The 56,182-nt window shown below is 60.1% G+C and carries 53 protein-coding genes (2 of these 53 only partly in view); 26 read left to right on the plus strand and 27 right to left on the minus strand.

Translation table 11 applies throughout. The annotated features are described in order from the left end of the window. Both JDW18_RS21825 and fur read right to left on the minus strand, forming a co-directional pair. Window positions 1-338: the 5' portion of a DUF1800 domain-containing protein gene (locus tag JDW18_RS21825; RefSeq protein WP_218241669.1), read on the minus strand. The gene continues 1,264 nt to the left of window position 1, outside the view; only the first 338 of its 1,602 coding nucleotides appear in the window; the start codon lies at window positions 336-338; its stop codon lies off the left edge, out of view. 179 nt (window positions 339-517) lie between these two features. Then, the gene (fur, locus tag JDW18_RS21830; RefSeq protein ID WP_218241670.1) at window positions 518-946 is read right to left on the minus strand and encodes a ferric iron uptake transcriptional regulator; all 429 of its coding nucleotides are present in this window, start codon (window positions 944-946) and stop codon (window positions 518-520) included. Between the two features lie 148 nt (window positions 947-1,094). Between fur and JDW18_RS21835 the strand changes: the two genes are divergently transcribed. The 5 genes from JDW18_RS21835 to JDW18_RS21855 all read left to right on the plus strand — a co-directional run bounded on the left by JDW18_RS21835 (window position 1,095) and on the right by JDW18_RS21855 (window position 4,522). Next, a complete protein-coding gene (locus JDW18_RS21835) occupies window positions 1,095-1,643 on the plus strand; it encodes an outer membrane protein assembly factor BamE (protein WP_218241671.1) in 549 nt (182 codons plus the stop codon). Between the two features lie 124 nt (window positions 1,644-1,767). Then, entirely contained in the window at window positions 1,768-2,598 is an 831-nt protein-coding gene (dapB, locus tag JDW18_RS21840) for a 4-hydroxy-tetrahydrodipicolinate reductase (protein ID WP_218241672.1), read from the plus strand. 62 nt (window positions 2,599-2,660) lie between these two features. Beyond that, entirely contained in the window at window positions 2,661-3,323 is a 663-nt protein-coding gene (locus JDW18_RS21845; RefSeq protein WP_218241673.1) for a MotA/TolQ/ExbB proton channel family protein, read from the plus strand. A gap of 13 nt (window positions 3,324-3,336) precedes the next feature. Then, window positions 3,337-3,798 carry an ExbD/TolR family protein gene (locus JDW18_RS21850; protein WP_218241674.1) on the plus strand — a complete coding sequence of 154 codons (462 nt, stop codon included), beginning with the start codon at window positions 3,337-3,339 and terminating at the stop codon, window positions 3,796-3,798. 346 nt (window positions 3,799-4,144) lie between these two features. Continuing rightward, window positions 4,145-4,522 carry an HPF/RaiA family ribosome-associated protein gene (locus JDW18_RS21855; RefSeq protein ID WP_218241675.1) on the plus strand — a complete coding sequence of 126 codons (378 nt, stop codon included), beginning with the start codon at window positions 4,145-4,147 and terminating at the stop codon, window positions 4,520-4,522. Between the two features lie 959 nt (window positions 4,523-5,481). Here JDW18_RS21855 and JDW18_RS21860 read toward each other — a convergent pair. The 5 genes from JDW18_RS21860 to JDW18_RS21880 form a co-directional block, all read right to left on the minus strand. Then, the gene (locus tag JDW18_RS21860; RefSeq protein WP_218241676.1) at window positions 5,482-6,687 is read right to left on the minus strand and encodes a hypothetical protein; all 1,206 of its coding nucleotides are present in this window, start codon (window positions 6,685-6,687) and stop codon (window positions 5,482-5,484) included. Window positions 6,688-6,710: 23 nt separating this feature from the next. After that, on the minus strand, window positions 6,711-8,525 hold the full coding sequence (locus JDW18_RS21865; RefSeq protein ID WP_218241677.1) for a DEAD/DEAH box helicase: 1,815 nt from the start codon (window positions 8,523-8,525) through the stop codon (window positions 6,711-6,713). 368 nt (window positions 8,526-8,893) lie between these two features. Further along, window positions 8,894-10,237, minus strand: coding sequence for an SGNH/GDSL hydrolase family protein (locus tag JDW18_RS21870; protein WP_218241678.1), 1,344 nt, complete (start codon window positions 10,235-10,237; stop codon window positions 8,894-8,896). 557 nt (window positions 10,238-10,794) lie between these two features. After that, window positions 10,795-11,988 (minus strand): serine hydrolase domain-containing protein, encoded by a 1,194-nt coding sequence (locus JDW18_RS21875; protein ID WP_218241679.1) that lies wholly within the window; start codon window positions 11,986-11,988, stop codon window positions 10,795-10,797. A gap of 72 nt (window positions 11,989-12,060) precedes the next feature. Beyond that, window positions 12,061-13,386, minus strand: a complete 1,326-nt coding sequence (locus tag JDW18_RS21880) for an MFS transporter (protein WP_218241680.1) — start codon at window positions 13,384-13,386, stop codon at window positions 12,061-12,063. Window positions 13,387-13,518: 132 nt separating this feature from the next. Between JDW18_RS21880 and JDW18_RS21885 the strand changes: the two genes are divergently transcribed. Continuing rightward, window positions 13,519-14,418 (plus strand): LysR family transcriptional regulator, encoded by a 900-nt coding sequence (locus tag JDW18_RS21885; protein ID WP_218241681.1) that lies wholly within the window; start codon window positions 13,519-13,521, stop codon window positions 14,416-14,418. Window positions 14,419-14,479: 61 nt separating this feature from the next. On the opposite strand, the gene JDW18_RS21890 is transcribed toward JDW18_RS21885, so the two are convergent. Next, window positions 14,480-15,487, minus strand: a complete 1,008-nt coding sequence (locus JDW18_RS21890; protein WP_218241682.1) for a zinc-dependent alcohol dehydrogenase family protein — start codon at window positions 15,485-15,487, stop codon at window positions 14,480-14,482. A gap of 175 nt (window positions 15,488-15,662) precedes the next feature. Between JDW18_RS21890 and JDW18_RS21895 the strand changes: the two genes are divergently transcribed. Further along, the gene (locus tag JDW18_RS21895) at window positions 15,663-16,082 is read left to right on the plus strand and encodes a winged helix-turn-helix transcriptional regulator (protein WP_218241683.1); all 420 of its coding nucleotides are present in this window, start codon (window positions 15,663-15,665) and stop codon (window positions 16,080-16,082) included. 44 nt (window positions 16,083-16,126) lie between these two features. Here the strand turns inward: JDW18_RS21895 and JDW18_RS21900 are convergent, their stop codons facing one another. Both JDW18_RS21900 and JDW18_RS21905 read right to left on the minus strand, forming a co-directional pair. Then, window positions 16,127-16,621: a glutathione peroxidase gene (locus JDW18_RS21900; protein WP_218241684.1), complete on the minus strand. Its 495-nt coding sequence runs from the start codon at window positions 16,619-16,621 to the stop codon at window positions 16,127-16,129. A 170-nt stretch (window positions 16,622-16,791) separates the two neighbouring features. Then, window positions 16,792-17,388, minus strand: coding sequence for a hypothetical protein (locus JDW18_RS21905; protein WP_218241685.1), 597 nt, complete (start codon window positions 17,386-17,388; stop codon window positions 16,792-16,794). 211 nt (window positions 17,389-17,599) lie between these two features. Here JDW18_RS21905 and JDW18_RS21910 point away from each other — a divergent pair, with 211 nt between their 5' ends. From JDW18_RS21910 to JDW18_RS21925, 4 genes are all read left to right on the plus strand, one after another. Beyond that, window positions 17,600-20,134, plus strand: coding sequence for a penicillin-binding protein 1A (locus tag JDW18_RS21910; RefSeq protein WP_425514757.1), 2,535 nt, complete (start codon window positions 17,600-17,602; stop codon window positions 20,132-20,134). Window positions 20,135-20,293: 159 nt separating this feature from the next. Beyond that, entirely contained in the window at window positions 20,294-21,784 is a 1,491-nt protein-coding gene (gene putP, locus JDW18_RS21915; RefSeq protein WP_218241686.1) for a sodium/proline symporter PutP, read from the plus strand. A gap of 230 nt (window positions 21,785-22,014) precedes the next feature. Further along, on the plus strand, window positions 22,015-22,440 hold the full coding sequence (locus JDW18_RS21920; RefSeq protein WP_218241687.1) for a guanyl-specific ribonuclease: 426 nt from the start codon (window positions 22,015-22,017) through the stop codon (window positions 22,438-22,440). A 109-nt stretch (window positions 22,441-22,549) separates the two neighbouring features. Then, a complete protein-coding gene (locus tag JDW18_RS21925; RefSeq protein WP_218241688.1) occupies window positions 22,550-22,975 on the plus strand; it encodes a barstar family protein in 426 nt (141 codons plus the stop codon). A 69-nt stretch (window positions 22,976-23,044) separates the two neighbouring features. On the opposite strand, the gene JDW18_RS21930 is transcribed toward JDW18_RS21925, so the two are convergent. Beyond that, the gene (locus JDW18_RS21930; protein WP_218241689.1) at window positions 23,045-23,737 is read right to left on the minus strand and encodes a TerC family protein; all 693 of its coding nucleotides are present in this window, start codon (window positions 23,735-23,737) and stop codon (window positions 23,045-23,047) included. A gap of 278 nt (window positions 23,738-24,015) precedes the next feature. Here JDW18_RS21930 and JDW18_RS21935 point away from each other — a divergent pair, with 278 nt between their 5' ends. Genes JDW18_RS21935 through JDW18_RS21945 form a run of 3 tightly spaced genes read left to right on the plus strand, consistent with a single transcriptional unit; the run spans window position 24,016 to window position 27,915 of the window. After that, window positions 24,016-24,705 carry a LuxR C-terminal-related transcriptional regulator gene (locus JDW18_RS21935; protein ID WP_218241690.1) on the plus strand — a complete coding sequence of 230 codons (690 nt, stop codon included), beginning with the start codon at window positions 24,016-24,018 and terminating at the stop codon, window positions 24,703-24,705. Between the two features lie 5 nt (window positions 24,706-24,710). Next, the gene (locus tag JDW18_RS21940; RefSeq protein WP_218241691.1) at window positions 24,711-26,648 is read left to right on the plus strand and encodes a sensor histidine kinase; all 1,938 of its coding nucleotides are present in this window, start codon (window positions 24,711-24,713) and stop codon (window positions 26,646-26,648) included. A 58-nt stretch (window positions 26,649-26,706) separates the two neighbouring features. Then, window positions 26,707-27,915: a transcriptional regulator gene (locus JDW18_RS21945; RefSeq protein WP_218241692.1), complete on the plus strand. Its 1,209-nt coding sequence runs from the start codon at window positions 26,707-26,709 to the stop codon at window positions 27,913-27,915. Between the two features lie 4 nt (window positions 27,916-27,919). Here JDW18_RS21945 and mnmA read toward each other — a convergent pair whose 3' ends face one another. After that, the gene (gene mnmA / locus JDW18_RS21950) at window positions 27,920-29,050 is read right to left on the minus strand and encodes a tRNA 2-thiouridine(34) synthase MnmA (protein ID WP_218241693.1); all 1,131 of its coding nucleotides are present in this window, start codon (window positions 29,048-29,050) and stop codon (window positions 27,920-27,922) included. Window positions 29,051-29,104: 54 nt separating this feature from the next. Between mnmA and JDW18_RS21955 the strand changes: the two genes are divergently transcribed. The 5 genes from JDW18_RS21955 (at window position 29,105) to JDW18_RS21975 (ending at window position 34,890) form a co-directional block, all read left to right on the plus strand. After that, window positions 29,105-30,040, plus strand: coding sequence for a LysR family transcriptional regulator (locus tag JDW18_RS21955; protein ID WP_218241694.1), 936 nt, complete (start codon window positions 29,105-29,107; stop codon window positions 30,038-30,040). 81 nt (window positions 30,041-30,121) lie between these two features. Further along, window positions 30,122-30,979: a protein NO VEIN domain-containing protein gene (locus JDW18_RS21960; protein ID WP_246610172.1), complete on the plus strand. Its 858-nt coding sequence runs from the start codon at window positions 30,122-30,124 to the stop codon at window positions 30,977-30,979. Window positions 30,980-31,185: 206 nt separating this feature from the next. Continuing rightward, window positions 31,186-32,625, plus strand: a complete 1,440-nt coding sequence (tcuA, locus tag JDW18_RS21965) for an FAD-dependent tricarballylate dehydrogenase TcuA (RefSeq protein ID WP_218241695.1) — start codon at window positions 31,186-31,188, stop codon at window positions 32,623-32,625. Continuing rightward, window positions 32,626-33,843, plus strand: coding sequence for a tricarballylate utilization 4Fe-4S protein TcuB (gene tcuB, locus JDW18_RS21970; RefSeq protein ID WP_218241696.1), 1,218 nt, complete (start codon window positions 32,626-32,628; stop codon window positions 33,841-33,843). It abuts the gene before it with no gap. Window positions 33,844-33,906: 63 nt separating this feature from the next. Next, window positions 33,907-34,890, plus strand: a complete 984-nt coding sequence (locus JDW18_RS21975; protein WP_218241697.1) for a Bug family tripartite tricarboxylate transporter substrate binding protein — start codon at window positions 33,907-33,909, stop codon at window positions 34,888-34,890. A 118-nt stretch (window positions 34,891-35,008) separates the two neighbouring features. Here the strand turns inward: JDW18_RS21975 and JDW18_RS21980 are convergent, their stop codons facing one another. The 3 genes from JDW18_RS21980 to JDW18_RS21990 are packed head-to-tail and all read right to left on the minus strand — an operon-like array spanning window position 35,009 to window position 37,064. Further along, window positions 35,009-35,908, minus strand: coding sequence for a DMT family transporter (locus JDW18_RS21980; RefSeq protein ID WP_218241698.1), 900 nt, complete (start codon window positions 35,906-35,908; stop codon window positions 35,009-35,011). Window positions 35,909-35,967: 59 nt separating this feature from the next. After that, entirely contained in the window at window positions 35,968-36,525 is a 558-nt protein-coding gene (locus tag JDW18_RS21985; RefSeq protein WP_218241699.1) for an NUDIX hydrolase, read from the minus strand. A gap of 26 nt (window positions 36,526-36,551) precedes the next feature. Further along, a complete protein-coding gene (locus tag JDW18_RS21990; protein ID WP_218241700.1) occupies window positions 36,552-37,064 on the minus strand; it encodes a GNAT family N-acetyltransferase in 513 nt (170 codons plus the stop codon). Window positions 37,065-37,262: 198 nt separating this feature from the next. On the opposite strand from JDW18_RS21990, the gene JDW18_RS21995 reads away from it, so the two are divergent. Together JDW18_RS21995 and aptA are read left to right on the plus strand one after the other, a co-directional pair. After that, complete coding sequence (locus JDW18_RS21995) at window positions 37,263-37,517, plus strand: DUF2061 domain-containing protein (protein ID WP_218241701.1); 255 nt, start codon at window positions 37,263-37,265, stop codon at window positions 37,515-37,517. A 295-nt stretch (window positions 37,518-37,812) separates the two neighbouring features. Next, the gene (gene aptA / locus JDW18_RS22000) at window positions 37,813-39,180 is read left to right on the plus strand and encodes an omega-aminotransferase AptA (protein WP_218241702.1); all 1,368 of its coding nucleotides are present in this window, start codon (window positions 37,813-37,815) and stop codon (window positions 39,178-39,180) included. 63 nt (window positions 39,181-39,243) lie between these two features. Here aptA and rsmA read toward each other — a convergent pair whose 3' ends face one another. The 3 genes from rsmA to JDW18_RS22015 all read right to left on the minus strand — a co-directional run bounded on the left by rsmA (window position 39,244) and on the right by JDW18_RS22015 (window position 44,038). After that, on the minus strand, window positions 39,244-40,005 hold the full coding sequence (gene rsmA / locus JDW18_RS22005; protein WP_218241703.1) for a 16S rRNA (adenine(1518)-N(6)/adenine(1519)-N(6))-dimethyltransferase RsmA: 762 nt from the start codon (window positions 40,003-40,005) through the stop codon (window positions 39,244-39,246). 106 nt (window positions 40,006-40,111) lie between these two features. After that, window positions 40,112-41,533 (minus strand): peptidylprolyl isomerase, encoded by a 1,422-nt coding sequence (locus tag JDW18_RS22010; RefSeq protein ID WP_218241704.1) that lies wholly within the window; start codon window positions 41,531-41,533, stop codon window positions 40,112-40,114. A gap of 12 nt (window positions 41,534-41,545) precedes the next feature. Continuing rightward, a complete protein-coding gene (locus JDW18_RS22015) occupies window positions 41,546-44,038 on the minus strand; it encodes an LPS-assembly protein LptD (RefSeq protein WP_218241705.1) in 2,493 nt (830 codons plus the stop codon). A 98-nt stretch (window positions 44,039-44,136) separates the two neighbouring features. Here JDW18_RS22015 and JDW18_RS22020 point away from each other — a divergent pair, with 98 nt between their 5' ends. The 3 genes from JDW18_RS22020 to JDW18_RS22030 all read left to right on the plus strand — a co-directional run bounded on the left by JDW18_RS22020 (window position 44,137) and on the right by JDW18_RS22030 (window position 46,874). Then, window positions 44,137-45,252, plus strand: a complete 1,116-nt coding sequence (locus tag JDW18_RS22020; protein WP_218241706.1) for an aminoglycoside phosphotransferase family protein — start codon at window positions 44,137-44,139, stop codon at window positions 45,250-45,252. Window positions 45,253-45,395: 143 nt separating this feature from the next. Further along, on the plus strand, window positions 45,396-46,136 hold the full coding sequence (locus tag JDW18_RS22025) for a 16S rRNA (uracil(1498)-N(3))-methyltransferase (RefSeq protein WP_218241707.1): 741 nt from the start codon (window positions 45,396-45,398) through the stop codon (window positions 46,134-46,136). A 3-nt stretch (window positions 46,137-46,139) separates the two neighbouring features. Beyond that, a complete protein-coding gene (locus JDW18_RS22030) occupies window positions 46,140-46,874 on the plus strand; it encodes an SOS response-associated peptidase (RefSeq protein ID WP_218241708.1) in 735 nt (244 codons plus the stop codon). Here the strand turns inward: JDW18_RS22030 and JDW18_RS22035 are convergent. From JDW18_RS22035 to JDW18_RS22060, 6 genes are all read right to left on the minus strand, one after another. After that, window positions 46,871-47,752 carry an alpha/beta hydrolase gene (locus JDW18_RS22035; RefSeq protein ID WP_218241709.1) on the minus strand — a complete coding sequence of 294 codons (882 nt, stop codon included), beginning with the start codon at window positions 47,750-47,752 and terminating at the stop codon, window positions 46,871-46,873. The two genes, JDW18_RS22030 and JDW18_RS22035, sit on opposite strands and share 4 nt — an antisense overlap. 97 nt (window positions 47,753-47,849) lie before the next feature. Then, window positions 47,850-48,350, minus strand: a complete 501-nt coding sequence (locus JDW18_RS22040) for a hypothetical protein (RefSeq protein WP_246610176.1) — start codon at window positions 48,348-48,350, stop codon at window positions 47,850-47,852. A gap of 85 nt (window positions 48,351-48,435) precedes the next feature. Then, on the minus strand, window positions 48,436-49,941 hold the full coding sequence (locus JDW18_RS22045; protein ID WP_218241710.1) for a M20 family metallopeptidase: 1,506 nt from the start codon (window positions 49,939-49,941) through the stop codon (window positions 48,436-48,438). 240 nt (window positions 49,942-50,181) lie between these two features. Then, complete coding sequence (metW, locus tag JDW18_RS22050; protein WP_218241711.1) at window positions 50,182-50,766, minus strand: methionine biosynthesis protein MetW; 585 nt, start codon at window positions 50,764-50,766, stop codon at window positions 50,182-50,184. Then, window positions 50,763-51,917: a homoserine O-succinyltransferase MetX gene (gene metX, locus JDW18_RS22055; RefSeq protein ID WP_218241712.1), complete on the minus strand. Its 1,155-nt coding sequence runs from the start codon at window positions 51,915-51,917 to the stop codon at window positions 50,763-50,765. The genes metW and metX overlap by 4 nt, the downstream gene beginning before the upstream one ends. Before the next feature lie 216 nt (window positions 51,918-52,133). Continuing rightward, entirely contained in the window at window positions 52,134-52,703 is a 570-nt protein-coding gene (locus JDW18_RS22060; protein WP_218244029.1) for a TMEM165/GDT1 family protein, read from the minus strand. 496 nt (window positions 52,704-53,199) lie between these two features. Between JDW18_RS22060 and JDW18_RS22065 the strand changes: the two genes are divergently transcribed. Together JDW18_RS22065 and JDW18_RS22070 are read left to right on the plus strand one after the other, a co-directional pair. Further along, complete coding sequence (locus JDW18_RS22065) at window positions 53,200-53,580, plus strand: RNA recognition motif domain-containing protein (protein ID WP_218241713.1); 381 nt, start codon at window positions 53,200-53,202, stop codon at window positions 53,578-53,580. A 247-nt stretch (window positions 53,581-53,827) separates the two neighbouring features. Then, window positions 53,828-54,358, plus strand: coding sequence for an RNA recognition motif domain-containing protein (locus JDW18_RS22070; RefSeq protein ID WP_218241714.1), 531 nt, complete (start codon window positions 53,828-53,830; stop codon window positions 54,356-54,358). Window positions 54,359-54,409: 51 nt separating this feature from the next. Here the strand turns inward: JDW18_RS22070 and JDW18_RS22075 are convergent, their stop codons facing one another. From JDW18_RS22075 to JDW18_RS22085, 3 genes are all read right to left on the minus strand, one after another. After that, complete coding sequence (locus JDW18_RS22075) at window positions 54,410-55,141, minus strand: SDR family oxidoreductase (protein WP_246610178.1); 732 nt, start codon at window positions 55,139-55,141, stop codon at window positions 54,410-54,412. Window positions 55,142-55,218: 77 nt separating this feature from the next. Beyond that, on the minus strand, window positions 55,219-55,836 hold the full coding sequence (lptC, locus tag JDW18_RS22080; protein WP_218241716.1) for an LPS export ABC transporter periplasmic protein LptC: 618 nt from the start codon (window positions 55,834-55,836) through the stop codon (window positions 55,219-55,221). Beyond that, window positions 55,833-56,182 carry the 3' portion of a KdsC family phosphatase gene (locus tag JDW18_RS22085; protein ID WP_218241717.1) on the minus strand. Its footprint extends 211 nt past the window's final position, so 350 of the gene's 561 nt are visible here — the last part of the coding sequence; its start codon lies off the right edge, out of view; its stop codon occupies window positions 55,833-55,835. The genes lptC and JDW18_RS22085 overlap by 4 nt, the downstream gene beginning before the upstream one ends.

Here is a 56,182-nt window from a genome sequence, read left to right on the forward strand (position 1 = left end):
CTTTGCTGGCTGATGCTCAGCGCATCGATGTTTTGCTGCACCGCAGCAGGCATGGGCTGCAGCGATGGAGTCAGCTGCGCGGCCAGCCACTTGCGCAGGCCCTGCTGCTGCAGCTGGGCCATGTCATGGTCTGTCGCGCCCCAGGTCACGCGGTCCAGCCACTGCTGCCGCTGCTGTGCGTTGAGTACATCTGGCAGTGCCGCCTTATCCAGCGCCTGCGCTGCCTGGGTGCTCAATCGGCCTGCGGGCACAGGGGTCAGGGGCGAGCACGCCGCCAAGGCCGCCAGCGCCAGGCAGGCCAGCCCGTAACGGGGAGATAAGCCGTGAATCAATCGCATGGATGAACGACCTCATGCCTTTGTTCGTCAAGAAACCCAGCATAGGCCTGCAAGCTGAACATGGGCTTGACGCTATCGCAGATCGCCGCCGCCATGTCGCGCAGCAGGTAAACAGCCGTTTGCAAACGTAAAAAGGGCAGAGCACTTGCATGCTCTGCCCTTTTCAAAAGCCTCAGGCCTTACTTCGCGGCGGTGCGGGCTGCGCAAGCTGCGCATTGGCCGTACAGAGCCATGGAGTGGTCCTGAATCACCCAGCCTTTTTCCTTGGCGATCAGGTTCTGGCGCTTTTCGATTTCAGCGTCATAGAACTCTTCCACCTTGCCGCAGCTGGTGCAGACCAGGTGATCGTGGTGCTGACCTTCGTTGAGTTCGTAAACAGCCTTGCCGCTTTCGAAGTTGCTGCGAATCAGAATGCCGGCCTGCTCAAACTGCGTCAGCACGCGGTACACCGTAGCCAGGCCGATGTCCGAGCGCTCGTCCAGCAGCACGCGAAACACGTCTTCTGCCGTCATGTGGCGCTGGGCACCCGTCTGGAAAATTTCCAGGATTTTCAGACGCGGCAGGGTGGCCTTGAGGCCTGTGCTTTTCAGTTCATCAATATTTTTCATGTCACTCGCTCTTGGTGGACTCAGGGCACACAAGCAGGGGCCTGCCGGATAACCCCGCCAAGCTTTACACCATGGTACGAGGGAATCTCCAGGGGCTGGCGGAGCCTGCCGCTACAATGAACCTGATCATATCCCTATGCCATTACCCATGCATGTTCAAGCCCGTAGCCGCGCAGGTCTGGCCCTGACGTTGGCAATCGCAGCGGCACTGGCCGGCTGCAACAGTATCGATGGTGCCGCGCACCGCGTTGCCAACTCCATCACCCCCTACAAAGTGGAGGTCGTGCAGGGCAACTTTGTGTCCAAGGAACAGGTTCAGGCACTGCAGCCCGGCATGAGCCGCCAGCAGATCCGCGACATCCTGGGCACGCCGCTGGTGACCAGCGTCTTCCACTCCAACCGCTGGGAATATGTCTTCACCATCAAGCGCCCCGGTGTGGACCCACAGGTGCGCAAGCTGACCGTCTTCTTCAATGGCGACAGCTTTGCCCGCGCCGAAGGTGACGAGATGCCGTCCGAATCTGAATTCGTGGCCAGCCTGCAAGGCATGAAGGGCAAACCCAAGGTGCCCCAGCTCGAAGCCACGGAAGCCCAGCTGGCCAAATACCCGGCCCGCCAGAATGACGACAGCGCCGAAGCCAGCAACAGCAACCTGCCCCCCGCTGCCGCCAGCTACCCACCGCTGGAATCGCGCTAAGCACACAGGGTTCAGTGCAAAAACAGCCTGAACCCCTTGTGCAGCTTGCGATGCACGCTCCTTTTTTTCACATGGCTGGTGCCATCACCCGCCATCGACTTTTCTGATTCTGAGTGATAGCGCCATGACCGCATCTCCCTCCTCCACACCCCGCCAGCGCGTTGCCGTGGCAGGTGCCTCCGGCCGCATGGGCCACATGCTGATCGAAGCCATTCTGAACAGCAGCGACTGCGAACTAGCCGCTGCGCTGGACCGCGCTGACAGCCCCTCCATCGGCACCGATCCCTCGGCCTTTCTGGGCAAGCCCAGCGGCCTGAAGATCGAAAGCGATGTGCACTCTGCACTGTCCAAGGCCGACTGCCTGATCGACTTCACCCGCCCCGAAGGAACGATGGAGCATCTGGCCGTGGCAGCTGACCTGGGCGTGGGCGTGGTCATCGGCACCACCGGTTTCTCTGACGCGCAAAAAGCGCAGATTGGCGAGTTTGCCAAGAAGACGGCTGTGGTGCTGTCGGCCAATATGAGTGCCGGTGTCAACGTCACCTTCAAGCTGCTGGAAATGGCCGCCAAGGCCTTGAAGGAAGGCGGCTACGACATCGAAATCGTCGAAGCCCACCACAAGCACAAGGTCGATGCACCTTCGGGCACAGCGCTGAAGATGGGCGAAGTCATTGCCGAAGCCCAGGGCACCAACCTGGCTGACCGCGCCGTGTATGAACGCTATGGCCACACCGGCGAGCGCAAGGCTGACAGCATCGGCTTTGCCACCGTGCGCGGCGGCGACATCGTGGGCGACCACACCGTGCTGTTTGCCGGTACGGGCGAGCGCATCGAGATCTCGCACAAGTCCAGCAGCCGCGCCGGCTATGCCAATGGCAGCCTGCGCGCCGTGGGCTACCTGGCCGACAAGAAAACCGGCCAGTACGATATGTACGATGTGCTGAACCTGCGCTGATGCGCTGATCGAAAAAGGGGCCCCGGTGGCCCTTTTTTTGTTTTTGGAGCGAGGTAGTCTCAATGTCCGCAGGAACATGGCAATGGCTGGCACAGGGCGACACCGTCACACGCGGCACAGCAGCGGTGATGCTGCTCATGTCCGTGCTCAGCTGGGTCGTCATCCTCTACAAGCTATGGTTCATGGCCCGCGCCCGCCAAAGCGTGCCCCGCGCCATGCAGGCCTTCTGGCAAATGCCCGACCTGCCGCAGGCGCAGACCCGCGTGCAGGCGCTGGATACACAAGGGCTGGTGCGCCCCATGGCCGATGCGGTGGCAGGCCAGGCCCAGGAAGCGCCAGGCGCCTCTCTGGGCCAGAACGCCGCGCCCGGCCAGCGCCTGATGCGCCAGCTGCGCGCCGCACTGGGCGAATCTTCACGCCAGCTGCAGTGGGGCCAGACCCTGCTGGCCACCATTGGTGCCACCGCCCCCTTTGTCGGCCTGCTGGGCACCGTCTGGGGCATACACCACGCACTGGGCACGCTGGCGGGCAGCGGTCAGGTCGATATTGCCCAGCTGGCTGGCCCCGTGGGTGAAGCGCTGATCATGACGGCCGCAGGCCTTGCCGTGGCCCTGCCCGCCGTGCTGGCCTACAACCTGCTGGGCCGCGCCGCCAGCACGCTGGAAGCCCTGCTGGAAGGCTTTGCCCACGACCTGCACGCCCAATTCGGGCAAAGCACAGACTGACCGGAGCCCCGCCATGCCATTCGGACGCATGAGCAGCCGCACCGGCAGCGACACCCCCATCAACAGCATCAACGTCACGCCGCTGGTCGATGTGATGCTGGTGCTCGTCGTCATCTTCATCCTGGCCGCGCCCATGCTGGCCGCCAGCCTGCGCGTGCAACTGCCCAAAGCCCAGGCCGCCACACCCAAAACCCAGGTGGCACAAGGCAATGCGCTGATGGTCGAAGTCAACCCGCAGGGCGAAATCTGGCTGCACGGCACAGCCACTGCCGATGCTGCAGTGCAGCAGCAACTGCAAGACCTGGGCCAGCGCAACCCGCAGGCCGAAGTCCAGTTGCGCGCCGACACCAGCGTGCCCTATGGCCGCGTCGTACAAATCATGGGCTGGGCCCATGCTGCGGGCCTCACCCGCATCGGCTTTGTGACCGACCCCAGGCCAGCAGCCACAGCCTCCACCACCACGCCTGCACGCTGACAGTGCCTGACGGTGCAAGGTGACCCGGGCGGCAAGAAATGCGCCCATCCCCTCCCCCATCACCGCCCCCATCACCACCCTTTCATTGCTCTGGCTCAAGCGTGCTGCAGATAGAAGCGGCTCCTGCGCCAATCCCGACCGGCGCCCCTTACGCCCTGCGCACAATGGTCAAAAGCCCCACGGGCCAATCACGTAACAAGTCCTTATGGGCAGGGCCTGATTCTGGCGTTACGATGGTCTGACCCGATTCAAGAGTGCGTCCCGAACTCTCCTCGGACACACTCCAGGGTACCCCGACAACTTTTCGCCGCAGTGGTGCGGCATTTGGTGACTTAGGAGGATTTGCATGCAAGTACAGGTTCATGCCGACGATTCCATCCAGGGTGGAGAATCTCTGGCTCAATGGGCGCAGGAGGAAATCAATACCAAATTGGCCCGCCTGAAAGAGTATGTGGTGCGTGTGGAGGTCTTTCTCACGGGCGTGGACGCCCTCAAGGCCACCGGCGGCCCCGGCAAGCGATGCGTGCTGGAAACCCGGGCCACTGGCCGTCCCCCCATTGCGGTGAACGCCGAAGCCGAAAAGGTCAAAGACGCTTTCAGCGCCGCGATTGAAAAGCTCAAACGTGCGGTGGAAACCGACCTGGACAAGGTCAAGGACAAGAATCTGCGCGAGAGCGTTCGGGGTGTGGATGACCCCAGTGCGGAGAACGCAGCGACGGCCTGATCGCCTTCGTTAGGCCTTCTCTCAAAACCATGCCACTCAGTTTTCTGGGTGGCATTTTTTATGGGAGGCTGGTTTTGGATGGAGCGGAGTCGAATATGCCTCTAGCGCTTATCTATCAAGCGTAAGCAGCTATCAAAATTATTCTTGTGAGTTTGCTTATTTCAGAGGCCGGGTCTCGCCCCGGCAGGCGACCTTCTTTTCTTGCTCGTGCAAGCAAAGAAGGCAAAAGAACACGCCCCGGATGTCTGCGTCCCTACGCTACGTTTCACTTCGCTACGGGCAAACCTGCGTCACGCAATTCATTCTGCGGTGCCGCCGAACTCGCTACGCGGCACGCCGCTGCGCTCAGACAAGCGGCGGCAAGTCAGTTCACGAAGCATTGGCACTCTTCGGTGCCAATGCCCGCAGCCTGAACCGCGTGCCACAGGCGCTGACACACGGGTGGATGCGGGCACGGACGGCCTGCAAGACTTGTGAAGAAATGAGCTTCTAGCGCTTATCCAGATTGCGGTAGCAGCTATCAATTCTGAAAGAAGCTATCCCGCATTTGGTATTGCCCCTTGTGCCCACGCCTGCGACGGCAAGTTCTTGGGGCTGGCAGTTGCACCGCAGAGTGCAACTGCATCGTCAACATATTTGCGGCAACTGTTTGAACGGAGAGCGAAGCTCGAAGTGAGTTTTGCCGCACAGCCTCAAGAGCTTGGCGGCGTAGGTTGCCCGCAGGCGAAGCCGGAGGGTCGGGGGAAGTAGGGGCTGGTGTTCTTTGCCTACTTTCTTGCACCAGCAAGAAAGTAGGTCGGCTGGCGGGCCGAGACCCGCCCTCTATCCGCGAATCAAGCATGGTGCTCAAATCAGCCTGTAGCCCGAATAAATCATTCACAAGTAGCCATCAAACAAATTTTGTATTGTCATCTGCGATAAAAACAAGCTCTTCTCCAGTGAATCAAACGCGCAAATTTTTATGCTTGAATATCGATCTTTATCATCGACCCTTTCACAATTTCCATATCTTGCTGAGTATAGATAATTCTAGATTTTTCTTGATTATTTGCATACGCTGAATTTAGCCTTCTTTTGATATGTGATTCTGGCAATCTTTGATGGTCAAATATATCTGATTGAATAATTTCATTTGCAACTTCAAAAGAACTAATTTTTTTGAACTGCTGAAATTTCTCTTCTTCCATATTGGCTTTAGCCGTCGCCTCTCTCAGTTGCTGCTCCTTTATCAGAATCTCCATTTTGTGCATCTCTTTCTTATGCTGCACATCCACTTGGGTCTGCCAAAGTGTAGCGGCCCCTTGAAATATTGCAAGAAGCGGGCTATTTTTTTGAGCCGACTTTAACTCTAAACCACCTCCAACAGTTTTATTAACTAGTGATCGCGATAGAATTCTTATATAGCCATCACCAACTCTTATATATACAACTGGTCTGGTTGTATGATTAAATATTTCAAAAAATACCCCCAACTCTTTTTGATATTTTTTATCTTCTTTTTTGGTAGAAAAAAGCACCCTTTCAAGAAGAGCATCATCGAAATTTTCAATCTCCTTTAGAATATTAAGACTTTTGTTTTGTTTTTCTTTTATCTTTGACAGTTTTGCCGTGATGTCCGACTCTTCTATTGGAGTTCTATCAGCGTAGTGTTTTGAATATTTTTTGTGATATTGCTCAGAAAACTTAATTGCTGTCGTTATTAAATACTGCTCCGCATGTAGATCACTCTTTTCGCTTTGAATTTTCAAAGCATTCACCAAATATGAAATTCCGAGTGGCCGAAATTTTCTGGAGTGCAATAATGAATTAACTCCATAAAAATTCTCATACAGAAAATTTATATTGCGGGTTTTTATACTTGGAACGAGAGAGTGCGGCTTCCCTATAGGGTAAAAATATCTTGCAGCCTCAAACTCAGGCAATAAATCAAGCTTAGCATACCGCCTATTAAGTGGAAGTGATCCTTCGGATATGATTATATCCTTTGGACTTATTCCCCTTAGTAAAGCTGACGATATTGAATTCAAAAGATCATTTTTATAATAAACTGTATTGAACTGATTAAAGAACCCTGCAATTTCCCAAGGAAGTAACCGATCTTCACTCCGCTGCTTAAAAGTAACTTGAAAAAGGGATGAAGATTTATAATCGTAATCATCAAACATAATTCTCTATCCAATTAAATTTTCTATTTCAAAGAAATCATCAATTTTTGCGTAGTTCGTGTGGCTGCTACATAAATTAGGCGAGCCTCCAACGCTGAATCCTTCTCCACATCCTTGGCCTTGCGCTCTTCCTCCGAAGTAACAACAGCCACTACCGGCCACTCCAGCCCCTTGCTCGCATGCATGGTCATGAGCTTGATGGAGTCTTCCTCGGGCTTGAACTGGCCTGCCTTTTTCCGCATGCGGTAGGGCAAGCGCTTGCGCTGCAGGGCGTCGGCGCAGAGTTCCATTTCGTCGTAGTGGCGGCACAGCACGGCCATTTCGCCCCAGGCGTGGCCTTGGGCGTGCTGGTCGGCCAGCAGCTCGGCCACGCGGGCGGCGCGTTCGGGCAGGGTTGGCAGGTCGATGACGATGGGCTCGGGGCCTTCGCGGCCGCAGCTCAGGGGTTTGAGCAGCGGGATGCTGTCTTCGTCCTTGGCGTCTTCGGGCATGAGCATGTCGCCCGCCACGCGGTGGGCCAGTTGCAGTATCTGGCGCGTGTTGCGGTAGTTGATCTTGAGGATGGTGGTGCGGCCAGATGCCTGTATGCCCACGCTTTTGAGGCTGAAGTTGCGCTTCTGGCCCCGGTCGTAAATGCTTTGTGCATCGTCATAGAGCAACAGCAGGCTGTTGGTGCTCGGGTCCACCATCTGGGTGACCAGGCGCAGCCATTCGGGCGCAAAGTCGTGGCCTTCGTCGATGAGGATGGCGTGGTACTGGCCTGCGGGAATGTGTTTGTTGTCCACGCCGGTGATGACGCACTGCACATATTCGGCCATGAGCTTGTCCACGGGCCAGCGCTGGGTGTCTTCGGGCAGCAGGTTGTAGGCCACCAGCTGGTCGCGGCACCATTTGTGGAAGTGGCGCACATGCACGCGGTCTTGCAGGCCCTTGGCTTCCATGCTGGCGGCCAGTTTGACGCCCAGTGGCTCGTTGTAGCAAAGCACGAGGATGGGTTTGCTGCCCGGCCCTTGCGTCTGCGCCAGGTGTTCGGCACGGTAGCCGAGGATCATGGTCTTGCCCGAGCCCGCCACGCCGTGGATGACGCGGTGGCCGTCCCCCAATGACCGCGCCAGTTGCTCTTGCTGCAGGTCCATCACACGCATGATGTCGGGCAGTTCGTCTTCGTCCGGCTCCTGGCCTTCACCAAACAGGTTTTGCTGCCGGGGCACGCGCACTTCGGGGAAGAGTATCCAGCGGATGCGGTCGAGCTGGGGCAGGGTGATGGCGCGGCCAAAGCTGTGGGTAAACATGTCCCACAGCCGCTGCTGAAAGGCTTCGGCATCGACGGCATCGGTCATTTCGTCCTGGCAGATGACGAGGTGGGCGGGCAGCGCATCGCCCAGCCCCGCTGCATCAAACTGCTTGCGCGTGATGCGCGTGAAGACCACGCCGTGGCCCCAGGGAAAGGCCAGTTTGCCTTGGTGGGGGCCGTCGCCCTGCACCAGTTGCACGTCGCGCTCCAGCGCGTTGATGACCTGAATGGCGCAGTGGCGGGCCTGCTGCAGCGGGCTCATCACCACCTTGGGCTGGCTGGTGCCGCTGTCCAGAATCTCGAAATATTCGCGCGTGGCCTTGCGAATGGTGTCCAGATGCCAGTCCTTGGTCTCCAGAATCAGCGCGCCCCGGCGCGGGTGCACCACCACAAAATCAGGCCGCGTCTGCTTGGGGCCAATAGGCACATCCCACCACAGCAGATAGTCGTCTTCCAGCTTTTGCTGCAGACGCTCCGCCAATCGTCGCTCTCCACTGGTCATGCGCCCCGCGCAACTGCCCAGCGCGGGTATGAGTACCGCCATTGCCTCCCCCTCCAACCTGTATCTTCATGTTTCAAGGATGGATTGGTTATAGCCGATGTGACCTGCCGCAGTCTTGCAGGCCGCGCAAAGCTTTATGGTGCGTTTGCGGGATGTGGGGTGGAGGGATTGCTGTGTATCTGTGGGTGGGGCCTGGCTTTTGGCTGGCTCATCAAGAATCTGGCTTCAATGATGAATTCATAGGCATACAAGGCTATACCCTTGGTATATCAAGCGTGGTTAGCTATCAAATTAGATGCAACCGCTTGCGACAGAGGGCGGGCCGAGACCCGCCTTCTGACCAAAGCAAAGACATATCGCCAGATAGAAAGATGGCCCCCGCAAGCCTTCTTCCTGCTCGTTTCAAACGCTTATGACTTGATGCAGAGCTTTTGCAGCATGGACAGATCAATGCCATCAGCCATTGCTTTGTAACCCACGTCATTGGGGTGCAGGTGGTCACCGCTGTCGTACTGGGCTTGCATTTGCAAAGGGTTGCCAGGGTCGCGCACGATGGCGTCGAAGTCGATCACCGCGTCATAGGCGCCGCTCGTTCGAATCCACTGGTTGACACTCTCGCGTATGGCATTGTTGCCTGCAGAGTAGTAGGGCGCTGCGTAGCCAGCGAATGGCAGCAGCGTCGCACCAATAACCTTCATGCCCGCGCCGCGCGCCTGCGCAATCATTTGCTGGTATGCGGCTGTGATTTGTGCGCTGGTAACCGGCTTGCCTTCCATTGCACCGATGCCGATGTCATTGATGCCTTGCAAAATCACGACGCACGATGCGCCACGCTGCTCCACCACATCACGCTGAAAGCGCGAGACGCCTTTGGGCCCATAGACCGCCCGCGCTCTCAACGCGGCATCAGAGTTTCCAAGGTTCGGCGCATCACTCATCAGGCGGTTGCCGGAAATGCCTGCATTGACCACGGACAGACCCGCCAAGTTACTCGCAGCCGCCACTCTATCGGCCAGCCTGCTGGGCCAGCTAGGCCAAGGTGTCGGGGCATCGGTTCGCATGGAGGAATCCCCAAAACCATCGGTGATGGAGTCTCCATAAGCCACCAGTGTCATGGGCTTGGAGGACATGACATCCAGGCCTGTGGCAACAAACCAGGATGAGGTGGGGACGGCAGCAGACAGCGCTACGGCCGCAGACTCGTTGCCGGGATTGAGGTAGCTGTTTTGCCGGGTCACGAAGTGCGCACTTTGCACCACGGTTTTCTTGGGCAGATACAAGCTGATGGCCAGATCACTCATGGCTGCCACACTCAAATCCACCGGGTCGCTGTAGACCATTCCTTTGGCAGGAATCACGACATCACGTTTGCCGCCGAAGGTCAGCGTCCTGTCGGTGCCAGAGACGATGGAGCTTCCTTTATCACGCACGGCCACATGCGCTGCGCCAATCTCCAGTGCAGCCGGGGCATCGCCAATCTCATTGGAGAGCCGAATGCGAATCTGATTGCCCGCGACGTTGCTGCGCACAATCAAACGCACGGTCTGGTTGTCCAGCGTAATCAAAGGGAGAAAAAGCTCGGTATTCGATAACGAGGCAGGTCCGGTAGGTGCGGTAGCCCAAGAGGTTTGCCACGCCTTGGCCAGTGGGTCATCCCCCCCGCCGCCACAGGCGCTCAAGCCTAGCGCCATCAGTCCAGCCAGTGCGCACTGCACCCAGCCTGAAGCAGGTTTTCCAATCGCTGATCGCTGCATTGCTATCTCCATTTTCTGATGAGGATGCACTGAAGAACATGGGCCAGCGGTGCATGCATGGCATGCCTACGTCGTCACAAAGCCATGGTTCGAGCATCGATTCAGACCATTTCTTGTGCCACACCGGTCAGGCTGGCGCGATTGTCCAAAGCAGTTCTCAGCACTGGCTGCCGCCAAGATGACAGCAGCCCCAAAAATGCACTAAACCTATGGTAAATATGGAGTTTTTTCTTATATCCTGATTCAGAAATCACATTTTTTGCGCACTTTTTTTGTGATCGATGTCGCACAGAAAATCGTTTCTGTTCGGCATGCCCTCATTCACCAACGCAAAATCCGATGGAATGATTTATTGGTGAATGGGGTTTCAAAGCCAGTGCTCTCGCGCATGAATGCGCAGGCAAGCGTTGACAGGGCGAGTGCGTGCCGATTGGCCCACAGGAATTGCCAAAAAACACGCCTGAACGCACTGCCCCCCTGCGGCTTTAGCTATCAAAGATGAAGAACTTCATCCTGGCTTCGCGCCACTGCTGTGGCGTAACAGTCGTCGATATCTTCTACGCGGCCACGGCATTGACCGCAGCGGCGAGGAAGGCAACGATTTCCTTTTCATAGGCGGGCATTTCAGGGGCAGGTGCCGAGCCCCACAGCACGGCCACCACATTCGCCTCACGATTGATATACAGGTACTGGCCAAACACCCCGACCGCCGAGAACGCACCCCCATGGCCGGGGATGCTGTGCTCGCCCTGCGGGAATAACCACCACTGGTGTTGATAGCTCAGAGCATGGGGCCCCGCATAGGGCTTGACGTTGCGCAGTACCGAGCCCTCAGGCAGCTGCGTAATGCCATCGACCCAGCCAGCGGGCAGCACTTGCTGGCCGTTGATGACGCCGCCATTGGCAATAAAGCGCCCAAACCGGCCATAGTCGCGCAACACGGCGCAAAAGCCGCTGCTGGCGATTTCCATGCCGTTGTTGGCATCCAGCTGCCAATAGGCATCCTGCTCCATCCCCATGGGCTGCCAGATTTTCTGGGACAGATAGTCGCTGGCCGACATGCCTGTTGCTGCGCGCACGATTTCAGCCTGCAAGAACGACTCGCCCGTGCTGTAGTTGAACACGGTGCCCGGCGCGTGCAGACGCGGCAGATTGCGCAGGACTTGCAAAATGCTGCCGCGCTGAAGGCTCAGTTGCGCCGAGAACATGGCGCGGCGGTCAGACTGGGGGTTGCGGTAGGTTTCATCCCAGCGCACGCCAGAGCACATATTCAGCACCTGCTCCACCGTCACGCCGTCATAGCCGGAACCGGCCAGTTCTGGCACGTACTTCACCACCATGTCCTGCAGGCTGGCAATCGCCCCCTCGTGCAAGGCCGCGGCAATCAGCGTGGCCGACAGCGACTTGGCGACAGAAAACGAGGTCCAGCGTGTGTGCTCATCGTTGCCCTGTGCATACTTTTCCAGCACGATCTGGTCACCCTTGAGCACCAGTAAGCCCGTGACATCGTTGCGGCGCATGAAGGCATCGGCATCGTGTGTCTGGCCGTCGGCCTCATAGGTGGGCGCAATGGCCTCAGCCACCTGCAGCGGATAGACCTGCGATCCGCGCGGCACGGGTCTGGTAGGGTAGAGCTGGTCCATATGGCGAAAGGTGCGTGTCTGCACACCTTGCTCCAGCTCATACAGATTGGCGGGCTGGCCCAGCGTTTCGCGGGCCTCTGAAATGGTGCGGCTTGTGCCTGCTTGCATGATTGTTTCTTTCCTGGCGGGCCTGCCATTCGGCGGCCACGACTGACTTGAAATAGAGGAGCGTTTGGCAGCCTATCGGTCCACCAAGCGGCGCGAGATCAGCAGCACGCTCAGGCTGCCCAGTGCGATGACGCCAGACAGCAGATACAGGCCAGCAGCGGGGCTGCCGGTCATGGCAAACAGCTTGCCGAAGACCGTGGGGCCCAGAAAGCCTGCCATCTGCCCGAAGGCGTTGATGAAGGCAATGCCCACCGCTGCGGCAGCGCCCGACAGCACTGCCGTGGGAAGGTTCCAGTACAGCGCATTGCCCACCACGTTGCCGCCCAGTGCCGCAAGAGACGCCAGCAGCAGCAAGGTGGGGTTGCCCATGGCCGAAGGCATGGCTGCCAGACCCAGTGCACAGACCAGCCCCGGCACCACGGTATGCCAGCGGCGCTCGCGCCAGCGGTCCGAGGTGCGGCCCAGCACCAGCATGCCCACCACGGCCAGCGCATACGGTGCGGCCACCATCCAGCCAATCTGCATCGTGTCTTTGACGCCAGCTTCGCGCAGCATGCTGGGCATCCAGAACACCAGGGTCACGCCCGCCAGAAAGGTGAAATTGATCACGGCCAGCAACCAGACCAGGGGGGATCGCATGGCCTGACCGACGTTGTGCGTCACGGTCTGTTGCTGATCGGCAGCCACATGGGACTGCAGCACCTGCTTTTCCGCATCGCTGAGCCAGCTGGCCTTGGCAATGGAGTCATCCAGATACCAAAGCGCAATGACGCCCATGATGACGGCGGGAGCGCCTTCCAGCAAAAACAGCCACTGCCATCCGGCCAGCAGAGTGCTGTTGGCAAAGTGGCTCAAAATCCAGCCCGACACGATGCCGCCCAGAATGCTGCCCACCGGAATTGCGGCCATGAACAGCGTAATCACGCGGCCACGGCGCTGCGCGGGGTACCACTGGGTGAGGTAGAGCATCACACCAGGAAAGAACCCGGCCTCGGCCGCACCCAGCAAAAAGCGCACGATGTAGAACTGCGTGGGGGTCTTGACCAGCAGCGTCGCCACCGACAGCAGGCCCCAGGTGATCAGAATGCGGGCAATCCAGCGCCGGGCACCAAAGCGCGCCAGCATCATGTTGCTGGGCACTTCCAGCAAAAAGTAGCTGACAAAGAAGATGCCTGCACCCAAGCCAAAGACGGCTTCGCTGAAGCCAAGATCCGCCTGCATGCCCAGCTTGGCAAAACCCACATTGGTGCGGTCAATGAAGGCAAACACATAGCCAATGAACAAAAAGGTAATCAGGCGGCGCGTGACCCTGGCATACAACCGGTCTTCGGCTTGCGCGCTCTGGGCTGATATGGGCGGCTGCTGACCGGGCTGCCCGGCCAGGGTGGAAGCATTCATGGCGGTGTCTCCTGCGAATATTTATGAAGGCAGGCGCTGACTATCCATCAGCCTGCAGTGCAGGAGGTAGCGATAAAATTTCAGGGCTCACACCTTTGGTTTTCACCTCCACCCATCTTCTGCTCTGCACCCATGAAAAAGCATCAACTTCAGGCTCTGGTGGCCGTGGCAGAGCATGGCAGCATCCGCCGCGCCGCCAATGCTGTGGCCTTGTCACAAACTGCGCTGACCAAGGCTTTGCGAGAGATGGAACTGGATTTGCAGGCGGTATTGCTGCAGCGCAGCCCGCAGGGGGTGCGCCTCACGCCCGTCGGCCTGCAATTGCTGCACCACGCCAAACTGATCCTGGCGGAAATGGATGAAGCCCGCGCCAGCGTGCGGCACATGCTGGGTCTGGGTGACCCGCCGGTCAAAGTTGCCGTCACGCCCACCTTTTCACTACTGTGCCTGGCAGAGACGGTGGCACGCTTTCGCACGCGCTTCTCGAAGGCTCCGCTCAGCATCCGGGATGCGTTTCTATCTCAGACCTTGCCCATGCTGCGCGATGGCACGATTGATCTGGCCATCACCGCCGTCATGCCCGAAGTTCTGGGCTCAGACCTGAGCTTTGAATCGGTGGGTACGCTGGAAATCACACTGGCAGGCCGACTGGATGCGCTGGGCCCCGGCCCTCACCATCTGAGCACACTGGCCCAGGCTGCGCCCTGGCTGCTTGACAGCTCTACAGGCGGCACCAGCGAAGTCGTGCGCCAATGGCTGGCAGAGCATGGCGTGGCCGAGCTGCCTCAGGTGATTGAATGCCCCTCTTCCATGGCATCACTGGTGCTGTCCACACAAGGCCAAGCCATCGTGCCCACGCCACGCGCCATTCTTTCTGTGCCCTGGCTGGAGCACTTTCATCGTGAGATCAAAGTGGCCGAGCCCCTGCCCCAGTTGCCCATCGGCATCGTGGTGCGCAAAGGCCACCGGCTGGATGGCCCAGCCGAGTGGTTTGCGGAATGCGCGCGGCTGGAGTTAAGGCAGATGCTGTGAGCCTCGCTCCAAGATTGTCAAAAAGGCCTTGCAGCCCAGACACATCAAGCGCTACCTGCTATCAATATTCTAGGCAGATCTTCCCAAAATGCTTGCCAGCCGCTTGGTGGGCAAAGGCCTCGGCCATGCGCTCCAGCGGGTAGTGGCTGTCGATCACCGGCTTCCAGCCAAACAGCTCCAGCGCGCGCACCATGTCTTGTTGCTGCTCGCGGCTACCGACGATCAGGCCCTTCAGGGTTTGCTGTTTGCGCATCAGCTCCACGGTGGGCACAGCGCCCGCAAAGCCGGTCAGCACGCCAATCAGCGCGATATGGCCGCCGGGCGCGCAGGCGCGGATGGACTGGGGCAGCGTGCCGGGGCCGCCCACTTCGACCACGATGTTGGCACCACGCCCGCCGGTGGCAGCCAGCACGGCGTCGCCCCATTCAGGCTGGTCTTTGTAGTTGATAACGGTGTCGGCACCCAGGGCCTTCAGTTGCTCGGCCTTGGCAGCGCTGCTGGTGGTAGCGATGACCTTGGCGCCCATGCTTTTGGCCATTTGCAGCGCAAAGATGGAGACGCCACCCGTGCCCAGCACCAGCACGGTGTCGCCGGCCTGCAGCTTTCCATCCACCACCAGTGCGCGCCAGGCGGTCAGGCCGGCGGTGGTCAGCGTGGCGGCTTCGGCATGGCTCCAGCCCTGGGGAGCGTGGGTGAAGCTGGTGGCGGGCAAGGTGATGGATTCGCGGGCAAAGCCGTCCACGCCATCGCCGGGCACCAGCTGAAAGTCGGTGGGCACGTTGCTGCCGGACTGCCACTGCGGAAAGAAGGTGGACACCACGGCATCGCCCACGGCAAATTCCGTCACGCCCGCGCCCACGGCGGTGACCACGCCTGCGCCATCGGCCATGGGAATGCGGCCATCGGCGGCTGCGCCGGGGCGCGAGACCACGGCCAAGTCGTGAAAGTTGAGCGAGCTGGCGTGAATGCGCACCTGAATCTGCCCCGCCCCGGGCGCGGCGGCTGTGGGCAGCTCTGCCAATTTCAGGTTTTCCAGACCGCCGGGGGCGGCAAGTTGCATGGCTTTCATGGCAATCCTTGGGTGTGAAAAGTGAACGCCTGCCATCTTGCAGGCAAGCAGCATGGGTCGCCAGAACCCACATATTTGTGCCGTAGTATTAAAAAGGGAACTATTGGACAGATACAGGCTTTGCGCGAGACTGCTGCACTAGCAAGGACACGGCAACTTGCCCCATGGAGGAACAATGAAACGCCTGAACAGCAAAAGCGGCTGCGCCGTGGAGGTGACGCTGTCCGTGATGGGCGGCACCTGGAAACCCATCATCCTGTTCCACCTGCTGCATGGCAAAAAGCGCTTCAGCGAGCTGAGCCGCACCATTGGTGGCCCCACGCGCATCACCCAGCGCATGCTGACGCTGCAGCTGCGCGAGCTGGAAGAGGCCGGCATTGTGCTGCGCACCGTGCACGCCGAGGTGCCGCCACGTGTGGATTACGAACTGACCGAACTGGGCCGCAGCCTGCAACCGGTGCTGATTGCCCTGCGCAACTGGGGCGTGGACTACGCCCGCCTGCAAGAAGGCGCAGGCGGGCTGCATGACGACACCTATGGCATCGCTACGGCCACAGTTAATTGCACTGCAGATTCAAAGAAAAAAGTGGCTTGAGCGCCTATGTATAAAGCGCTTACAGCTATTTTTTCAGGAGCAAATCAGGCCAGTGCGGCCTGAATATCAGCCGCCAGTTTTTCCGGCTTGTCCTGTGGCGCGTAGCGGCGAATGACCTGTCCATCGCGGCCCACCAGAAATTTGGTGAAGTTCCACTTGATGGACTTGGTGCCCAGCACGCCCGGGGCTTCGGCGGTGAGCCAGCGGTACAGCGGGTGCGCGCCATCGCCATTGACATCAATCTTGTGCATCAGCGGGAAGGTGACGCCAAAGTTCAGCTCGCAAAAGCTGGCAATTTCATCGTCCGAGCCTTTTTCCTGCGCGCCAAACTGGTTGCAGGGAAAGCCCAGCACGACCAGACCCTGATCGGCATATTGCTCATGCAGGGCTTGCAGACCTTTGTATTGCGGCGTGAAACCGCAGGCACTGGCGGTGTTGACGATCAGCAGCACCTTGCCGCGATAGTCGGCCAGCGGCACGCTCTGGCCCGTGATGCTGGTGGCTTCAAAGTCATAGACGCTCTGCGCTGTGTGATTCATTCCGCCTCCCCGTTGGCATGCTGTAAAGCACCAAGCTTAGCGCGGCGCAGGCAATGCAGTCACGGCCATTCGCCCTGCGGGGCTGCCAAAGAAAAAGCCGGACCGTTGAAGGCCCGGCTTTTCGCTTTGTGCAGTTGCCGTATTTCTTTATTTTGCTAAGCGCTGCGCTTTTATTGAATGCAGCTGCCCTGATTCGTTTCCAGCTGGGTCTTGGACCACAGGTAGATTTTGTCCAGATTTTCGGTCTGCGCATTGGCGCTGACGGGCAGCAGGCCTGCCAGCGGTTTGCAGTCTTCACGCGTTTCAGCGGGGGCAATCAGCGCAGCCTTTGGCTGAAAGACGAAGGTGGACGGTTTTTTATCCTGCAGATGGTTGATCTTCACCACCAGCTGGCCTTTTTGCAGGCGCCAGGTACCGGTGCGGGTGAAGGGCTTGCTGTCGTCGCCCGCCGATTCCACCCAGCTGACCTTGCCGTTCCTCAGAAAGTGCAGCACCAGCGGGCTGCGGCCTTCGGTCCAGGTGGCGTAGCTCTGGGGCACAAACTTGGCGGCGCTGGCCTTGCGGTTGGCTTCGGCAATTTCCAGCTTGCGCTGCGCCTGGGCCTGCTCGGCACGGGCTTCGGCTTCACGCTGGGCCTGCGCAGCGTTGGCGGCGCTTTGTGCGGCGGCCTGCTGGTTTACGGCCTGTCGGGGTGTCGTGTCGCAGGCACTGAGCGCCAGGGCGGCCGCCAGCGTCAGGGCCACGGAGGCGGAAGTCTGGAAATTCATCAATTTCTCCATTGAAGTATCGTCAAATGATAGTGTTTGGCTATTAAAAAGTCGATTTTGCATTGGCTTTTTTGCAACCATGTGCTCGCTCGTTCTGCAAATACCGGGGCTGGAACCATAGAAAAGAAGCGGCCCTGATGCACTGCGCCTTTTTTTTGGGCATTCTTCGCAGTCTTGCCTCTATGCGGCCTTTGAATGACCGCCTTGCAACGTGCGTTTGTCCTTTCAAGAACTCCAAGAAAAATGTGTCACGCAGGCCAAAGCGCTGTGGCTGCGCTGGCGTGCGTCTGCGCTGGGCCAGAAGGTCGCGGCACTGCCCTGGTGGCATCGCTGGCCCACACGCCGCGAATGGCTGCGCGTGCTGGTGGCCCTGCCCGTGCTGTTTGTGCTGTATGTGCTGCTGCTGATTCCGTTCACGCCCAGCATCAGCGATCTGCGCAAAGCCAAGCTGGAGCAGCCCGCGCAGATCATGAGCGCCGATGGCAAGCTGATTGGAGAGTTCAAGCGCAGCAACCGCCAGTGGGTGCCGCTGGAGCAGATTTCGCCGTCGGTGGTCAAGGCGCTGGTGGCCACGGAAGACCACCGCTTCTATAAGCACCATGGCATGGATTTCACGCGCACGCTGGGCTCGGTGGTGCATACCGCCATGGGCAACCCGCAGGGCGGCTCCACCATCACCCAGCAGCTGGCGCGCAACCTCTACCCCACAGAAATTGGCCGCGCCCGCAATATCAACCGCAAGCTCAAGGAAGCGATCACGGCCTTCAAGATCGAGGCGCTCTATACCAAGGACGAGATTCTTGAGACCTATCTGAACACCGTTCCCTTCCTCTACAACGCCTATGGCATTGAGATGGCGGCGCGCACGTATTTCGACAAGCCCGCCGCCAAGCTGACGGTGCTGGAGAGCGCCACGCTGGTGGGCATGCTCAAGGGCAATGCCTACTACAACCCCGTCATCAACCCCGAGCGCGCCATTTCCCGGCGCAACACGGTGCTGAGCCAGATGGTCAAGCGCGGCGAACTCAAGGACGATGAGTTTGAGCGCCTGAAAAAGCGCCCCATGCGTCTGGACTTCGAGCGCCAGGAAGAGCCCGTGGGCATGGCCCCGCACTTTGCGCAGCAGCTGCGCAAATGGCTGATTACCTGGGCAGACAAGAACGACTACAACATCTACACCGACGGTCTGGTGGTGCGCACCACCATTGATTCACGGCTGCAGAACTGGGCGCAGCAATCAGTGAACCGCCAGATGCGCACGCTGCAGAACATTGCCAGCACCAACTGGAGCCACCGCGATGGCTGGAGCGCCGAGAACGATCTGGTGCTGCAACTGGTGCGCGAAACGCCCACCTACCGCAAGCTGGTGCAGACGGGCGGCCTGAGTGCCGAAGACGCCCTCAAGAAGCTGCTGGCCGACAAGGCTTTCATGAAAGACCTGCGCGACGACAAGACCCGCGTGCAGGCAGGGTTCCTGGCCATGGACCCGCGCAACTCGGCCGTGCTAGCCTGGGTGGGCAGCCGCGACTATGCGCAGGATGCGTTTGACCACGTAGCCCAAGCCCGCCGCCAGCCCGGCTCCACCTTCAAGCCCTTTGTCTATGGCGCGGCGCTGCAAAAAGGCGCCCAGCCCGAAGACACACGCAAGGATGAAGAGGTCGAGATCAAGCTGCCCGGCGGTGAAATCTGGCGCCCTACCGATGCCGTGGACCCCACTGGCGTGCCCATGACGCTGACCGATGCGCTGGCCTATTCCAAGAACACCGTCACTGCCGAAGTGATGCAGGAAGTGGGCGTGGACCGCGTCATCAAGCTGGCGCGTGCGCTGGGCGTGCGCCAGAGCCCTCTGGAGGCCGTGCCTTCGCTGGCACTGGGCTCCAGCCCCGTCACGCTGCTGGAGATGGTCAACGCCTATGGAAGCATTGCCAACTCCGGCCGCTACACCCCGCCGCAGCTGGTCACCCGCATCGAAAATGCCGATGGTCAGGTGCTGGCTGAGTTCAGCCCCCCCAAGCCCGATGAAGCCTGGGACGAGGAGCACAACTACAAGCTGCTGGAGATGATGCGCGCCGTGATCGACAAGGGCACGGGCCGCGCCATCCGCAAGCAATATGGCATTCGCGCCGATGTGGCTGGCAAGACGGGCACAACACAGGGCAATGCCGATGGCTGGTTCATCCTCATGCACCCGCAGATCGTGGTGGGCGCCTGGGCGGGCTTCAACGATTCGCGCATCACCCTCAAGAGCGACCAGTGGGGTCAGGGCTCGCGCAGCGCCCTGCCCATGGTGGGCGACTTCATGTCCCGCGCACTGCACAGCCCCCTGCTCAATGCCAAGGCCAGCTTTGCCGAGCCCAATACCCGCCACTGGTGGAGTGATCTGGTGGACCGCCTGCGTGACAAGGTTCAGCAATGGGGCAGTGATGACAGCGACAGCAGCGCCCCCGCCCATGAAGGCCAGCATCAGGCCCCTGCAGCAACGCCCCACGCCCCCGGCACCGCGCCAGCCAGCCCCGAGGGCAATGACTCGGACATCACCGAGTCCACACCGGCCTTGCCTGCCAGCCCAGCCCAGCAGCCCGACAGCGGCGCTCCTGCTTCCGGCGCTGACAGCAGCCCTGGCCTGGCCCCGGCAGAGCCTCAGCCCGCAGCGCCAGCGCGCACGCCTGCGCCTGCCAGCTGGAGCGATGTGGGCACGCCGCTGCCCCCCGCCGCCCCGCTGAACACGCCGCCAGACACCCCCTGAGCAACGGCTTTCAGCCATATAAGCCACTGGGCCGTTGAATAACTGGTCCAATACCAGCCTGCCGCCAGTGATCTCCCAACCCGGAGTGAACTGGCGCATTTGTTTGCGCACACATGCCATCCGCATGTCCTGCGCCGTTTGCGCCGACCCGGAGCCGATATGACCGCCAACACGCCCACCATCGTCACTTTTGCCATCTACCTGCTGGGCATGTTCCTCATCGGCTGGATGGGCTACAGGGCCACCTCCAGCCTGTCTGACTACATTCTGGGCGGACGCAGCCTGGGCCCGGTCGTGACCGCCCTGTCTGCCGGGGCATCTGACATGAGCGGCTGGCTGCTCATGGGCCTGCCCGGCGCGGTGTTCACGCAGGGGCTGTCGGCCTCGTGGATTGCCATTGGCCTGTGCATAGGCGCATGGATGAACTGGCGCTTTGTGGCGGCGCGCCTGCGCCTCTACACCGAGAAGGTGGGCAATGCGCTGACGCTGCCCGACTACTTCACCAACCGCTTTGAAGACAAAAGCAGCCTGCTGCGCATCGTCACCGCACTGGTGATTCTGGTGTTCTTCACCATCTATTGCGCCTCTGGCGTGGTGGCCGGTGCCCGTTTGTTCGAGAGCATGTTTGGCATGGACTACCACACGGCCTTGTGGGTAGGCGCCGTAGCCACCATGGCTTATGTGTTCATTGGCGGCTTCCTGGCCGTGAGCTGGACGGACACCATTCAGGCCTCGCTGATGATTACCGCGCTGATTCTGGCGCCGCTGATGGTGATCTATGCCGACGGCGGCATTGGCGCCAGCACCGCCATCATCGAAACCGCACGCAGCGGTGCTTTTGACATGTTCAAGGGCCAGACTCCGATTGCCGTGATCTCGCTGCTGGCCTGGGGCTTGGGCTATTTCGGCCAGCCCCACATTCTGGTGCGCTTCATGGCCGCCGAGTCCATCCAGACCATTCCCAATGCCCGCCGTATCGGCATGACATGGATGGTGCTGTGCCTGGGCGGTGCCGTGGCCGTGGGCTTTTTCGGCATTGCCTTCTTCAGCACCCGTCCGGACATTGCTGCCGGCGTGAACGCCAATTCCGAAAACGTCTTCCTGGAAGTGGCCAAGCTGCTGTTCAACCCCTGGATCAGCGGCGTGCTGCTGGCCGCCGTGCTGGCGGCGGTGATGAGCACGCTGTCGTGCCAGCTGCTGGTGTGCTCCAGCGCGCTGACGCAGGACATCTACAAAACCTTTCTGAACAAGAAAGCCAGCCAGCAGCAACTGGTGTGGTTTGGCCGTGCCATGGTGTTTGTGATTGCCGTGATCGCCATCATCATTGCCCAGGACCCCAACGCCAAAGTGCTGGGCATGGTCAGCAACGCCTGGGCGGGCTTTGGCGCCGCCTTTGGCCCGCTGGTGCTGCTGTCGGTGCTGTGGCCCCGCATGACACGCAACGGCGCACTGGCCGGCATGATTACCGGCGCGCTCACCGTGCTGGTCTGGCAGCATTTTCAGTGGTTCAAACTCTATGAAATCATTCCAGGGTTTGCGTTCTCTGCTATCGCAATCGTAGTGGCCAGCCTGCTGGACAAAAAACCTTCCGCCTCCATGCAGGCCATTCACCAGCAGGTGGATGCCGAGATTGCTGCACACGGTGAATAAAGCGCTACGGCCTTAACCCCCGGCATCACTTCGCCCCTCAAAACCCCAGCCGCACACGGTGCCGCTGGGGTTTTTCATATCGGCAGGCCATATCGTCATGAAAGCCGAGCCAGTGAATAGCCACTCCGCGATTGCACAAAAATAAGGCAACCTTGCAATTTCCGGGCCTATCCGTCAAACTCACGGGTCGAAATTTCAGGTATTCCCTGAGATTCTGAAAGGTTTAGTGAATGCTCAAGGCCACAGCAGCCAAGGTGTACAGAACAGGTCTAGCACTTGTGCTGGGCGCCGCTTTCTCGCTGGCATCCTCATCGGCTTTGGCGCGCAAAGCGCCCGAAGCGGGTGTTGCTGTCCCTGGCTTCGAAACGATTGCCCTGTCCGATCTGCCGCGTGACGGTCGCTCCACCTATGCACGAATACTGCAAGGCGGCCCCTTCACCAGCGACAAAGACGGCTCGGTCTTCGGCAACCGCGAGCGCATACTGCCTCGTCAGGCCCGTGGCTACTACCGCGAATACACCGTGCGTACCCCCGGAGCCCGTAACCGTGGGGCAAAGCGCATCGTCTGCGGTGGCCTGCAACCCCAAACCCCGGATGCATGCTTCTACACCGGCGATCACTACAACAGCTTCCAACAGATCGTCGAAGACAAATGAGCTTTGCAGGCCATCCTCACAGAGACACAGCGAATCGCGCCGATGACCTACAGCGTCGTCAGCGACGCTTCTGCCAACCCAATTGATGTTTTTAGAAAGAATCACGGAGATGGACACGCCACTTCGTAAACCTAACGAGACGCCTCTGCGCAATGTTCGCACCAATATCGTGCAGTCCATACGCGCTCACCGAATCCAGGACCTGCAGACTGCTGCAGAGACTCTGGGCTCCCACTTCCTCTATGCCAATCTGGCCCATGCCCAGACCAAGGCTGACATCTTCGAGCTGCTGTCCACGCAGTTCCATCTGCCCGCGCACTTTGGCAAGAACTGGGATGCGCTCTATGACTGCCTGACCGACCCCATCAGCAAGGCAGGCCCGCAACCCGGCTTTATTGTGGTGCTGGACCAGATTCCCACCACACCCAAGTTCGACAAGGAAATTCGCGAGCAGTTGCTGGATGTATTCCGCGACACCGCAGATTTCTGGGCTGAACGCAAAATCTCTTTCCGCTGCTTCTACTCTTTCCTGTAATCAGCGCCAGCAGCGCCCAGACAAAACGCCCGCGAAATGCGGGCGTTTTTCGTTGGAGGCGCAATACGCTCAGGCGCTGGCCAGGCGTCTTTCACTGCGCATCTGCAGCCACTTGCCAACCCCGACCACCAGCACCGCGCCCACAGCAGCCGCCACGTAATGCAGCCAGGGCATGGCCTGCACCGTGGCTTCCATCACATGGTCGCTGGTGATGGTTTCACCGGCCACCCAGCCAATCAGCGCAGCGCCCAGGGTCACAATGACAGGGAAGCGCTCCATCAGCTTGATCATCAGCGTAGAGCCGAAAATCACCAGCGGAATGCTGATGGCCAAGCCCAGAATCAGCAGCAGCATATTGCCGCCTGCCGCCGCCGCCACCGCGATGACGTTGTCCAGGCTCATGACCAGATCGGCCAGCAAGATGGTGCGAATTGCGGCCATCATGCCCTGCTTTGCCACATTGCCAGAGTCTTCCTCTTCGGCCTCGCCCTTGAGCAGGCCCACACCAATCCACAGCAGCAGCACGCCGCCAATCACCTCGACGAACGGCAGCTGCATCAGCTTGGCGGCAACCACGGTCAGCGCGATACGCAACACCACTGCTGCGCCAGAGCCGAACATGATGGCTTTCTTCTGCTGCTGGGCAGGCAGGCCACGGGCCGCCAGCGCGATCACCACCGCGTTGTCTCCCGAAAGAATGATGTTGATCCAGACGATTTTGAGCAGGCCGATCCAGAAATCAGCACCCAGCAAGGCATCCATGGCGAACAATCCTGAACAATGAGTCCGTCACCGGCTGGACGGACAAACGCCAGACGGCAAAAGGCCTAGCGTTATGAATGCAACAAAGTTTAGTCCTTCAAGCCACTCGCGCGATGTCGGCGTATTACTGCCGCCAGCATGGGAATTGGGCCTTGTTCCGCTATCAAAATAACAATTGATTGCGATGCGCATGCAAATTACCAATTTTCAGTGATGTGCAATCTCTGCAATCTTGTTCACAGTTGTACTGTGTAACATTTGCGGAGCACTGTCAGAACATGAATAACTTTCCTCCACTGCCCGCCGAATCGATTCTTCCCAGTCCACTGCTGGTTGTGGAGGATGAACCTTTAATTCGCAAACGGATAGAAGGCATTCTGCGCAGCCTGGGATATACGGATGAAGCTCTCATTTTTACTTCGTCCATTGCGCAGACCCATGCCCGTCTGCAAGAGCACCCGGTGGCAATGGCGCTGGTGGACCTGGGCCTGCCTGATGGCAGCGGCATCGACCTGATTGCGGAACTGCGCGCCGCAGACCCTGGCATGGGCATTCTGGTGATTTCCGCCTGGAGCACCGAAGACGCCATCCTCGCGGCCTTGCGAGCAGGCGCCAATGGCTATGTCCTCAAGGAGCGTGACGATCTGGAAGTCACGCTGTCCATTCGCAGCGTGCTGCGCGGCGGCGCGCCCATCGACCCCTTTATTGCGCGGCGCATCATTGCGGAGTTGCAGCCCTCCACGCCAGCCGCACTGAAAGAGCTGCCGCCCGAGAGCGCTCTCAGCGTTCGAGAGGTACAGATTCTCAAGCTGGTGGCCGATGGCATGACCAATCGGGAAATCGCCGAGTCGCTGTTTCTGTCGCGCTACACGGTGGAGTGCCATATCAAGAACATCTACCGCAAGCTCTCGGTACCGTCACGCACCAAAGCCGTCATCGAAGCACGAGCGCGCGGCCTGCTGCCCTGAACCGTATGCGCCAGCCGCTTTCCGCCTCCATCTGTCTGCGTCTGCTGGCGATGTTCTGGCTGCTGGCATGCTCGGCAATTACAGCCCATGCGCAGGAAGCCACCAGCTGCCAGCCGCAGATCCTGAAAATTCAAGTCGCCAAGGCCGATGCACAGGGCCCCATTCCTGAAGGGCAGGCTCTGGACTGGAGCCCTGTGCCAAAGCTCAATGACTACTGGCGCAACCGCTGGCCTGGCTATGTGGGCGCCGCCTGGTACCGGATTGACTGGCAACAACCCTGCGACAAGCAGCCAACGGCCCTGTTTCTTCATTCCATGATCATGGCTGGCGAGGTCTATGCCGGTCAGGACGCGCTCTGGCGCGACAAGTACCTGAGCGAACCCCTGAGCCGCAGCTGGAACATGCCCCAGTACTGGCTGCTGCCACAAACCAGCCTGCAAGCGGGCACGCATCAGATCTGGATTCGCATTCACGGCCGTGCCGATGACAGTGCTGGGCTGGGACCGGTTTACATTGGAGACCCCAAAAAGCTGATGGATCTCTTTGAGCAGGCAATGTGGGATCACCGCACCATGCTCTACATCAGCCTGATGGTTGCGCTCGTCATGTCGGTGCTGTTTGGCTTTGCCTGGCTGCAAAACCGCCCTCAGACAACACTGGGCTGGTATGCCACTACCAATATGTTCTGGGCCTTGCTGATGGCCAGTGCACTGACCATCAGCGCCTGGCCTCTGCCTTCATCGCTGGCCTATGCGCGGGCAGGCGCGGTACTGTTCATCGGTTTTGCTACCAGTTACTGCATTTTTGTTGTTCGATTTGGCGATTTGCGCCTTCCTCGCCTGGAAAGAATGCTATGGGTTTTTTCAGGCACAGCGCTTGCACTCCATGTGTTCGCACCAGTTTCCTGGCGGACCATAGCCATAGCCATTGCCACCCATGCCATTCATGCGCTGCTGATCGTCGTCATCAGCCTGTGGTTTCCCTTCCATGCCTGGCGCACACGCAAGCCCGAGCATCTGATGTTTGCCACCTGCATTCCCTTTGTCTTGCTCCCCGGCCTTCATGACCTGCTGTCGGTCAATGGCCTCATCGGGCCATCCATCTCGCTGCAGCCTTACTCCGTCCCCATCACGACGATTGCACTGGCGCTGGTGCTGGGCCGACAGCTGGCCCTGAATATCCGGCGCATCGAGCAGTTCAATGTCGAGCTGACCGAAAGCGTCTCCCGCGCCTGTGATGACCTGAGCCTGACGCTGGAGCGCGAGCACTCTCTGGCCCTGCGCCACAGCTTGCTGCAAGAGCGCATGCAAATCTCTCATGACCTGCATGACAGCCTGGGCGGCTCTCTGGTGCGCTCGATTGCCTATGTCGAGCAGTCGCGCGCGCCCCTGCCCAATACCCAGGTGCTGTCCATGCTCAAGCTCATGCGCGACGACCTGCGCCAGATGATTGACAACGGAGCCAGCATCACCCTGCAGGTTCCTGAAACCCCCGCCCAGTGGATTGCCCCGATACGCCACCGCTTCAGCCTGCTGTTTGAAGAGCTGGAACTGCAGGCCAGCTGGGTGCTGCCGCCCATCTGGATCACCTGCCCCAGCCCCATTCAGTGCCTGACGCTGACCCGGGTGCTGGAAGAGGCGCTGACCAATGTCATCAAACACAGCCGTGCCCGGCGCGTCTGCGTCTTTCTGGAGCAGCCCTCGCCCCAGGAATTGACGCTGCGCATCACCGACGACGGCGTAGGCTTTGATGTGCACAGCACCCAGGCCAATGGCATGGGCGTGGGCATGCGCAGCATGCAAGCCCGGGTGGAGCGCATCAACGGCACGCTGACGGTAGAGTCTTCCACCGGTACCACCGTGCTGCTGGCCCGCTTGCTGCTGAGTGAACGAACAGGAGCGTCCGCAGAAACGCCGTCGGGCTCGATGCCGCTGCAGCCATAGGCACGACTCACATCTCACATAACATAGCCCTCTGCAAAAGAAGCCAGGGAGCTTAAATATGGGCATTGTGATCGACGGGGTGCTGCACGAAGATGGCCGCTTTCCCCTGCCGCTGACGGCAGGCAAGCCCCATACGCTGACCACCAGCCCTGGCGTAGGCCGCCTCTCGCTGGGCCCGCGTGCCATGGGCAAGAAAGTTGATTTGTGGGTGGAGGCGGATGAACCCATTCACTGGCCCTGCTTTGATCCCTTCGCCACCATGGCGGGCTCGCCCTGGCCGCGCCATATCGACTATCACGGCAATGACAGCGGCTTCTTTGCCTGGTCAGCCCAGCGCGACATCGAAGGCTTTACCTGGAAGCCCGCGCTGCCCCATGACGTCGAGGTAGATGCCAGCCTGTCCCGCATTGATGCGCTGTCACTGCACCTGCCTGCAGATGCTGCGGGCAATCTGCATATTCGCTTGCCCAGCACACCGCCGGGCAGAGTGCCGCGACTGGGTCTGCATGGTTCGCTGCACAAAGCGCAATTCAGCGGCGGCCTGCCGCAATACCTGAGCCTGAGCCCAGCCACCAGCAAGCGCAGCAGCGATGCGCCGCTGCAACTGCCCGACATGGGTGCGCTGCAGCAGGTTCAGCACCTGGAGCTGGGCAACGGCGCGGGCAAGCAGCCGATTTCGCTGCGCGGGCTGCGGCAGTTCCAGCAGCTCACCTCGCTATCGCTCTGGGGCCATTGTGTGGATCTGGAGGAGCTGGTGGCCCTGCAGGGGCTGACGTCTTTGCAACTGCGCTTCATGCCACAGCTCAGCGGCCTGCCAGCACTCGACAGCTGGCCCGCACTGGAAAGCTTTATCGCCTACAACGTGGAAGAAGCCACCGGCAAACGCCTGCGCCAGCAAATGAAGGCGCGTGAGAAACAGCGTGCCTGGGGCGGCTACAGCTCTGTCACCCAGCTGCGCAAACCCGAATGGTGGGCCAAGGAATATGGCCGCCCATTTGCAGGCTGGCCCGCCACCCGCGCCAAGCTGGCCCATGCGGCTTATGACGCGGTAGAGCTGGCTTTGCGCTCTGCCACCCAGCGCCAGCAGGCGCAGGCAGCGATTGAGGCATTTACCGTGCGCTTCAACAGCGTCAAAGGCATTGAAACCACCGAGCGCGAAGACCTGGGAGAAGCCGTGTGGCAGCTGGCGCAACGGCCCGAGGCGCAGGCGCTGGGCGTGACCGAAGAGCTGGCCCAGCAGTGGTTTGATGCGGTGAGGGACTATTGAGAAATTACTGAGCCGCTTCCGGATCCACCTGGGCAATGATGCCGCCGCCCAGACACACATCGCCGTCGTACAAAACGGCCGACTGGCCGGGCGTGACTGCCCATTGCGCTTCGGGGAAATCCAGACGGAAGCCTGCCTCCGTCGCCTGCGAAATCAGCGCTGGTGAATCCGGCTGGCGGTAGCGGGTCTTGGAGCCGTACTGCGTGCCCTCGGCAGGTGCATGGCCAGCCACCCAGCTGATCTGGTCGGCCACCAGCGCGTGCGACAGCAACATGGGGTGATCGTGCCCCTGCACTACGCGCAGAATGTTCTTGTCCATTTCCTTGGCCGCGACAAACCATGGAGCATGGTCGCCCGCGCCGCGCGCCGCACCTTTTTCCTTCACGCCGCCAATGCCCAGGCCGGAGCGCTGACCCAGCGTGTAAAACGACAGCCCCACATGCTTGCCCAGCTTGCGGTTGCGGTCGTCCAGAATCGGGCCCGGCTCCTTGCTGATGTAGCGGTTCAGGAAGTCGCGGAAGGGCCGCTCGCCAATAAAGCAGATGCCGGTCGAGTCTTTTTTCTTGGCGTTGGGCAGGCCAATTTCTTCGGCAATGCGGCGCACATCGGTCTTGCGCAGCTCGCCCACGGGGAACATGGCCTTGGACAGCTGCGCCTGGTTCAGGCGGTGCAGAAAATAGCTCTGGTCCTTGCTGTTATCCAGCCCCTTGAGCAGCTCGAACAGCTGCGTCTCGGGGTTCTGGCGCACGCGCGCATAGTGGCCGGTGGCAATCTTGTCGGCCCCCAGGCGCATAGCGTGGTCCAGAAAGGCCTTGAACTTGATCTCGGCGTTGCACAGCACATCCGGGTTGGGTGTGCGGCCGGCCTGGTACTCGCGCAGAAACTCGGCAAAGACGCGGTCTTTGTAATCGGCGGCGAAGTTGACATGCTCGATCTCGATGCCGATCACATCGGCCACAGCGGCAGCGTCCACAAAATCGATATTGGACGAGCAAAACTCGCTGTCATCGTCATCTTCCCAGTTCTTCATGAAGATGCCGACGACCTCGTGGCCTTGCTGTTTGAGAAGGTGGGCCGTCACAGCGGAATCCACACCGCCCGACAAACCCACCACGACACGGTGCTTGTTGCTCATAGGTGTGCGATTATCCCAGCGCCCGCTTTGCTGCTGCGGGCGTGAGGATTTGCCATGGAACTGCGCCAGCTGCGCTACTTTGTACGGATTGTTGAACTGGGCTCCATGAGCCGCGCCGCGCTGGACCTGGACATGGTGCAGTCCGCACTCAGCCAGCAGATCAGCCGGCTGGAGTCGGAACTCTCCACCCGGCTGCTGCAGCGCACACCACGCGGCGTCCTCCCCACGGAGGCGGGTCAGGCCTTTTTTCACGAGGCCCAGCTCACCCTGCGCCATGCCACGCAAGCCATTCACGCTGCCCAGCAGGCGCGGCTGTCGGGTGCCGTCAGCATGGGGCTCTCGCCCACCATCGCCAACGTGCTGGGCCTGCCACTGATGCGCGCCATGCGCGAGCGCTACCCCGATGTGCGCCTGCACATGGTGTCGGCGCTTTCAGGGCATTTAACGAGTCTTCTCAACGCCAGACAATTGGATCTAGCTATTCTTTTTGACACCAATAGCGCCCGCCGCTGGAGCGTGATGCCGCTGCTGGAAGAAAAACTGTTCCTCATCCAGTCGCGCCGCCAGCCGGTAGCCGCGCAGATACCGCACGACACGCCCATCCGCCTGGCGCAGCTGCAGCAGGTGCCGCTCATCCTGCCCTCGGGCAGTCACGGCCTGCGCAGCTCCATCATGACCTCATTCACCAGTGCAGGCTTTCAGTCGCAAATGGCCATGGAAATCGACTCCCTGCCGCTGCTGATGGAAGCGGTAGACGCGGGCATGGGTGCTACCGTCCAACCCTGGTCTGCCGTGGGCATGTACCGCGACGCCACAGAGCGCTTTCAGTGGTCGCAGATCGCCGACGAATCCGTGCGGCGCAAAGCCGCGCTGTGCAGCTTGTCTGACGATGAACTTTCCCCTGCTGCGCTAGCTGCACGGGTGGTGTTGATGGATTGCGCGCGGCAGTTGGTAAAGTCAGGGGGATGGGTAGGGGCTGCGCTGGTGTAGGGTCTAGAGAAACCAGCGGATGTTGGGAATGCCAGCGTAGGCACGCTGCCAGTACGGCACACAGCCTGGCAAGATAGCGGCATGGTGCAAATCAATCAAAACAGCGACTGGACGAGCCAAGAAATCACCACCATTGTTCGCTCTTATCTCGATATGCTGTCGTTGGAATTGGCTGGGCAGCGGTATAGCAAAACGGATTTCCGTAACTTGCTGCTTGAACAACTTCAGGGCAAACGATCCAAAGGCTCCATAGAGTTCAAACACTGCAATATCAGCGCAGCGATGAAATTGCTTGGATACCCGTCGATTCAAGGCTACAAACCGCGATCTAATTTTCAGAAAGACTTGCTGGACGAAGTCATCCGGCAGATCGCTACATACCCTTCTTTAGATCAGATTGTTGAGTCTGCTGTGATGCAACCAGCGCAAATGCCATTGCTACTCAGTTTCGACAATGTTCCCCAGCAAGCACCCCAAAAAAGTCACCGTGTCGCAGAACCGTTGGCCCAATATGTCGCGGGACATCCTTCAAAGCGCGACTTTCTGGCGCAAGAAGCACGCAATCAATCTTTAGGCTTGGCTGGCGAGCGCTTTGTCATCGCTTATGAATGCTGGAAGCTGGAGCAACACGGTTTGCATAATTTGGCGAATAAAGTTGAGCATGTCTCGCAAACGCAAGGAGATGGCCTTGGATTTGATGTGCGCTCTTTCGACTTGGATGGCCACGAACAGTTAATTGAAGTGAAGACCACCACCTTTGCCAAGGAAACCCCATTTTTCTTGAGCCACAACGAACTAAAAGTGTCTCAGGCAGAGAGCCAAAAGTACCATCTTCGCCGTGTGTACAGCTTTCGCGCTCAACCCCGCTTCTTCACATTGCAAGGCGACATTGCCCAGCACTGTTGCCTTGACCCGGTGACTTACCGCGCCAGCTTCTAAAAGCTGTCGACCTAGCAAACATCACAAATCGTGATACCCCCATCCCCTCACCCCGCTGCACGGGTGAGGCGGCGCTCTCTACAGTGAGGTTCAACACTTGCCCACTTTCCCTGATGCACTCTGAAAAGAGTGTTTTTCGGGATCAGAGGCAAGACAAGATTCACCCACGTTGAACCGCCATGGGCCTGCGCGCATGGCAGCCCATCATGAAAACTGAAGCCTTTGACACCGATGTACTCGTCATCGGTGGTGGCAATGCGGCCCTGTGCGCCGCACTCATGGCACGCGAAGCGGGCAGCCGCGTGCTGCTGCTTGAATCCGCGCCCCGCGAGTGGCGCGGCGGCAATTCCGGCCACACCCGCAATCTGCGCTGCATGCACGATGCGCCGCAGGATGTGCTGGTCGAAGCCTATCCCGAAGAAGAGTACTGGCAGGACTTGCTCAAAGTCACCGGCGGCATCACCAACGAGCATCTGGCCCGCATGGTGATCCGCGCCTCCTCCACCTGCCGCAACTGGATGCGCAAGCACGGCGTGCACTTTCAGCCGCCGCTGTCGGGCGCGTTGCATGTGGCACGCACCAATGCCTTTTTCATGGGCGGCGGCAAGGCGCTGGTGAATGCGTATTACCGCAGTGCCGAGAAACTGGGCGTGGAAATTCGCTACGAATCACCCGTGGACCATATTGAAATCGACAACGGTCGGTTTTTGGCCGCCTGGGTCAAGGGCCAGCGCATCACCGCCAAAAGCTGCGTGCTGGCTGCAGGCGGCTTTGAATCCAACCGCGAATGGCTGCGTGAGGCCTGGGGCCAGAACGAGCGCGGCGAATGGCCTTCGGACAACTTTCTGATCCGTGGCACAGCTTTCAACAAGGGCGTGCTGCTGCGCCATATGCTCGACGAGCAGGGCGCAGACAGCATTGGCGACCCCACACAGGCCCACATGGTGGCGATTGACGCCCGCGCCCCGCTGTATGACGGCGGTATCTGCACCCGCATCGATTGCGTGTCGCTGGGCGTGGTGGTCAACCGCGAGGCCAAGCGCTTTTACGACGAAGGCGAAGATTTCTGGCCCAAGCGCTATGCCATCTGGGGCCGCCTGGTGGCCCAGCAGCCGGGGCAGATTGCCTATTCGATCATCGACAGCAAGGCCATTGGCCGCTTTATGCCGCCGGTGTTCCCTGGTGTGAAGGCCGATTCGCTGCCCGAGCTGGCGCAGAAGCTGGGCCTGGATGTGGACACCTTTATGCAGACCCTGAATGCCTACAACGGCAACTGCAAGGTGGGCCACTTTGACCACACGGCGCTGGACGACTGCCATACCGAAGGCGTGACTCCCGCCAAAACCCACTGGGCACGCCCGCTGGATACCGGGCCGTTCTATGGCTATGCGCTGCGCCCCGGCGTGACGTTTACCTATCTGGGCCTGAAGGTGGACGACACCGCCGCCGTGCGTTTTAACGACCAGCCCAGCCAGAACCTGTTTGTGGCGGGCGAAATGATGGCCGGCAATGTGCTGGGCAAGGGCTACACCGCGGGTGTGGGCATGTCGATTGGCACGGCGTTTGGCCGGATTGCCGGGCGCAATGCGGCGCTGGCGGCCGCTGGTAAAGCCGCTATCCACGGCGCAGTAAAAGACGAGGTCTGAATGAGCATCCAATCCCTGCAAGAACTGGGCAAGGAAGCCCAGACCCTGGCCACCGGCATCACGGGCAAAGTCATCCCCATCATCCCTGCACCCACGGAAACAGCGGCCGAGGGCGAAGTAGCCCGCGTAATGCAGATCTGCAATGCCTGCCGCTATTGCGAAGGCTTTTGCGCCGTGTTCCCGGCCATGACGCGCCGCCTGGAGTTCGGCAAGGCCGATGTGCACTATCTGGCCAATCTCTGCCACAACTGCGGCGCCTGCCTGCACGCCTGCCAGTACGCGCCGCCACATGAATTTGCCATCAACATCCCCAAGGCCATGGCCGAGGTGCGCGGCCAAACCTATGCCGACTACGCCTGGCCGCCTGCAATGGGCAAGCTGTATCAGAAAAATGGCCTGACGCTGTCTCTAGCACTGGTGGCGGGCCTGTTTATCTTCCTCGCGCTGGCTGTGGCCATGCAGGGCGGGCTGGGCCAGTTGTGGAACAGCAATCTGGGCAACAACTTCTACAACCTGTTCCCGCACAACCTGCTGGTCAGCATTTTTGCGCCGGTGTTTCTGTTCGTGGTGTTTGCGCTGTTCATGGGCGTGCGTCGCTTCTGGAAGGACGTCAAACCCGCTACCAGCAATGTGGATGTGAGCGGCCCGGCCGCTGCCGAAGCCACGCACGACGTGCTGCGTCTGAAGTATCTGGATGGTGGCCACGGTGACGGCTGCCACAACGAGGACGACGAGTACACCTTGAAGCGCCGCCGTTTCCACCACTTCACCTTCTACGGCTTCATGCTGTGCTTTGCGGCCACGGCACTGGCCACGGTGTACCACTACGTCTTCAACCTGCCTGCGCCGTATGAGCTGCCAAGCCTGCCCAAGATTCTGGGCGCTCTGGGTGGCGTGAGTCTGATGATCGGCACTGCTGGCTTGTGGCACCTGAACCGCACCCGCCATCCGCTGCATGGCGATGCCAAGCAAAAGCCCATGGACCTGGGTTTTATCGCCCTGCTGTTTGTGGTGGCTGCCAGCGGCCTGGCGCTGTGGCTGGGCCGGGGCACGCCTGCCCTTGCGCTGCTGCTGTGCCTGCATCTGGGCGCGGTGATTGCCCTGTTTGCCACCTTGCCCTACGGCAAGTTTGCCCACGGCGTGTTCCGCACGGCCTCGCTGCTGCGCCACAACGCCGAAAAGCGCGAACCCAGCCCCATCGGCCTGGGCGCTGATTAAACCAGCCGACCCCGGGCTGAAAGACCCGGGGCGAATCAAAACATCCTCACAAGGAGACATCCCATGATGAATAAACGCCATTTCCTGCGCGCCACTGCCGTGGCTGCATCCCTGCTGAGCCTGGGCTCTGCGGCGCTTGCTGCACCCGACTGGCTGCCCAACAAGCCCGTCACGCTGGTCGTGGGCTTTGCCGCTGGTGGCGCTGCCGATGCGGCTGCGCGCCTGATTGCCAAGAAGCTGGGCGAGAACATCGGCCAGACCGTGGTTGTGGACAACAAGGGCGGCGCGGGCGGCAACATCGCCCACCAGTTTGTGGCCAAGGCACCTGCTGACGGCACCGTGCTGCTGTTCGGCTCGGTCGGCCCGCTGACGATTGCGCCCCACATCATGAAGGTGGGCTACAACCCCTTCACCGATCTGGCACCCATCTCTGGCGGTGTGAATTTCCCCAATGTGCTGGTCGTGCACAAGGGCGCGGGCGTAAAGACGCTGGCCGAATTTGTGGCCAAGGCCAAGAAGGCGCCTGGCAGCGTGGATTACGCATCGACTGGTGCAGGCTCGGCCTCGCATCTGGCCGGTGAGCTGTTCAACCAGCGCGCAGGCGTGGAGATGGTGCATGTGCCCTACAAGGGCGGCGCCCCAGCGCTGCAGGACTTGCTGGGCGAGCGCGTGACTTCGTACTTTGCCGCGCCACCCACGGCGCTGCCGCACATCGAGACCGGCAAGCTGATTCCGCTGGCCACCACCGGCCTGACGCGCCCGGCCTATATGCCCAATATTCCCACCGTGGCAGAAGCGGGCTACCCCGGCTTTGAAGCGCTGAACTGGTACGCCTTTGTCGCCCCCGGCAAGACACCCGCACCCGTGCTGGACCGCTGGAACGCCGAGATCACCAAGGTGCTTAAGGACGCAGGTGTGGCAGAAGCCCTCAAGCAGCACGGCCTGACACCCCAGCCCACAACCCGCCCGGAATTTGCCGCCTTCATGAAGAAGGAATACGACCAGTGGGGCAAGGTGGTCAAGGAGCGCAAGATCAGCTCCAACTAAGCCCTTGGTTTCAGGTTTCGAGAAACTCCAAACTTCTCTTCTTTCAGGACTGCTCAGGCAGTCCTTTTTTCATAGCTGGAAGCGCTTTACCTATAAGCGAAGCAGTCATATTGGATGCTTATTTTTTAGCCGCAGGGCGCAGCACCATCCACAGCGACAGCGCAATCAGGCCACCGCCCGCTGCATGGGCCAGACTCAGCGGCTCGCCCAGCAGCAGCCAGCCCCAGAGCACGGCAAACACTGGCACGATAAATGTCACCGTGAGCGCTTTCTGCGGACCCTCATCGGCAATCAGACGGAAATACAGCACATAGGCCAGCGCGGTGCTCAGCAAGCCCAGCAGCGCCACATTGCCCCAGGCCAGCAGGGGTGCGGCCTGCAATTGCGCCAGACTTTGCGGCTGCAGCAGCACATCGACCAGCAAGGCAGGCAGCAACACCAGCAGCGCACCCAGCTGGCTGATGAATACGGCGGCTCGCATATCCACCGGCGCATTAGCCCCAGCCAGTTTCAAGGTCAGAAAGCTGGAAAACGCATAGCAGACCGTGGCCACAAAGCAGGCGGCCATGCCGCCCAGCACGGCAGGCGTGATGTGCAGCGGCCCCGCCTGCGCCAGCACTGCCACGCCGCAGATGCCCAGCAACACCGCCGCCACACGCGCCGGGGTAATGCCCTCGGCAAACACCAGCGCGCCCACCACTGTGGCCACCAGTGGCGTGGTGGCGTTGAAGATGGCGCTATAGCCCGAAGGCAGCACCTGCGCCGCCAGCGAGTACATCAGAAAGGGAATGCCGGAGTTGATGACGCCCAGACCCAGCAGAGGCCACAGATAGCGCCCCAGCCGTGGCCGGTAGCCCATGGCGAACAATGCCGCGCCCAGCCCCAGCGTAGAAAACAGGCCGCGCCCCACGGCGGTGGGCACCGCGCCCAGATGCGGCACCGCCACACGCATGAACAAAAAGCTGCCGCCCCAAAGGGCGGCCAGTGCAATCAGTCGAATCAGGCTGGACAGCGGCATGACTGGGCATTGTGCACAGCCGCTGGCTGCGTGCCTGTCACAGCTGCTTTATTCAGCACTCAGTGAATCTGCGCCAGCACGTCGTCCAGCGTGGCTCCGGCGTGCTTGGGCACGGCAGGCGTGGGCTGGGGTGGGCGGAAGATGCTGGCATCCGCATGGACCATGCCCAGATCATGGCGCTGCCCCGCCAGATAGTCACCAATCGACTCCAGCACGATGGGGCTGCGGTGCAGATGGGCCGTGGCCTTGAGCTCGTCCAGCGTCAGCCAGACGGCGCGCACAATGCCCTCATCCAGATGGCAGTGCGCGTGGTGCAGGCCCAGCTCGCCCGTGAAGGCAAAGCGCAGGTAGGTGATGTCGTCGCCCGTGCGGGTGCGCACAAAGCGATTCATGTAGATGCCGACCAGCGCCGTGGGCGTGAAGCTGTAGGCGGTCTCTTCCATGACCTCGCGCACGCAGGCGTCGATGGGTGTCTCGGCAGGGTCCAGATGGCCGGCTGGCGTATTCAGACGCAGTCCATCCGCCGTGCTTTCTTCGACCAGCAAAAAGCGGCCATCGCGCTCGATGATGGCCGAGACTGTCACATTGGGTTTCCAGCGATTGGGCATGGGCGGCATTATCCTTGCCCAGCCCCCGGAACGTGTCAGACTAATCCCTCCATATAGACAGCGCCCCTGCCATAGCTGTCCAAATGTTGTTGCTGCGCAGCATTTTCCAGAAACACACAGTTATAGCCTTGACGTTCCCAATAAGCCTGTGAACCCTGCACCGAAACCAGTGCCGTGCGCGCAATGCCGCGTGCCCTGGCCTGCTGGCGCACGGCCTTCACCATGCGAGAGGCCAGCCCCTGGCCCGCAGCTGCGGGCGAGACCGCCATATCGTGCAGATAGAGCACGCTGGCATCTGCGTACTGGGCAAAGTCGCCGTTGAGCGGCGTCACTGCCCCGGGGCGCGACCAGTAGGCCGCCAGGTACGCCATCACCTCATCGCCGCGCACTGCCGCCCAGGAGCAATGCCCTGCCCCCGCCAGCCGCCGCGCAAACACCTCACGGGGCTCCACAAAGCCTGCGCCGTAGCACTGCGCCTGTATACGCAGCACGGCATCCACATCGGCCACACCCAGCGGGCGCAGCGCAATATGCAAAAACTCCGTCATCAAATACTCATTAATTCATAGCTGCCAGCGCTTATACAGCAATGGCTAGCGGTCAATTTTTCTAAAACTCTGCAAGCGCCAGCTTAGCAAGAGCGCCAAAGCACAGCTGGCAAAGCCACTATCGCAATAGTAATAATTCTCAATTAGATCTTTAAGGCTATTTTCCATACCATGAAGGCAATGCTTCTGGAGAACACCATGACACGCCTGATTCAAGCCCTGCGCACCAACCGCCTGACCCTGACCAAGACCGCCAGCTACTACGTGATTCACATCACCGTTGCCGCCTGCGTGGCCTATGCCGTCACCGGCAACCTGATCGCCTCGCTGACGCTGAGCCTGCTGGAGCCCACGGTACAGGCCTTCGCCTTCTTCTTCCACGAAAAAGCCTGGGAGCGCCGCCTGAAAAAGAAAGAACAGGCAGCACACCCCACCGAAGGCCTGCCAGCATGAGCCAGAACACGCCCTCTCACTTTCAGCAGTGGCTGATGCAGTCACTGGCGGCGATTGGCGACTGTGCAGGCCATCTGGACTGAGCACAACACTGTGCATAAGTCACCATGATCTCTGGTGAAAACTGCCGCTTTTCAGCTCAATCAATAATAACCAGTGAGCATTGAACAAGTCCGCCATTCTTTGCTGTGGATAACTAAGCATCCGCTGTCATCGAGATGACAAACCATGGGTTTGCGGCTATTTCGCCCAAGCGGGCGCCGCCCAACAATGGGTGGGAATTCAAGGAGTTCCCATGCAGATTGCAGACACTGAAGCCCAAAATGTCGCCAGCCAGCAAGATGCCCAGTGGCTGAACGCGCACTGGATGCCGTTTACCGGCAACCGCAACTTCAAGGCTCAGCCGCGCATCATCACGGCGGCCAAAGGCGCGTATTTCACCGATGCAGATGGGCGCCAGATTTTTGATGGCCTCTCTGGCCTGTGGTGCAGCGGTCTGGGCCATGGGCGCCAGGAAATTGCCCAAGCCATTGGCAAAGCCGCCTTGCAGCTGGACTACTCGCCCGCGTTTCAGTTCGGCCACCCGGCATCGTTCGAGCTTGCCAACCGCATCGTGGGCCTGATGCCCAAGGGTCAGGATAGAAAGCTGGAACATGTGTTCTTCACCGGCTCAGGCTCCGAATCAGCCGATACCTCGCTCAAGATGGCCCGCGCCTACTGGCGTGCCAAGGGCCAGGGCAGCAAAACCCGCTTGATTGGCCGCGAAAAAGGCTATCACGGCGTGAACTTTGGCGGCATTTCGGTAGGCGGCATGGTGGGCAACCGCAAAACCTTTGGCCAGGGCATAGAAGCCGATCACCTGCCCCATACCCAGCCGCCCATGGGCTCGTTTTGCAAAGGCGTGCCCCAGACGGATGGGAAGGCACTGGCCGACCGCCTGCTGGACCTGATTGCCCTGCATGACGCCAGCAATATCGCCGCCGTGATTGTGGAGCCCATGTCCGGCTCAGGCGGCGTAGTGATTCCGCCAGCGGGCTATCTGCAGCGATTGCGCGAGATCTGCACGCAAAACAATATCTTGCTGATTTTTGATGAGGTCATTACCGGCTTTGGCCGTCTGGGCGCCATGACGGCTGCCGAGGCCTTTGGCGTGACGCCAGACATCATGAATATCGCCAAGCAAGTCACCAACGGTGCGCAGCCGCTGGGCGCCTGCGTGGTGACGCCCGAGATCTACAACCAGTTCATGGATGCAGGCGGGCCCGAGTACATGCTGGAGTTTGCCCACGGCTATACCTATTCAGCCCACCCCGTGGCCTGCGCGGCAGGTATTGCGGCGCTGGATCTGCTGGAGAAAGAAGATGGCCCGGGCCGCGTGCGTGAACTGGCCCCGTTTTTCGAGCAGGCTGTGCACAGCCTCAAGGGCGCACGGCATGTGCTGGACATTCGCAATATCGGGCTGGCCGCCGGGTTGACGATTGAGCCCCTGCCCGGAGAGCCTGCCAGGCGCCCCTATGAAATCGCCATGAAGTGCTGGGACGCTGGATTTTATGTGCGCTACGGCGGCGACACGATTCAGTTGGCCCCGCCGTTTATCAGTGAGAAGGCCGAGATTGAGCGCCTGATCAACGCACTGGGTGATGCGCTGCAAGCGACCGCATAAACTATCAAATTAATAGCATGAAGTCATTTAAATATATAGACTTCATGCTATTTTGACGTTTATTCAGGAAAACTGCGCAGCCAGAGCCTCGTACTCGGCCACGGGCACTTCTTCGGCGCGGCGCTGTAGATCGAACTCGCCCGCAAAGCCTTTTTCTTCCAGCCACTTGCCCAGCGTGTTGCGCAGCATTTTGCGGCGCTGGCTGAAGGCCACGCGCACCAGCTCTTCCAGCAGCACGGAGTTGAGCTCGGCGGGCTTTTCACGCGGAATCATGCGCACCACGGCGCTATCGACCTTAGGCGGCGGGTTAAAGCTGCCTGGCGGCACAAACAGCACGTCTTCCATGGCATAGCGCCACTGCAGCATGACCGACAGGCGGCCATAGGCCGAGTTACCGGCATCGGCCACCATGCGGTCGATCACCTCTTTTTGCAGCATGAAGTGCTGATCCTGCACCACATCGACCTGCTCCAGCAGATGGAACAGGATGGGGCTGGAGATGTTGTAGGGCAGGTTGCCCACCACGCGCAGCTTGGGCACACCCATACGGGCGGCCAGTGCGCGGAAATCGACCTTGAGCACGTCGGACTCGACCACATCGAGATCGTCGCGCAGGCGCAGGCGCGCGGCCAGGTCGCGGTCCAGCTCAATCACGGTGAGCTTGCCCAGACGCTCGACCAGCGGCTGGGACAGGGCCATCAGGCCGGGGCCAATCTCGACCATGGGCTCGCCCGCCTTGGGGTCAATGGCTTCAACAATGTTGTCGATGATGGCGCCATCGGTCAGAAAATTCTGGCCAAAGCGCTTGCGGGGAATATGTTTCATGAATGCGAAAGCGGTGCCTGAGCACCGCTTGAAATGAGAGAGGGTGTCTTGTGTGCCCGATGCGCAATGATGACAGCAGCGGGCACTTCAAGCGAATTGCATGGACTTATTGCGGTGGCTCGCGGTATTCCACAAAGGCCTTGCCGCGCAGTTCCTTGAGCCAGGTTTCGTAGTCCTGCTCGGCCTTGCGCTCACGCACGGCGTTGCGCACCATTTCGCGCTGCTCGCGGTCTGTCAGCTTTTCCTGGCGACGCTCGATCAGCTGAATCAGGTGCACGCCAAAGCGGGAAACCACGGGTTCACTGATCTGGCCGGGCTGCAGCGCATCCAGCACGCGCTCGAATTCAGGCACAAACTGGCCGGGCGAAGACCAGCCCAGATCGCCGCCGCTGCGGGCGCTGCCGTCCTTGGAAAATTCCTGCGCCAGTTGCTGGAAGGTGGCCTGGCCAGACTCCACACGGCGCTTGTAGTCCTGCAGGCGCTTGGCGGCCTGGGCTTCGCTCAGGTTCTTGTCCACCAGCAGCAGAATGTGGCGTCCATGGTTCTGCGTGACATAGGCTGGCGCACCCGACTGGGACTTGCCCAGCACCTTGATGACGTGAAAACCGGCATCCGAGCGGAAGGGACCCACGATGGTGCCGGTGGCCGAGGAGCCCACCTGCTTGGCAAACAGTTCTGGGTACTCGCTCATGGGGCGCATGCCCATGGAGCCACCGCCCTGGCCATTGGGCACATCCGAGAACTCGCGCACGGAGGCGATGAAGTCGGGATTCTTGCGCGCTGCTTCTGCGGCCTGCTTGGCCTTGGCTTCGCGCTCGACCACCACCGCGGGGCTGGCGTTTTCCGGCACCAGAATCAGAATGTGACCCAGGTCCACCATGGCAGCGTTGGCGGCTTCACCGGGGCGCTTTTGCTCCTTAATGAAACGATCGATATCAGCCTCGCTGACCTTCACTTTGCCATCCACATCGCGCTCTCGCACGCGCTGCATGGTCATCTGGTTGCGAATTTCCCCACGGAACTGCGCTTCAGACAGGCCATCGGCCTTCAAGCGGGCCAGCAGACCGGGCACGTCGGTATTGTTCTGACGAGCCACATTGGCCATGGCCTGGTTGACCGTCAGGTCGTCCACCTTGACGCCGGTGTCCTGCGCTTCCTGCAGTTGCACACGCTCCAGAATCAGGCGCTCCAGCACCTGACGGGCCAGTTCGGCCTGGGGCGGCAACTGGCCACCCTGCTCCGTCACGTTCTGGGCCACGCGGGCCATGCGGGCACGCACATCGTTGTTGGTAATGGGCTCGGAATTGACCACAGCCACGATGTAGTCGGCGGCACGCGGACCGGCCGCTGGCAACTGACGGCCCGAAGACTGAACAGTTGCATCAAGTGCACGGGAAACAGAGGACTCTGCCCCCTTGGCCTTGCCAGCTGCAGGAGTTTTCAGGCCCTGAGCCTGAACGGCCGAGGCCATCATGAGCAAAGCAACGGCCACGCTGCAAGCGTTTGATGATTGAGGGAAAAAACGCATGAAAAACCTTGATCAATCGTAATTGGTGAAGCGGCTGGGCGGAGTCACCGCCTCACGCAGATATTGGTAACGCGGCACATTGCGCTTGAGACTGGCGGTCGGGTCAGCACCAAAGCTCAAGCGCGAGAAGCCCACAAATTCCATCTGGAACAGCAGGCGCAAATTGGACTGAATCACCGAACTTTGCAGACGCTCCAGCACGACACGGCCAATCCAGCAGCAGCCATCGTATTCAAAGCCCACCACGGTATCGACCAGCTTGTTGTCCTTGATGGAGTAGTTCAGACGACCCACGGCATACCAGCGACCACCGCCCTGACCTCGGCCAGCGCCCAGATCCTTGCCCTTGTCGCCCCAGAGATCATTGATGGGCCATTGCCAGCCCACATCGACCAGCTCGCTCGATGGTTGCTTGGTCTGGGTATCAAGCTGTGTACGGTAGCCAATATTGAAGGTGCGATAGTTTCCGGGGCTGTAACGCGCTGTAGCGGTAGTGCGAACGGTACGCTTCAAGTCCTGGTTGTACTGGGTGGTTACTTCCGTGGACCACTTATCCGTCCAGTTGACAGCGCCGCCCAGCAGAATGTCAGACAAGCGGCTCGTTGCCGCCACTTCACCGGGCAGCAGTACTTTCTGGTCTGAAAAACGCACGCGCTGCGCCACTGCAAATTTGAGCTTCTCCGCGCCGCTTTCCGGGTCGATAAAGCGGGATGTCGCCCCCAGCGTCATCAAGTGATTGTCAGCAATCCGGTCCTGACCCACATAGTCATTCTCGGAGAAGATACTGGCAAAGTTGAAGTCGCTGCGACCGGTGTCATACAGCGGCAGCATGCTTTGGTCACGGTAAGGCGTATAGGTGTAGAACGCACGCGGCTCAAACGTCTGCAGCAAATTCTTGCCAAACCAGGACGTATCACGCTCAAACACCAGACCGCTGTCCAGACTGAAAGTGGGCAAGGTGCGGTTCGCCGTCTTGCTGCCATTGCTCATCATATTGTCCGTGTCATACATGGCGGTATGCAGCATGAGCTTGGGCGTGATGAATGCACCGGGAGACAGGAACGGGCGACTGAGTTGGGCCTGCACATAGCTGCGCTGGCCGTTGTTCACAGCCTGGCCGACCAATGGATTGAATACTTCAAAACGCGTAGTGTCCGCCACCAGCGAGAAGTCCAGACCGTGCGGCAGATCCTGTGGCGTATAGCGATACTGCAGTTGCGGCACCATGCTGTATGGCGGCGCAATCAGCGCGTTCGGGTCCTGCAGGGTCTGATAACGCGTCATATTGAGGCTCAGCACCCCATCGCCCTTGGCCCAACTCAGATTGGCCGTGCTGGGCAGCAGACGCTGGCGCAAAGCGACAGGCGCCAGACGGAAGTCACGCCAGTAATCATCATCACTGACGCGGTTCAGATTCATGTTCAGACCCAGACCACCAATCGGCGTGTCAATGGTCGAGCGATGCTGCCAGGACAGACCCCAGCGATCACGATCGCGCAGACGGTCGCTGGGCATGTAGCTGGCATAGGTCTCGCCGGAATAGCTGGGCTCCAGGTATCTGAACTGCCCCGCCACATTGATGCCACGCTTGGTCATCACGTTTGGTGTGACGGTCAAATCGCGGTTAGGCGCAATATTCCAGTAATACGGCTGGGAATATTCGATACCGCCCAGCTTATCCATGCCAATCATCGGCGGCAGCAAACCTGATTTGCGCTTGTCCGACAATGGAAAACTCATGCTGGGAACGGGCAGCACCGTCACGCCCTTGAACTGCAGCTTGGCGTTTCGGGCAACACCGACTTCTTCGGCCATATCCAGCTCAATGGACTCGGCCTTGAGCATCCAGCTCGGTGTCCAGCTCTCTTCATCATCACGCTGGCAGGTGGTGTAAGTAGCGTTGTGCACCACGGCATGGTCTTTGTCCACAAAGTCCACCCGCGCGGCATCGCCGTAAGCGCCATTGGCCAGAAAGCGGTAGTTGGCGTCGTCGAACTGACCTTTGAAGGCATCGACCTGCAAGTCCAGCGCCGTCCCTTCATACACATTGCCCGCCTGGTTGATGTGCACCGAACCTACCGCGTTGACCTTGTCCTCGGGCACGGCGTAATCCAGCTTGTCCGCACGGATTACGGTGTCGCCACGGCGCAGCTCGGCCTCGCCATGCACTGACGCCTTGATATCCGGCTGACCGGACAGGCTATCCCCCTTGATATAGATGGGTTGCTGGTCGCGCACTTCCTGCGGATAGGTCTCCTGCAGCATCGGGCTGGTTTTGAGCTTCAGCGCAGGCAAACCATCGGCAGGAGTCTCTGCTGCAGGCACTGTGGATGCAGGTGCTGCCACTTCCTCGGCCTGAGCATGCAGGCCTGCGCCAGCCCAGGCCAGGGCCACAGCCCAGGCCAGGGGACGAATCACCGGCCGCGTCTGCACCACCCGTGAAGCGGGTCGAGAACGGTCAGCCAGGGAATCTTGCAGAGAATTTGGGGATTGCACGGTGGTCATCAGCGCGCGTGCGCAGGCATACATCAACGGGTAAGACCGAGAGCCTAGCACCACTGTCCGGTAATGCAGCAGCATCGGTTTGTAAAATCCGATTATCCATGACCGCTTCAAACCTCTCCTCCACCGGCGTTGTCTGGGCAGATTCTGCCCGCCACGCTGCTTTCGACGCCTGGCTGGCCCCTCTGGCTTCCCGCCTTCAGCTGCGCCCTGAAACCCTGCGCCCCGCCTCGGCTGATGCCAGCTTCCGCCGCTATCTGCGGCTGGACGGCACCAGCGGCAACAGCGGCAACAGCCTTATCGTCATGGACGCGCCTCCCGACAAGGAAGACTGCGCACCTTTCGTCAAGGTTCAGGCGCTGATGGCCGAAGCAGGCCTTTGCGTGCCGCAGATTCTGGACTGGGACGCCACCAACGGCTTCATGCTGCTCAACGACCTGGGCAGCAAAACCGTGATTGAGGCGCTGGACCCCGAAAAACCCCAGGATGCAGAAGCTTGGTACCGGTCTGCGCTGGAAACCCTGCTGGAATGGCAACTGGCCTCCAAATCAGGCAATGCAGGCAACCTGCCCCCCTATAGCGAAGCCCTGCTGCGCCGCGAACTGCAACTGTTTCCCGACTGGTACATTGCCCAGCACCGCCAGTTCACGCTGGATGACAAGCAGCAAGCCTTGCTGAGCAAGACCTTTGACCAGATCGTGGCCCACAACCTGCAGGCCCCCAGCGTCTATGTGCACCGTGACTTCATGATGCGCAACCTGATGCAGCCCGTGAACGAAGGCGCCCCCCTGGGCGTGCTGGACTTCCAGGATGCGGTCTACGGCCCCATCACCTATGACATTGCCAGCCTGCTGCGCGATGCCTTCATCACCTGGGAAGAGGACTTTGTCATCGACATCACCATCCGCTACTGGGAAAAAGCCCGCAAGGCTGGCCTGGTGGGCGCCACCAGCGCCAGCGGCTGGGGTGATGACTTTGGCGAGTTCTACCGTGGGGTCGAATGGATGGGCCTGCAGCGCCATCTCAAGGTTGCTGGTATCTTCGCCCGCCTGACACTGCGCGACGGCAAGCCCAAATACCTGGCCGATGCACCGCGCTTTATCCACTACATCCGCACCACCTGCGACCGCTACCGCGCTCTGGGCCCCTTCCTGAAGTTGATCGATGAGATCGAGGGTATTCAGACGCAGGTTGGGTATGCCTACGGGCGGATGTAAATACACCCCCTGAGGCGCTTTGCGCCTTCCCCCTCTCTGGCGCTACGCGCCGGAGGGGGACAACACCTTCGCGGCGGGGCGGCCCTTGCTCGGTGTTTCTGGCTTGAGCCACGCCCTATTTCAGACTATTGCTATCTATTCAAATGCCGCGCTATCACTGCCCTATTCCACTGCATATTGGCATCGAGCTGGACTTGCCTGCGGGCGCTGCTCGCCATGTGCAGGTGCTGCGTCACCAGCCCGGTGATGTCATCACCTTGTTCGAGGGCCAGACCGGCAATGGCTTCACGGGCGGCGAGTTCGATGCCGTCATCACCCATATGGGCCGCAGCGATGTGGGCGTGCGCATTGAGTCTCACCGCGCCACCGAGCGCGAAGCCGCCCGTGCCGTGCATCTGGTGGTGGGCATGCCCGCCAACGAGCGCATGGACTGGCTGGTGGAAAAAGCCACTGAGCTGGGCGTAGCCAGCATTCAGCCCGTGATGGCGGCACGCAGCGTGCTCAAGCTCAAGGGCGACCGTGCGGACAAGAAGATCGAGCGCTGGCAGTCGATTGCCGTCTCGGCCTGCGAGCAATGCGGCCGTAACCAGGTGCCCGTCATTCACGCCCCTCAGTCGCTGGCCGACTGGCTGCGCAGCAGCGAAGCCCCTGGCACTGATGCCACCCGACTGGTGCTGTCCCTGCGCGAAGGCAACCAGCCACTGCGCGCCGCCACGGGCGATGCCCAGGCCGTCTGGGTGCTGCACGGCCCCGAAGGCGGCCTGACCGCGCAGGAAGAAGACTGGGCGCTGGAGCGCGGCTGGAAGCCCGCCAGTCTGGGCAACCGCGTTCTGCGCGCCGAAACGGCCTCTGTGGCCGCTCTTTCATTGCTGGCCCTGGAGTAAATCATGAGCAGCTGTCACCTCTCCCTGGCCAAGGCCGAGTTCTACCCCCAGAATTTCCGCGTGGAAGCCCCCGAGCCTCTGCCCGAAAAAATCATCACCCCGCGCCGCACAGGCTGCATCATCGTCAATGCAGCCGCTGAATCCTCTGCAGCGCTTTTGGGTCGTACGTTTACAGCTCCTGAAGAAGGAGCGCCCCCCTCACCGGTAGAGCGCGTTCTGGTATCCGCCAGCTTTGGTCTGGTGCCGCACTGGGTCAAATCCGCCTCAGATGGCCGTTTGCGCGCCCTCAAGCTGGTCAACGCAAAGATCGACAACCTGACCACAGGCACCGCGTTTCGGGACGCCTGGCTGGCTGGCCAGCGCTGCATCGTGCCGCTGCAGGCCTTTCAGGTCGATGATCTGCGCCCCGGCAAGCCCGTGCCCACCCGCATCACCCGCGTGGACAACCAGCCCATGGGCGCCGCCGGCGTCTGGGCGCGCTGGGTGGGCGAAGACGGCGAAATCATCACCAGCTACGCCCTCATCACCATTAACGCCAACGCCCATGCGCTGATGAACCGCTACGGCCACGCAGGCAACGATAAGGCCATGCCCGCCATCCTCAACGAAGGTGCGTATGACGCCTGGCTCAACGCCAAGGTCAACAAGGCCAAGGAATTTCTGCGCCCCTATCCTGCAGAAAAACTGCGCGCCAACCCCGTGGAAAAAGGCCGCAAGCAGCCGCCACCGCTGCTCTAAGACTCCAGAAACTGCAGATCCAGCCACTGCGCAAGCCGCGCAAGCACGGGCTCTGCCAGCTCGGGGCTTTCGTTGAAGATCTCGTGATAGGCCGCCTCAAAGCACTGGGCCTGCACCACGCTGCCCGGCGCCTGCTGTGCAAACTCGGCACTGCCTGCCGGGTTCACCAATTGGTCCTGCCCCGCCCATAGCAGCAGCGTGGGCACGCACCAGTTGCGCGCCTTGGCCTGCACGCGCAGGCCGCCTTCCGCCATATAGCGGGCCAGCCGTGCGCTGATGCGGTTGTGGTTCAGACCATCGCTGTCATAGGCCTTCACCACCGCAGCATCATGCGACAGGTGGCGCGACTGCACGCCGTTGGCCACGCGCAGATTGGGCAGCAGCCTGGGCAGGCCTGCCATCAAGGCTTTTTGCAAGCCCGACAAATGCAGAGCCAGCGCGGGCGATGACAGCACCAGCGCGTCCACATGTCGCAGGCCTGTTGCTACAAAATCTGCAGCTACCAGCCCACCCATGCTATGGCCTAGCAGCACAATTTGCTGTTTTTTGGGCAAGTCTGCCCGCAGGCCATCCAGCACCACGGCCAGATCATCGAGCAGCCGCATATCGCTGGTCAGCCCGCCTTGCGGCCCACCCGACAGGCCATGGCCGTACTGGTCGTAGGCACGCACGGCAAAGCCCCAGGCATTGAGACTGCGCGCCAGCGCGGCGTAGCGGCCGCTGTGTTCGCCCAGACCATGCACGAGCAGCACCGTTGCACGGCTTTTACGGCCCTCTTCCAGCGGCCAGTCGCGCAGCGCCAGCTGGGTGCCGTCGGGCGCGCTCATATGGCTGAGGCGGGCTTCTGCCCCAATATGCCCCTGAGTTGCTGTCTGCATATGCGCCCCCTGCGTGCCTGATCTGGCGTCGAGAATGACGCTGACCGAGCCATCCGTCAACCCGGCGGGTGGCACTCAGACGTCTTCAGCAGCGTCATCATTCCACTGCGCCAGATCGTCCACCGGGCGGTGGCATACGGTTTTGCAGCTCCTCGGCAATCCACGCCGGGTCGATGTAGTTGTACTCAGACTCAATCACCCAGCACAGAAACTCGTGCGGGCCACCATTCAGATAGGGCGGTGGCGATACGGGCTTGAACACCGTGGGCAGCTTTTCGCTGACCGAGACATCATTGAGCACATGGCCCAGCTCCTGCACCACGCTCCAGGCCAGCGGGTGGCGCAGATCAATCCGAAGCTTGACCCACCAGAAAGCATCCGCCGTCACCTGCGACGACAACAGCTGCACGCCGGGCAAGCGCTTCAAAAAGTCCACCAGTTGAGGCAAGCCGCGCTTGAGGGCCGCTTTATCCATGGTTTCCACTGGCGGGGTGATGGCTTCCAGTTTTTGCACCAGATGCTCGTTGAGGCTGCGGCCAGCGTCCTGTGCTTCACGCTCCAGCGACTGCAGCAGCTCGGCAGGCAGATTCAGTTCCATGACTACCCTTCCTAGTTGATATCAAAAAAATAGCTGCAAGCGCTTATCCATCAAGCGATTGCAGCTGATTTGACTTAAAACCCCATCAAGCCTGTGCCGGGTCTGCTTGCTCCGCTTGCTGGTTGCGCGCCATGGCCGCAATCACCTCGGCCACGCTGGCCGTGAGCTTCTTGGCATAAGGCACATGCAGAAACTCATTCGGGCCATGGGCATTGCTCTTGGGGCCAAGCACGCCGCAGACCATCATTTGCGCCTTGGGAAAGCCCTGGCTCAGCTGGTTCATCAGCGGAATCGTGCCGCCCTGGCCGATATAGCCACAGCCCGCGCCAAAGTGGGTCTGGCTGGCGGCGTTGAGCGCGTTTTCAAACCAGTGGTCCATGCCCGGCGCATTCCAGCCGCTGGAGCTGGACATGCCTTCCCAGGTCACCCTGGCTTCATAAGGCGCGTTGTCTTCCAGCAGCGCCTTCATTTCCTGCACGCAGGCTGCAGCGTCCACCAGCGGGGGCAGGCGCAGGCTGAGCTTGAAGGCCGTGTAAGGGCGCAGCACATTGCCCGCGTTTTGCAGATTGGGGATGCCGTCCACACCGGTTACGCTCAGCGTGGGCTCCCAGGTGCGGCGCACCAGCGCTTCGACCGGGTCGGTGGTGGTGGGCAGCGAAATGCGGGCCGAGCCGCCGCAGTCATAGTGCGCCCAGGGGAAGCGGGCATAGGCGTCCTCGCCCAATATCTGCGCCGTGGCGCGGATCTGCGTCATGCGCTCTGCCGGCACCTCGCAGTGAAAGCTCTGCGGCAGCAGGCGTCCGTTCTTGCTGTCTTCCAGGCGGTCCAGCACCTGGCGCATGATGCGAAACGACGAGGGCACGACACCCGAGGCATCACCTGAGTGCACGCCTTCGGTCAGAATCTGCACCTTCAGCGTGCCGCTGGCCATGCCGCGCAGGCTGGTGGTCAGCCACAGCTGGTCGTAGTTGCCTGCACCGCTGTCAAGGCAGATGACCAGACCCACATCGCCCAGACGCGGTCGCAGCAGCTCGATATAGGGCAGCAGGTCGGCAGAGCCGCTTTCCTCGCAGGTTTCGATGATGCCCACGATGCGCGGGTGCGCCACCTTCTGGCGCTTGAGCTCCTGAATGGCGGCAATGCTGGCGTACACCGCATAGCCGTCGTCGGCGCCGCCACGGCCATAGAGCTTGCCGTCTTCGTACTTGGGTGTCCACGGGCCCAGGTCGCTGCGCCAGCCTTCAAATTCGGGTTGCTTGTCCAGGTGCCCATACATCAGCACCGTAGGGGCGGTGGCCGATTTTTCAGCCGTGCCAGCCACTTCAAAAAAGATCAGCGGCGTGCGGCCCGGCTGCTGAATCACTTCCAGCTTCAGGCCTTCGACCTTTTGCGCCTCCACCCAGGCGGCGGCATTGCGCACCACGGTGGCGATATAGCCCTGCTGCTCCCAGTCGGGCGCAAACATGGGCGATTTGGCGGGGATGGCGATGTAGTTCGTCAGCTCAGGGACGATGCTCTGATCCCAGACTTGGCTGATTTCACGCAAAGCCTGTTCTGGCTGCAGCGATTGGGGAGAGATTCGAGCATTCACGGTGCGACTCCTTCAGAGGCTGTGCGCAGCGCCGCTGCGCGATTCTGGTCATGCCCGCATTGTGCGGCAGCCTTGCCATCCATGGCTGCGGTGGTGAATTCAGCGGGTCTGCGCGGATCTGCAGTGTGAACCCGCTTCCAGAATCAGAGCTTGCTGCGCCCTTCATTCAAGCATTTGATGGTGTTTTTCATCTCAAATGCTTAATAAACCAGCGCAACAAGCTTCTCAATCAATAGCAAATCAGGCGTGCTCGAAGTGAAAGACCGCTGTGGTTGCCATCAGATTGGGCAGGCTGCGCACCACTTCTCCGCCCTGCAGACCGAAGGAGTCGAGAATGCGCAGGCGGTTCTTGGTGGCCAGCACCTCAAAGTCCTTGTACGTGCCCACGCGAATATTCGGTGTGTCGTACCACTGGTAGGGCAGGCGGCGCGTGACCGGCATGCGCCCCCTCAGCACGGACAAGCGGTTGTGCCAGTGCGCAAAATTGGGGAAGGCCACCACGCCCTGTTTGCCGATGCGGGCCGTCTCCTGCAGCATCACCTCGGCATTGCGCAGATGCTGCAGCGTGTCGATCTGCAGCACCACATCAAAGCTGTTGTCGCCGAAGATGGCCAGACCGTCTTCCAGATTGAGCTGCAGCACGTTCACGCCGCGCCGCGTGCAGGCCAGCACATTGGCGTCGTCCAGTTCCACACCGTAGCCCGTACAGCCGCGCTCGCGCACCAGATGCTCGAGCAACGCGCCGTCGCCGCAACCCAAGTCCAGCACGCGCGAGCCCTGGGGCACCAGCTGGGCAATGGCTTTCATGGTGGTCAGCTCGGTCATGCGACTTCTCCTGCGCGTTGGGTGGTGTTCAGTTCTTTGGCAATGCCCTCAAAATAGGAGCGCATCACGCCCATATAACGCGGGTCGTCGAGCAAAAACGCATCATGTCCGTGCGGCGCATCGATCTCGGCATAGCTCACGTCGCGATTGTTTTCCAGCAGCGATTTGACGATCTCCCGGCTGCGATCTGGGGCAAAGCGCCAGTCCGTCGTAAAACTCACCAGCAGGTACTTGGCCTTGGCCACTGCCAGCGCCTGGGTCAGGTCGCCTCCGTGGTTGCGGGCCGGGTCAAAGTAATCCAGCGCACGGGTGATGAGCAGATAGGTGTTGGCATCGAAATAGCCGCTGAACTTCTCGCCCTGGTAGCGCAGATAGCTCTCAATTTCGAACTCCACATCCTGCGTGCTGTACTTGAGGTCCATGCCATCACGCAGCTGACGGCCGAACTTCTGGTTCATCACGTCGTCGCTCAGATAGGTGATATGGCCAATCATTCGCGCAATGCGCAGGCCGCGTGCAGGCACCACGCCGTGCTCATAAAAATGACCGCCGTTGAAGTCCGGGTCCGTCACGATGGCACGGCGTGCCACCTCGTTGAAGGCAATGTTCTCGGCGTTCAGGTTGGGCGCACTGGCCACCACCACGGCGTGGGCCATGCGCTCGGGGTAGCGCAGCGACCAGGACAGCGCCTGCATGCCGCCCAGACTGCCGCCCAGCACGGCCGCCAGCTTCTGAATGCCCAGACGGTCAAGCAAACGCGCCTGTGCATCCACCCAGTCTTCCACCGTCACGACAGGGAAGTCTGCGCCATACGGTTTGCCCGTGGCCGGGTTGGTGTGCATGGGGCCGGTCGAGCCGAAACAGGAGCCCAGGTTGTTGATGCCAATGACAAAGAACTTGTTGGTATCAACCGCCTTGCCCGGGCCAATCATGTTGTCCCACCAGCCCTCGCTCTTGGGCTGGCCCTCGTAGCTACCGGCAACGTGGTGGGACGCATTGAGCGCATGGCAGACCACGATGGCGTTGCTCTTGTCGGCATTGAGCTGGCCATAGGTCTCGAAAGCGAGGTCGTAATTGGCGATGGAGCCACCACCCTGCAAGGGCAGCGCCTCATCAAAATGCATGAACTGCGGTGTGGCGATGAAGGACATATGAAAAAACCCGGCATCGCTAAAAACGAGGCCGGGTCGGTGTACTGTCACTTCGCGGACGGGTCTTTAGCTGGATTTATAAAGCGCCCGCAAGCTTTGGCAAATCGGCGCGTGAAAGTGCAGTGTACTCCATCCACCGCACCCCACTCAGATTGAGATGGCTGCAGCACTCAAGCCCATGAAAATCAAGCGTCAGCAGCTATATTTTCAATAGCATCAAACCTTGGTTACCAAGGCTGCTATGCCCAGCACCAGGAAAATCACGGCACACACACGGTGAATCGTCTTGATCGGCAGGCGCTTGGTGATCTTGTCGCCAAACCACACCACCGGCGCATTGGCCAGCATCATGCCCAGCGTCGTACCGGCCACCACCCAGTAATAAGACAGCGGGTACTTGGCCGCCAGCCCCACTGTGGCCAGCTGCGTCTTGTCACCCATCTCCGCCAGAAAGAACAGCACCAGCGTCGTGCCGAACACGCCCCAGCGGCCAGGCCCCTTCTCGGCCTCATCGTCATCGAGCTTGTCGGGAATCAGCATCCAGCCCGCCATCAGGATGAAGGAAATACCCAGAATCCAGCGCAGCACATCCGGCCCCAACACCGTGGTGATCCAGTTGCCTACGGCACCCGCCAGCGCATGGTTGACGACTGTTGCCGCAAAAATGCCCGCAACAATGGGTAAAGGTTTGCGGTATTTCGCGGCCAGCACCAGCGACAGCAACTGCGTCTTGTCTCCCATCTCAGCCAGGGCAACGATGGAGGTGGATATGAGAAAGGCTTCCATGATGTGGGTGAGGCCGGAGTCGCCTAAGAACGCATTGACCACGCACCGACTCCGGCCTATTTGTCCATAGGTTTATTCGGTACGCAATCAATGGTCTCGGCCAGTCACAAGCGGTGTTGCACCGCGCTTGCCGCATACGCCATAGATCTCAAAGATCCAAGTCTGTTGACGCATGCATCCGGCAGATGGTTGCCGAACGGCCTACTCCCCAAAGAGTAGGCGTGAATTCTAGCATTTAGTCCATGTAAGACAAAAGGAGATTTAGATATTCCAAATTTCGTATTTGAGGGTAATTCCCATCTGAGGAATGTTGTTACAAGCATGAAATTTGACGCAATCGTAATACGAGCGAGCCTCTTGTGACTCATAATGCTTGAGTCTTTGTTTAGAGAGCAATTTCTGGATGAGGGCAAGTGCGTTTGCGTCTCTAATGTTGTCATCGAAGGCTGACTCCCTAGGGCTCCATCGCGTTTTCAAGTTTTTTCAGGAGTCCACCATGGGCAACAAGCTTTACGTCGGCAATCTGCCGTACTCTTTCCGCGACCAAGATCTGCAAGACAGCTTCAGCGAATTTGGCATCGTCACCAGCGCTAAGGTGATGATGGAGCGTGACACTGGCCGTTCCAAGGGCTTCGGCTTTGTGGAAATGGGCAGCGATGCAGAAGCACAAGCCGCTATCCAAGGTCTGCACGGTCAAAACCGTGGCGGCCGTGACCTCGTTGTGAACGAAGCACGCCCCATGGAACCCCGTCCTCCCCGTTCCGGCGGCTTCGGCGGCGGCTTCGGCGGCGGCTTCGGTGGTGGCCGTGGTGACGGCGGCGGCTTCGGCGGCGGCCGTGGCGACGGTGGCGGTTACGGCCGTCGCAACAGCTATTAATTAGTTATTTAATATAGCTAATGCAAAAAAGGATCTTCGGATCCTTTTTTTGTTGCTAAACGTTATCAGCTCCGTGTTTTGGAGCATTTATTTTTTTCAGTGTTCTGATTCATAATCCCGCATTCGGGAATCCCGTTCACACGCGAATAGGTATTTGGGGTTTGGGCAAGTCTCTTGTATAGGCATTTGTTGCGAACATCCAGAGTCGATCGCCATATTGAAAGCATTGAGGAGCTAGGAGTTATTAATGGGCAATAAGCTGTATGTCGGCAACCTTCCTTATGGTGTGCGCGACAATGACCTGGAGCAGGCATTCGGCCAGTTTGGTGCAGTCACCAGTGCGCGTGTCATGATGGAACGCGACACCGGCCGCTCCAAGGGCTTCGGCTTTGTGGAAATGGGCAGCGAAGCAGAAGCACAAGCGGCTATTCAGGGCATGAACGGCCAGCCTCTGGGTGGTCGCAGCCTGGTGGTCAATGAAGCACGTCCCATGGAACCCCGTCCTCCTCGCTCTGGTGGCTTTGGCGGCGGCTATCGCAATGAAGGCGGTGGCTACGGTGGCGGTAACCGCGAAGGCGGCTACGGCGGTGGCAATCGCGAAGGTGGATATGGCGGCGGTGGTGGCTATGGCCGTGGCGGCGACCGTGATGGCGGTGGCGGCGGTTATGGTCGTGGTGATGGCCGTGGCGACGGCGGCTTCCGCAGCCCCTATGGCTCTGGCCCCCGTAACGGCGGCCGCGGCGGTTATGGCGGCGGTGGCAATAACCACGGCGAATAATTCAGCGCTGCAGTAATAAAGGCACCATATGGTGCCTTTATTTTTTCCGGCTTATTCTGGAGTACCCAAATGCCGAGGCTTTCCTTTACGCCCGGCCACCATGCGATCCCAGACAAATGCGGGGAAAAGCCGCATGACTCTGCCAACAATGCCCATCTGCCACGGAATAATCGCATAGCGTGCATTTCTCTCTATCACGCGGTATGCGCGCATAGCAAATTCCTGCGGCGTCATCAAAAATGGCATGGGATAGGGATTATTTCGCGTCAGCGGAGTATCTACATAACCTGGCAATAAGGTCACAACAGCGATGCCCGATTGCTGCAACTCATTGCGCAGGCTTTCACAATAAGCAATCACAGCCGCCTTGCTTGCGCAATATGCGCCATGGCCCGGTAAACCCCGAATACCTGCGACGCTGGCAATACCCACTAAACGCCCCGAACCACGTGCCACCATAGGTGCGATAAATGGCTGAAAGCTTGCGGCCAGACCCATTGTGTTGCTGGCCAGCACCTGCTGCATGGCCCGCAGATCTTCCTTGTGTGATGTGTCCACCCCCCAGCTGATGCCGGCATTGGCAATCACGACATCGGGCAGCCCCTGCTTTTCCAGGCAGGCCTGCCCTGCAGCGCAGGCGCTGTCGATGTCCGCCACATCGGCCTGGTAAACCGCGTAGCGGCCGGCACTGATTTGCTTGTCCTCTGCCCATTGCTCAATGACTTGCACCCGCCGCGCCACCAAGGCGAGTGTCCAGCCACGGTCGTAGTAGTACTGGGCCATTGCCTGCCCAATTCCACTTGAAGCCCCTGTTATATATACGAGAGGCGCTTTTGAATTGATAGCAGCAGGGTTTGCGGTCATTGCGTCTTTGTGGGCTGAATCACACCTTTGACGCGCCCTTGCATCTGCAAAATCTGATCCAGGTGGGTGTACTGCATGCTGTCGCCCGTGAACCTGTCCGGGCCGCGCGTCATGATGACGGGCTTGTTGGTGCTGACGCGCTCATCATTGGGCCAGATCTGCAGGAATTCGCTCTCGATCTGCAGGGCTGGCAATGCCTTTTGCCCAGCCGTAGCCGCCATGGGCTCACGGTGAATCACGGCTTCGCCAAACATCTGCACTTCAGAGCCATCCGCATTGCTCAAGGCGCGCAGAGACTGGCCTCTGGTACGCCGTCCGTCGGGTGCCAGGCTGAGCATGCGAGGGGCGTCAATTTCCATCGTATCGGTGTCTGGAAAGTGCTCGCCCGTCTTGCCTGCAAGCCGGTTTTTCAGGCGCCCATTGGCCTCAAAGCTCTTGATGACAAAGTCCTTGAGAAAGTAGTCAGGCTCGTGCTTGAGGACTTTTTGCTGCGCATCAGCCACGGGCTTGGGTGCGTTGCGCACCAGCCACCAGGTTCCCAGGGCCAGCAGGCCCATGATGAGCACAGGCAGATACAGCGAGGCTTTGTCGCTCATGCGGCGCCATTGAATCATGTTCCATACCCCGCCAACAAAGCTGCATAGGCGCCATTGGCCGCCAGCAGCAGATCGCAAAGCTGGCGCACCGCGCCCTCGCCCCCACATCGGGAGCTGACCCAGTCTGCCGTGTGCAGAACTTCTTCATGCGCATTGGCGGGCGCTGCCGCAAAGCAGGTGCGGCGCAGCATGGGCAGGTCGGGCCAGTCGTCGCCCATGGCGGCGGCCTGACTCCACTGCAGGCCCAGCTCAGCCAGAATGGATTCGGCAGCGGGCACCTTGTCCTCGGTACCGAATCGCGCGTGCTCTATGCCCAGTTGCTTGAGACGCAAGCGCAGCGGCGCGGAGTCGCGTCCAGTCACTA

Source organism: Comamonas fluminis, from assembly GCF_019186805.1.
GTDB classification, from domain to species: Bacteria; Pseudomonadota; Gammaproteobacteria; order Burkholderiales; family Burkholderiaceae_C; genus Comamonas; species Comamonas fluminis.

What these genes read in the sequence shown, in the direction of transcription:
- JDW18_RS21920 (WP_218241687.1), top strand. Translation starts at nt 22,015, where the DNA reads ATGCTCAAGGCCACAGCAGCCAAGGTGTACAGAACAGGTCTAGCACTT.
- JDW18_RS21885 (WP_218241681.1), top strand. Translation starts at nt 13,519, where the DNA reads ATGAAAAAGCATCAACTTCAGGCTCTGGTGGCCGTGGCAGAGCATGGC.
- JDW18_RS21925 (WP_218241688.1), top strand. Translation starts at nt 22,550, where the DNA reads ATGGACACGCCACTTCGTAAACCTAACGAGACGCCTCTGCGCAATGTT.
- JDW18_RS22015 (WP_218241705.1), bottom strand. Translation starts at nt 44,038, where the DNA reads ATGACCACCGTGCAATCCCCAAATTCTCTGCAAGATTCCCTGGCTGAC.
- JDW18_RS21855 (WP_218241675.1), top strand. Translation starts at nt 4,145, where the DNA reads ATGCAAGTACAGGTTCATGCCGACGATTCCATCCAGGGTGGAGAATCT.
- JDW18_RS21905 (WP_218241685.1), bottom strand. Translation starts at nt 17,388, where the DNA reads ATGAATTTCCAGACTTCCGCCTCCGTGGCCCTGACGCTGGCGGCCGCC.
- JDW18_RS21980 (WP_218241698.1), bottom strand. Translation starts at nt 35,908, where the DNA reads ATGCCGCTGTCCAGCCTGATTCGACTGATTGCACTGGCCGCCCTTTGG.
- JDW18_RS21865 (WP_218241677.1), bottom strand. Translation starts at nt 8,525, where the DNA reads ATGGCGGTACTCATACCCGCGCTGGGCAGTTGCGCGGGGCGCATGACC.
- JDW18_RS22025 (WP_218241707.1), top strand. Translation starts at nt 45,396, where the DNA reads ATGCCGCGCTATCACTGCCCTATTCCACTGCATATTGGCATCGAGCTG.
- metW (WP_218241711.1), bottom strand. Translation starts at nt 50,766, where the DNA reads ATGACCGAGCTGACCACCATGAAAGCCATTGCCCAGCTGGTGCCCCAG.
- tcuB (WP_218241696.1), top strand. Translation starts at nt 32,626, where the DNA reads ATGAGCATCCAATCCCTGCAAGAACTGGGCAAGGAAGCCCAGACCCTG.
- JDW18_RS22010 (WP_218241704.1), bottom strand. Translation starts at nt 41,533, where the DNA reads ATGCGTTTTTTCCCTCAATCATCAAACGCTTGCAGCGTGGCCGTTGCT.
- JDW18_RS21995 (WP_218241701.1), top strand. Translation starts at nt 37,263, where the DNA reads ATGACACGCCTGATTCAAGCCCTGCGCACCAACCGCCTGACCCTGACC.
- putP (WP_218241686.1), top strand. Translation starts at nt 20,294, where the DNA reads ATGACCGCCAACACGCCCACCATCGTCACTTTTGCCATCTACCTGCTG.
- JDW18_RS21845 (WP_218241673.1), top strand. Translation starts at nt 2,661, where the DNA reads ATGTCCGCAGGAACATGGCAATGGCTGGCACAGGGCGACACCGTCACA.
- JDW18_RS22040 (WP_246610176.1), bottom strand. Translation starts at nt 48,350, where the DNA reads ATGGAACTGAATCTGCCTGCCGAGCTGCTGCAGTCGCTGGAGCGTGAA.
- mnmA (WP_218241693.1), bottom strand. Translation starts at nt 29,050, where the DNA reads ATGAGCAACAAGCACCGTGTCGTGGTGGGTTTGTCGGGCGGTGTGGAT.
- JDW18_RS21935 (WP_218241690.1), top strand. Translation starts at nt 24,016, where the DNA reads ATGAATAACTTTCCTCCACTGCCCGCCGAATCGATTCTTCCCAGTCCA.
- JDW18_RS22075 (WP_246610178.1), bottom strand. Translation starts at nt 55,141, where the DNA reads ATGGCCCAGTACTACTACGACCGTGGCTGGACACTCGCCTTGGTGGCG.
- JDW18_RS21940 (WP_218241691.1), top strand. Translation starts at nt 24,711, where the DNA reads ATGCGCCAGCCGCTTTCCGCCTCCATCTGTCTGCGTCTGCTGGCGATG.
- JDW18_RS21835 (WP_218241671.1), top strand. Translation starts at nt 1,095, where the DNA reads ATGCATGTTCAAGCCCGTAGCCGCGCAGGTCTGGCCCTGACGTTGGCA.
- metX (WP_218241712.1), bottom strand. Translation starts at nt 51,917, where the DNA reads ATGTCCTTCATCGCCACACCGCAGTTCATGCATTTTGATGAGGCGCTG.
- JDW18_RS21945 (WP_218241692.1), top strand. Translation starts at nt 26,707, where the DNA reads ATGGGCATTGTGATCGACGGGGTGCTGCACGAAGATGGCCGCTTTCCC.
- JDW18_RS22065 (WP_218241713.1), top strand. Translation starts at nt 53,200, where the DNA reads ATGGGCAACAAGCTTTACGTCGGCAATCTGCCGTACTCTTTCCGCGAC.
- JDW18_RS22060 (WP_218244029.1), bottom strand. Translation starts at nt 52,703, where the DNA reads ATGGAAGCCTTTCTCATATCCACCTCCATCGTTGCCCTGGCTGAGATG.
- JDW18_RS21895 (WP_218241683.1), top strand. Translation starts at nt 15,663, where the DNA reads ATGAAACGCCTGAACAGCAAAAGCGGCTGCGCCGTGGAGGTGACGCTG.
- JDW18_RS21955 (WP_218241694.1), top strand. Translation starts at nt 29,105, where the DNA reads ATGGAACTGCGCCAGCTGCGCTACTTTGTACGGATTGTTGAACTGGGC.
- JDW18_RS21985 (WP_218241699.1), bottom strand. Translation starts at nt 36,525, where the DNA reads ATGCCGCCCATGCCCAATCGCTGGAAACCCAATGTGACAGTCTCGGCC.
- JDW18_RS21930 (WP_218241689.1), bottom strand. Translation starts at nt 23,737, where the DNA reads ATGGATGCCTTGCTGGGTGCTGATTTCTGGATCGGCCTGCTCAAAATC.
- dapB (WP_218241672.1), top strand. Translation starts at nt 1,768, where the DNA reads ATGACCGCATCTCCCTCCTCCACACCCCGCCAGCGCGTTGCCGTGGCA.
- JDW18_RS21900 (WP_218241684.1), bottom strand. Translation starts at nt 16,621, where the DNA reads ATGAATCACACAGCGCAGAGCGTCTATGACTTTGAAGCCACCAGCATC.
- JDW18_RS22020 (WP_218241706.1), top strand. Translation starts at nt 44,137, where the DNA reads ATGACCGCTTCAAACCTCTCCTCCACCGGCGTTGTCTGGGCAGATTCT.
- JDW18_RS22030 (WP_218241708.1), top strand. Translation starts at nt 46,140, where the DNA reads ATGAGCAGCTGTCACCTCTCCCTGGCCAAGGCCGAGTTCTACCCCCAG.
- JDW18_RS21890 (WP_218241682.1), bottom strand. Translation starts at nt 15,487, where the DNA reads ATGAAAGCCATGCAACTTGCCGCCCCCGGCGGTCTGGAAAACCTGAAA.
- tcuA (WP_218241695.1), top strand. Translation starts at nt 31,186, where the DNA reads ATGAAAACTGAAGCCTTTGACACCGATGTACTCGTCATCGGTGGTGGC.
- fur (WP_218241670.1), bottom strand. Translation starts at nt 946, where the DNA reads ATGAAAAATATTGATGAACTGAAAAGCACAGGCCTCAAGGCCACCCTG.
- JDW18_RS21975 (WP_218241697.1), top strand. Translation starts at nt 33,907, where the DNA reads ATGATGAATAAACGCCATTTCCTGCGCGCCACTGCCGTGGCTGCATCC.
- lptC (WP_218241716.1), bottom strand. Translation starts at nt 55,836, where the DNA reads ATGATTCAATGGCGCCGCATGAGCGACAAAGCCTCGCTGTATCTGCCT.
- JDW18_RS21870 (WP_218241678.1), bottom strand. Translation starts at nt 10,237, where the DNA reads ATGCAGCGATCAGCGATTGGAAAACCTGCTTCAGGCTGGGTGCAGTGC.
- JDW18_RS22070 (WP_218241714.1), top strand. Translation starts at nt 53,828, where the DNA reads ATGGGCAATAAGCTGTATGTCGGCAACCTTCCTTATGGTGTGCGCGAC.
- JDW18_RS21960 (WP_246610172.1), top strand. Translation starts at nt 30,122, where the DNA reads ATGGTGCAAATCAATCAAAACAGCGACTGGACGAGCCAAGAAATCACC.
- JDW18_RS21875 (WP_218241679.1), bottom strand. Translation starts at nt 11,988, where the DNA reads ATGCAAGCAGGCACAAGCCGCACCATTTCAGAGGCCCGCGAAACGCTG.
- rsmA (WP_218241703.1), bottom strand. Translation starts at nt 40,005, where the DNA reads ATGAAACATATTCCCCGCAAGCGCTTTGGCCAGAATTTTCTGACCGAT.
- JDW18_RS21880 (WP_218241680.1), bottom strand. Translation starts at nt 13,386, where the DNA reads ATGAATGCTTCCACCCTGGCCGGGCAGCCCGGTCAGCAGCCGCCCATA.
- JDW18_RS21860 (WP_218241676.1), bottom strand. Translation starts at nt 6,687, where the DNA reads ATGTTTGATGATTACGATTATAAATCTTCATCCCTTTTTCAAGTTACT.
- JDW18_RS22035 (WP_218241709.1), bottom strand. Translation starts at nt 47,752, where the DNA reads ATGCAGACAGCAACTCAGGGGCATATTGGGGCAGAAGCCCGCCTCAGC.
- JDW18_RS21990 (WP_218241700.1), bottom strand. Translation starts at nt 37,064, where the DNA reads ATGACGGAGTTTTTGCATATTGCGCTGCGCCCGCTGGGTGTGGCCGAT.
- JDW18_RS21850 (WP_218241674.1), top strand. Translation starts at nt 3,337, where the DNA reads ATGCCATTCGGACGCATGAGCAGCCGCACCGGCAGCGACACCCCCATC.
- aptA (WP_218241702.1), top strand. Translation starts at nt 37,813, where the DNA reads ATGCAGATTGCAGACACTGAAGCCCAAAATGTCGCCAGCCAGCAAGAT.